Annotated in this window: 51 protein-coding genes (1 of these 51 cut by a window edge); 11 read left to right on the top strand and 40 right to left on the bottom strand. The window is 67.5% G+C overall.

Annotation, left to right across the window (positions count from 1 at the left end; translation table 11 throughout):
- The 8 genes from ACFXOM_RS28405 to ACFXOM_RS28370 all read right to left on the bottom strand — a co-directional run.
- Positions 1–8,005, bottom strand: the 5' portion of a protein-coding gene (locus ACFXOM_RS28405) for a hypothetical protein (RefSeq protein WP_385039999.1). The gene continues 9,032 nt to the left of window position 1, outside the view; the window shows 8,005 of its 17,037 coding nt (coding positions 1–8,005); its start codon is at positions 8,003–8,005; its stop codon lies beyond the left edge, outside the window.
- A gap of 510 nt (positions 8,006–8,515) precedes the next feature.
- A complete protein-coding gene (locus tag ACFXOM_RS28400) occupies positions 8,516–8,761 on the bottom strand; it encodes a hypothetical protein (RefSeq protein WP_385039996.1) in 246 nt (81 codons plus the stop codon).
- Positions 8,758–11,172, bottom strand: a complete 2,415-nt coding sequence (locus ACFXOM_RS28395; RefSeq protein ID WP_385039993.1) for a phage portal protein — start codon at positions 11,170–11,172, stop codon at positions 8,758–8,760. The genes ACFXOM_RS28400 and ACFXOM_RS28395 overlap by 4 nt, the downstream gene beginning before the upstream one ends.
- Positions 11,172–11,525, bottom strand: coding sequence for a hypothetical protein (locus ACFXOM_RS28390; protein ID WP_385039990.1), 354 nt, complete (start codon positions 11,523–11,525; stop codon positions 11,172–11,174). The genes ACFXOM_RS28395 and ACFXOM_RS28390 overlap by 1 nt, the downstream gene beginning before the upstream one ends.
- A gap of 41 nt (positions 11,526–11,566) precedes the next feature.
- On the bottom strand, positions 11,567–12,076 hold the full coding sequence (locus ACFXOM_RS28385; RefSeq protein ID WP_385039987.1) for a hypothetical protein: 510 nt from the start codon (positions 12,074–12,076) through the stop codon (positions 11,567–11,569).
- Between the two features lie 76 nt (positions 12,077–12,152).
- Positions 12,153–13,304: a glycosyltransferase family 4 protein gene (locus tag ACFXOM_RS28380; protein WP_385039984.1), complete on the bottom strand. Its 1,152-nt coding sequence runs from the start codon at positions 13,302–13,304 to the stop codon at positions 12,153–12,155.
- Positions 13,305–13,315: 11 nt separating this feature from the next.
- Complete coding sequence (locus ACFXOM_RS28375) at positions 13,316–14,701, bottom strand: hypothetical protein (RefSeq protein ID WP_385039981.1); 1,386 nt, start codon at positions 14,699–14,701, stop codon at positions 13,316–13,318.
- Between the two features lie 48 nt (positions 14,702–14,749).
- Positions 14,750–16,000 (bottom strand): nucleotide sugar dehydrogenase, encoded by a 1,251-nt coding sequence (locus tag ACFXOM_RS28370; RefSeq protein WP_385039978.1) that lies wholly within the window; start codon positions 15,998–16,000, stop codon positions 14,750–14,752.
- A gap of 66 nt (positions 16,001–16,066) precedes the next feature.
- On the opposite strand from ACFXOM_RS28370, the gene ACFXOM_RS28365 reads away from it, so the two are divergent.
- The gene (locus ACFXOM_RS28365) at positions 16,067–16,840 is read left to right on the top strand and encodes a glycosyltransferase family 2 protein (RefSeq protein ID WP_385039975.1); all 774 of its coding nucleotides are present in this window, start codon (positions 16,067–16,069) and stop codon (positions 16,838–16,840) included.
- Positions 16,841–16,979: 139 nt separating this feature from the next.
- Here the strand turns inward: ACFXOM_RS28365 and ACFXOM_RS28360 are convergent, their stop codons facing one another.
- From ACFXOM_RS28360 to ACFXOM_RS28335, 6 genes are all read right to left on the bottom strand, one after another.
- Entirely contained in the window at positions 16,980–17,882 is a 903-nt protein-coding gene (locus ACFXOM_RS28360; RefSeq protein WP_385039972.1) for a TauD/TfdA family dioxygenase, read from the bottom strand.
- Positions 17,883–18,165: 283 nt separating this feature from the next.
- Positions 18,166–19,089, bottom strand: a complete 924-nt coding sequence (locus ACFXOM_RS28355; protein ID WP_385039969.1) for an endonuclease/exonuclease/phosphatase family protein — start codon at positions 19,087–19,089, stop codon at positions 18,166–18,168.
- On the bottom strand, positions 19,086–20,030 hold the full coding sequence (locus tag ACFXOM_RS28350; protein WP_385039966.1) for an endonuclease/exonuclease/phosphatase family protein: 945 nt from the start codon (positions 20,028–20,030) through the stop codon (positions 19,086–19,088). The genes ACFXOM_RS28355 and ACFXOM_RS28350 overlap by 4 nt, the downstream gene beginning before the upstream one ends.
- Positions 20,031–20,227: 197 nt before the next feature.
- Entirely contained in the window at positions 20,228–20,899 is a 672-nt protein-coding gene (locus tag ACFXOM_RS28345) for a hypothetical protein (RefSeq protein ID WP_385039964.1), read from the bottom strand.
- A 57-nt stretch (positions 20,900–20,956) separates the two neighbouring features.
- Positions 20,957–21,355 carry a DUF6415 family natural product biosynthesis protein gene (locus ACFXOM_RS28340; protein WP_385039961.1) on the bottom strand — a complete coding sequence of 133 codons (399 nt, stop codon included), beginning with the start codon at positions 21,353–21,355 and terminating at the stop codon, positions 20,957–20,959.
- A complete protein-coding gene (locus ACFXOM_RS28335; protein WP_385039958.1) occupies positions 21,355–21,846 on the bottom strand; it encodes an ATP-binding protein in 492 nt (163 codons plus the stop codon). Before ACFXOM_RS28335 ends, ACFXOM_RS28340 begins: the two co-directional genes overlap by 1 nt.
- 255 nt (positions 21,847–22,101) lie before the next feature.
- On the opposite strand from ACFXOM_RS28335, the gene ACFXOM_RS28330 reads away from it, so the two are divergent.
- The gene (locus tag ACFXOM_RS28330) at positions 22,102–23,439 is read left to right on the top strand and encodes a hypothetical protein (protein WP_385039955.1); all 1,338 of its coding nucleotides are present in this window, start codon (positions 22,102–22,104) and stop codon (positions 23,437–23,439) included.
- Positions 23,440–23,449: 10 nt separating this feature from the next.
- A complete protein-coding gene (locus tag ACFXOM_RS28325; protein WP_385039953.1) occupies positions 23,450–23,995 on the top strand; it encodes a GNAT family N-acetyltransferase in 546 nt (181 codons plus the stop codon).
- A 111-nt stretch (positions 23,996–24,106) separates the two neighbouring features.
- On the opposite strand, the gene ACFXOM_RS28320 is transcribed toward ACFXOM_RS28325, so the two are convergent.
- Positions 24,107–25,315, bottom strand: a complete 1,209-nt coding sequence (locus ACFXOM_RS28320; protein WP_385040200.1) for an IS701 family transposase — start codon at positions 25,313–25,315, stop codon at positions 24,107–24,109.
- 125 nt (positions 25,316–25,440) lie between these two features.
- On the opposite strand from ACFXOM_RS28320, the gene ACFXOM_RS28315 reads away from it, so the two are divergent.
- A complete protein-coding gene (locus ACFXOM_RS28315; protein ID WP_319645964.1) occupies positions 25,441–25,905 on the top strand; it encodes a gamma-glutamylcyclotransferase family protein in 465 nt (154 codons plus the stop codon).
- A gap of 52 nt (positions 25,906–25,957) precedes the next feature.
- On the opposite strand, the gene ACFXOM_RS28310 is transcribed toward ACFXOM_RS28315, so the two are convergent.
- From ACFXOM_RS28310 to ACFXOM_RS28300, 3 genes are all read right to left on the bottom strand, one after another.
- On the bottom strand, positions 25,958–26,413 hold the full coding sequence (locus tag ACFXOM_RS28310; protein WP_385039949.1) for a hypothetical protein: 456 nt from the start codon (positions 26,411–26,413) through the stop codon (positions 25,958–25,960).
- A gap of 87 nt (positions 26,414–26,500) precedes the next feature.
- Positions 26,501–26,821 carry a hypothetical protein gene (locus ACFXOM_RS28305; protein ID WP_385039946.1) on the bottom strand — a complete coding sequence of 107 codons (321 nt, stop codon included), beginning with the start codon at positions 26,819–26,821 and terminating at the stop codon, positions 26,501–26,503.
- Entirely contained in the window at positions 26,803–27,324 is a 522-nt protein-coding gene (locus tag ACFXOM_RS28300; protein WP_385039943.1) for a hypothetical protein, read from the bottom strand. The genes ACFXOM_RS28305 and ACFXOM_RS28300 overlap by 19 nt, the downstream gene beginning before the upstream one ends.
- Before the next feature lie 76 nt (positions 27,325–27,400).
- Between ACFXOM_RS28300 and ACFXOM_RS28295 the strand changes: the two genes are divergently transcribed.
- Complete coding sequence (locus ACFXOM_RS28295) at positions 27,401–27,826, top strand: trypco2 family protein (RefSeq protein ID WP_385039940.1); 426 nt, start codon at positions 27,401–27,403, stop codon at positions 27,824–27,826.
- On the opposite strand, the gene ACFXOM_RS28290 is transcribed toward ACFXOM_RS28295, so the two are convergent.
- The 3 genes from ACFXOM_RS28290 to ACFXOM_RS28280 form a co-directional block, all read right to left on the bottom strand.
- The gene (locus tag ACFXOM_RS28290; RefSeq protein ID WP_385039937.1) at positions 27,808–27,939 is read right to left on the bottom strand and encodes a hypothetical protein; all 132 of its coding nucleotides are present in this window, start codon (positions 27,937–27,939) and stop codon (positions 27,808–27,810) included. The two genes, ACFXOM_RS28295 and ACFXOM_RS28290, sit on opposite strands and share 19 nt — an antisense overlap.
- A gap of 247 nt (positions 27,940–28,186) precedes the next feature.
- The gene (locus ACFXOM_RS28285) at positions 28,187–29,395 is read right to left on the bottom strand and encodes a hypothetical protein (RefSeq protein WP_385039934.1); all 1,209 of its coding nucleotides are present in this window, start codon (positions 29,393–29,395) and stop codon (positions 28,187–28,189) included.
- Entirely contained in the window at positions 29,392–29,955 is a 564-nt protein-coding gene (locus ACFXOM_RS28280; protein ID WP_319645973.1) for a DUF4365 domain-containing protein, read from the bottom strand. Before ACFXOM_RS28280 ends, ACFXOM_RS28285 begins: the two co-directional genes overlap by 4 nt.
- 542 nt (positions 29,956–30,497) lie before the next feature.
- On the opposite strand from ACFXOM_RS28280, the gene ACFXOM_RS28275 reads away from it, so the two are divergent.
- Both ACFXOM_RS28275 and ACFXOM_RS28270 read left to right on the top strand, forming a co-directional pair.
- The gene (locus ACFXOM_RS28275; RefSeq protein ID WP_385039931.1) at positions 30,498–31,604 is read left to right on the top strand and encodes a hypothetical protein; all 1,107 of its coding nucleotides are present in this window, start codon (positions 30,498–30,500) and stop codon (positions 31,602–31,604) included.
- A gap of 157 nt (positions 31,605–31,761) precedes the next feature.
- Positions 31,762–32,934, top strand: a complete 1,173-nt coding sequence (locus ACFXOM_RS28270; protein ID WP_385039929.1) for a tyrosine-type recombinase/integrase — start codon at positions 31,762–31,764, stop codon at positions 32,932–32,934.
- Between the two features lie 89 nt (positions 32,935–33,023).
- Here the strand turns inward: ACFXOM_RS28270 and ACFXOM_RS28265 are convergent, their stop codons facing one another.
- The 9 genes from ACFXOM_RS28265 to ACFXOM_RS28225 all read right to left on the bottom strand — a co-directional run bounded on the left by ACFXOM_RS28265 (position 33,024) and on the right by ACFXOM_RS28225 (position 46,074).
- A complete protein-coding gene (locus ACFXOM_RS28265; RefSeq protein WP_385039926.1) occupies positions 33,024–37,901 on the bottom strand; it encodes a DEAD/DEAH box helicase in 4,878 nt (1,625 codons plus the stop codon).
- A 175-nt stretch (positions 37,902–38,076) separates the two neighbouring features.
- Positions 38,077–39,873 (bottom strand): hypothetical protein, encoded by a 1,797-nt coding sequence (locus tag ACFXOM_RS28260; RefSeq protein ID WP_385039923.1) that lies wholly within the window; start codon positions 39,871–39,873, stop codon positions 38,077–38,079.
- Positions 39,874–40,168: 295 nt separating this feature from the next.
- Positions 40,169–40,408 carry a hypothetical protein gene (locus tag ACFXOM_RS28255; RefSeq protein ID WP_385039920.1) on the bottom strand — a complete coding sequence of 80 codons (240 nt, stop codon included), beginning with the start codon at positions 40,406–40,408 and terminating at the stop codon, positions 40,169–40,171.
- A gap of 171 nt (positions 40,409–40,579) precedes the next feature.
- A complete protein-coding gene (locus tag ACFXOM_RS28250) occupies positions 40,580–40,852 on the bottom strand; it encodes a hypothetical protein (protein ID WP_385039917.1) in 273 nt (90 codons plus the stop codon).
- 361 nt (positions 40,853–41,213) lie between these two features.
- Positions 41,214–41,864 (bottom strand): hypothetical protein, encoded by a 651-nt coding sequence (locus ACFXOM_RS28245; RefSeq protein ID WP_385039914.1) that lies wholly within the window; start codon positions 41,862–41,864, stop codon positions 41,214–41,216.
- Positions 41,865–42,219: 355 nt separating this feature from the next.
- A complete protein-coding gene (locus tag ACFXOM_RS28240) occupies positions 42,220–42,810 on the bottom strand; it encodes a hypothetical protein (RefSeq protein WP_385039911.1) in 591 nt (196 codons plus the stop codon).
- A 112-nt stretch (positions 42,811–42,922) separates the two neighbouring features.
- Entirely contained in the window at positions 42,923–43,276 is a 354-nt protein-coding gene (locus ACFXOM_RS28235) for an HNH endonuclease signature motif containing protein (protein ID WP_358278734.1), read from the bottom strand.
- A gap of 113 nt (positions 43,277–43,389) precedes the next feature.
- Positions 43,390–44,865 carry a DNA-methyltransferase gene (locus tag ACFXOM_RS28230; protein ID WP_385039908.1) on the bottom strand — a complete coding sequence of 492 codons (1,476 nt, stop codon included), beginning with the start codon at positions 44,863–44,865 and terminating at the stop codon, positions 43,390–43,392.
- Between the two features lie 144 nt (positions 44,866–45,009).
- On the bottom strand, positions 45,010–46,074 hold the full coding sequence (locus ACFXOM_RS28225) for a hypothetical protein (RefSeq protein WP_385039906.1): 1,065 nt from the start codon (positions 46,072–46,074) through the stop codon (positions 45,010–45,012).
- Positions 46,075–46,420: 346 nt separating this feature from the next.
- Here ACFXOM_RS28225 and ACFXOM_RS28220 point away from each other — a divergent pair, with 346 nt between their 5' ends.
- Complete coding sequence (locus ACFXOM_RS28220; RefSeq protein WP_385039903.1) at positions 46,421–46,591, top strand: hypothetical protein; 171 nt, start codon at positions 46,421–46,423, stop codon at positions 46,589–46,591.
- A gap of 100 nt (positions 46,592–46,691) precedes the next feature.
- Here ACFXOM_RS28220 and ACFXOM_RS28215 read toward each other — a convergent pair whose 3' ends face one another.
- The gene (locus ACFXOM_RS28215) at positions 46,692–47,174 is read right to left on the bottom strand and encodes a hypothetical protein (protein WP_385039900.1); all 483 of its coding nucleotides are present in this window, start codon (positions 47,172–47,174) and stop codon (positions 46,692–46,694) included.
- Positions 47,175–47,373: 199 nt separating this feature from the next.
- On the opposite strand from ACFXOM_RS28215, the gene ACFXOM_RS28210 reads away from it, so the two are divergent.
- Entirely contained in the window at positions 47,374–47,649 is a 276-nt protein-coding gene (locus ACFXOM_RS28210) for a hypothetical protein (protein ID WP_385039897.1), read from the top strand.
- Positions 47,650–47,811: 162 nt separating this feature from the next.
- On the opposite strand, the gene ACFXOM_RS28205 is transcribed toward ACFXOM_RS28210, so the two are convergent.
- The 4 genes from ACFXOM_RS28205 to ACFXOM_RS28190 form a co-directional block, all read right to left on the bottom strand.
- Positions 47,812–48,108: a hypothetical protein gene (locus tag ACFXOM_RS28205; RefSeq protein ID WP_385039894.1), complete on the bottom strand. Its 297-nt coding sequence runs from the start codon at positions 48,106–48,108 to the stop codon at positions 47,812–47,814.
- A 315-nt stretch (positions 48,109–48,423) separates the two neighbouring features.
- Positions 48,424–48,822, bottom strand: a complete 399-nt coding sequence (locus tag ACFXOM_RS28200; RefSeq protein WP_385039891.1) for a hypothetical protein — start codon at positions 48,820–48,822, stop codon at positions 48,424–48,426.
- Positions 48,819–49,667, bottom strand: a complete 849-nt coding sequence (locus ACFXOM_RS28195; protein ID WP_385039889.1) for an IS5 family transposase — start codon at positions 49,665–49,667, stop codon at positions 48,819–48,821. The genes ACFXOM_RS28200 and ACFXOM_RS28195 overlap by 4 nt, the downstream gene beginning before the upstream one ends.
- Positions 49,668–49,749: 82 nt before the next feature.
- Entirely contained in the window at positions 49,750–50,649 is a 900-nt protein-coding gene (locus ACFXOM_RS28190) for an alpha/beta fold hydrolase (RefSeq protein ID WP_385039886.1), read from the bottom strand.
- 768 nt (positions 50,650–51,417) lie between these two features.
- On the opposite strand from ACFXOM_RS28190, the gene ACFXOM_RS28185 reads away from it, so the two are divergent.
- Together ACFXOM_RS28185 and ACFXOM_RS28180 are read left to right on the top strand one after the other, a co-directional pair.
- The gene (locus ACFXOM_RS28185) at positions 51,418–51,807 is read left to right on the top strand and encodes a DUF6221 family protein (protein WP_385039884.1); all 390 of its coding nucleotides are present in this window, start codon (positions 51,418–51,420) and stop codon (positions 51,805–51,807) included.
- Positions 51,808–52,113: 306 nt separating this feature from the next.
- Entirely contained in the window at positions 52,114–52,443 is a 330-nt protein-coding gene (locus ACFXOM_RS28180) for a hypothetical protein (RefSeq protein ID WP_385039881.1), read from the top strand.
- 6 nt (positions 52,444–52,449) lie between these two features.
- On the opposite strand, the gene ACFXOM_RS28175 is transcribed toward ACFXOM_RS28180, so the two are convergent.
- The 5 genes from ACFXOM_RS28175 to ACFXOM_RS28155 form a co-directional block, all read right to left on the bottom strand.
- A complete protein-coding gene (locus tag ACFXOM_RS28175) occupies positions 52,450–53,412 on the bottom strand; it encodes a hypothetical protein (protein WP_385039879.1) in 963 nt (320 codons plus the stop codon).
- A gap of 436 nt (positions 53,413–53,848) precedes the next feature.
- On the bottom strand, positions 53,849–54,262 hold the full coding sequence (locus tag ACFXOM_RS28170; RefSeq protein ID WP_385039876.1) for a hypothetical protein: 414 nt from the start codon (positions 54,260–54,262) through the stop codon (positions 53,849–53,851).
- Entirely contained in the window at positions 54,259–54,615 is a 357-nt protein-coding gene (locus tag ACFXOM_RS28165) for a hypothetical protein (protein WP_385039874.1), read from the bottom strand. The genes ACFXOM_RS28170 and ACFXOM_RS28165 overlap by 4 nt, the downstream gene beginning before the upstream one ends.
- Before the next feature lie 97 nt (positions 54,616–54,712).
- The gene (locus ACFXOM_RS28160; protein ID WP_385039871.1) at positions 54,713–56,044 is read right to left on the bottom strand and encodes a DNA cytosine methyltransferase; all 1,332 of its coding nucleotides are present in this window, start codon (positions 56,042–56,044) and stop codon (positions 54,713–54,715) included.
- A gap of 178 nt (positions 56,045–56,222) precedes the next feature.
- Complete coding sequence (locus ACFXOM_RS28155) at positions 56,223–57,098, bottom strand: hypothetical protein (protein WP_385039868.1); 876 nt, start codon at positions 57,096–57,098, stop codon at positions 56,223–56,225.
- Between the last annotated feature and the right edge of the window lie 149 nt (positions 57,099–57,247).

The raw sequence follows: 57,247 nt of genomic DNA, 5'->3' as shown, positions 1-57,247 counted from the left end.
GGTCCTGGGCGTTCATGCCCGTACCCGCGACAGCGCTGGAGCCGATGAGGACCGCGATTTCGCCCTCGCGGGCCTTCCGGAACAGCTCCGTCATGTCCTCGGGCTTGCCGGACTTCTTGGCGTCCTGGACAAAGGCGATCTTGTCCGCGGGGATGCCCCCCGCGACCATGAGCCGCTTGAGCTCGGCGTAGGCGTCGAAGTTGCCCTTGTTCTTGCCTCCCGGGACACCTTCGTTCAGGAAGATCATCTGGAGGGCGCCCGGTACCGGGTGATTGACGAGGCTGTCGAGGGCGACCGGAAAGACCCGGTCCTTGTGCTGGAAGTAGCGCTCAATGTGCCGGTCCGCGACGGCCTTGAGCTTGTTGCCGGCCGGAGCCTTGGCGTCGATGAGCCGCGGGTCCAGGGCCACGCTCGTGCCCTCGTTGGACACCGCGAGCATGTTGTCCTGGTGGCGGTCGACCTCGCCGTTGTGGATCGCGCGGCCGCGGGCGACGAGCCCCTTGAGACGCTTCTTCTGGTCGGCCGTCGCGTCGACCATGATCAGGTTCGGCTTGCCGCCCTTGAGCTTCGGACGGGGAATGCCGACGTCGTCACCGCGCTTGGTGTCCGCGACCAGGCCCCACATGGTCTTCATGGCGCGCTTGTTGTGGAACTCGGAGAACCGCTCCACGACACGCAGGCCGGAGCCGTCTGGGGCGTTCTCGATGCGCAGGGTCTTGCGGCCGAAGGTGTTGGCCCACAAGTCGGGGGCGCCCGCCTTGTAGGCGTCCAGCACCCACGGTGCCGCGAACATCAGCATGGTGAACTGCTCGCTGATGCTGTTCGACAGCGGCGTACCGGTGGCGAGCGTGATCGTGGCTCGGCCCTGACGGCGGCGGTGCAGGTCGCTCGTCTTCTGGTGCAGGTCGACGCCGCGGATAGACGCCTTATCGCCGCCACCCTCCTTGGAGCGGAAGCCGACGCCCTTGTACCGGTGTGCCTCGTCGACGACGAAGTAGTCGAACCCGAGGTCGTCCCAGTACGTCTCACCCGGTCGCCGCATCGGGGCGGCGTTCTTGTTGATGTTCTTGCTGACCGTCGCGATGCGCTGCTCGATCTTCGCGACGATGAAAGGGTGGTTCGGGTTGTCGGCGTCCTCGTACTGGCGGTCAAGCTGCTCGCGCAGCGCCTCCAGCTCCCGGAACTCGTACTCGTCCTGAGCCTCCGGGCTCATCTTGATCGAGCCGAACGCCTCTTCAGTGAAGATGACCAGGTCCGGCCTATTGGCACGCAGCCACTCCAGCGTGCTGCCGCGCCGGTCGCCGGCCAGGTCCGCCGAGGTGATCAGGTGGATGTCGGCGTTCGGATACAGGAACCGGGCCTCGTTGTACCACTGGCGTGCGAGGTGGTTCGGCACCACGGCCATGGGCTTTTCGATCTGCCCGGACGCCTTGAGGGCCTGGGTGCCCATGACGAGCGTGGACGTCTTGCCGAGGCCCACCTCGTGGGCGAGGATCACGCCCCGCTCGAACTGCATCCGGGCCGCGCCGGAGCGCTGCCAGGGGTGAGGGTTCCGATCGGGGGTGAAGCCCTCGAGCGTGGGCGACATGCCCTCGTACGAACGGACGATGTGCCCGTTCATGATGCGGTTGTACGAGTCGGTGAGGACGCTCAGCCGCTCGGCGTTCGCCGTGGCGTACTTGGCGAACTCGGCCCGCATCTGGTCGGCCTTCTGCCGGATCAGACGTGAGGTCGCCTCGTCGACTTCCTTGCGCTTGTCGTCCTCGTAGACGGTCAGCGAGCCGAAGCCGAGGATCGCGCGGGCGATCTCCACGGCGTTCTTGCCCTTGTTGCCCTTGATGCCGTTATCCGGGTCGGGCTCGACGGCCGGGACGCCGTACATGACGTTGTTGGCCTCGGGCACGCGGCCGGTGTTGAGAATCCAGCCGTACCGGTCGTCATGTGCGACGCGGAGTGTGCGGTCGCCCAGGTACTCGCGCAGGAAGCCCTGCAGAAGCTCCGGGGGCGTCCAGTGGGCGCCCATCTCCGGGGTGAACTGACCGATGGTGCGGTCCGGCGGCTGAACGGCCTCCAGCGCAGCCACGTTGACCGCGTACGCCGGGTCGCGCTCGGCGGCCTTGCGGGCGGCGTCGAGCTTGTCGCGGACAGCGCCGGACAGGTAGGCGCCGGCCAGTTCGAGGCGGCCGGTCTCCGGGTCGGTGAAGACCTCGTCACCGAGGCGCTTCACCGCCTCCTGCGGGGTGACGTCGAGGAGACGGGCGATCTCGCCGAGGTCCACTTCGCCCTTGGCAGCAACGACCGCGGCCAGGGCCGCCTTCGGGTCGTTGGTCGAGGAGAGCGGCTGTCGACGGGCTGCGGCACGCTCGGTGAAGACGCGGGAGAGGACGGGCTCACCCCTGTTGGCGTCCCACCGTTCCAGAGCGAGGACCGCCGCGGCGTCCGGGTCGGCCCGGAAGTAGCCCCAGGCCGTCGGGCGGCCGCCCTGGGTGCGGTGCTGGCCCGGCTTGGCCAGGGGGCCGTACTCGGCGACGTAGGCGGCGTGCAGGTCGCGGAGTTGAGCACGCAGAGCCTCGGCGCGCTCCTCCTCGTCGTTCTTCCGGTCCAGTTCGCGCAGTTCGGCGGCGACGTCGCGGAGCTGCATGAGGGCGCGAAGCTGGGCGGTGTTACCGTCGGCGGGCTCCAGCAGGACCGGTTCGGCACCGTTGACGTGCTGGTAGAACTGGCCGTCGTCGCCCTCGTACAGGCGGCCGGTCCAGTCGTTCGCGTGCTTCTCCCGGGCCGTCTGGAGCTGTACCGGAGGCCGGTTGTCGCCGTCGGGGTGCGGCGCGTAGCCGCGGCCGTCGGCCTTCGCCTTGGTGGCGATGTCGTCGAGCGCGGCACGAAGCTGCTCGGCGGCCTTGGCCGGGTCACCCTTGACGGTCACCTCCGGCCCGTACGGGCCGGACTGCGTGGTCAGCGTGCCGAGGATGTGCTCGGGGTGTTCGTCGAAGTAGGCGTTGATGTGGTGCGCAGTGCCGTTGATGTCCCGCTCAGGGGCGTCCAGCCATGACGTGTCGGCCGGCTCGGTGCCGTCCTCGCGGCGGCGGAACACAAGGACGTCGGTGGTGACTCCGGTGCCAGCGTCGGTGAAGACGCCGGAGGGCAGGCGGACGGCGCCGACCAGGTCGCCGTACTTGGCCATCTGGCGGCGGGCCTTATCGCCCTTGGAGTCGAGGGTCTGGCGGGAGGTGATGACGGCGGTGAGGCCGCCGGGCCGGACTAGGGCGATCTCCTTGGTGACGAAGCCGTTGTGCAGGCTCTCTGCCGGGTACCGCTTGTCATCGAACGGGACCCGGGCAAAGGGAACGTTGCCGATCGCGGCGTCAAAAGTGCCCGGCCGGGCATCGGTCTCCGCGAAAGACTCGTTGAGAACGTTGGCGTGCGGGTAGATCGCCTGAGCGATCCGGGCCGTGGTCGGGTCCAGTTCGACGCCGGTCAGGCGGGCGCCGTTCGGAGCGACGCCGAAGAACGTGCCCGCGCCGGAGCCGGCTTCAAGGACGTCGCCGCGCTCGAAGCCGAACGCCCGAAGGCCTTCCCACATCGCCTCCGCGATGGGCTGCGGCGTGTAGTGCATGGACAGCACGCCGCGGGATGCCTGCCGGAACTCCACAGGCGTGAGCACGCGCTGCAGCTCGCTGCGAATGTCGCTGTACTCGGACCACCGCTCGTGGTCCTTGGCGAACTTGCCGTACCGGGTGCCGCCCTGCTGGTAGCGGGGCTCCTTCTCGTTCGGCTCGTTGGCGAAGAGGATCGGTACCGAGCCCCAGCCGGACCAGCGGGCGAGGATGCGGCGCTCCTCGTCGGTGGCCGGCCGGTTCTCGGCTTCCAGCTTCTTGAGGACGCGGATGGCCTCGACGTTGGCCGTCGCACGCGCGCGGGCGCCCTTGGGCGCGTCGGCCGGGTCAGGCCGGAACCGCGCTACGCGTCGTACATCAGGTCCCTGATCTCCTGCAGGTGCTGCTCCATCGGCGTCTGCTCCGGCGCCTTCTCCGCCTCGGGCTCCGGCTCCGGCAGAAGCTCCGCCAGGACCATCGCTGTTGCGTCCGCCCTGATCTGCTTGTGCCGGCCGACCTGCTCCTCGTAGTCCGTCGGCTCCGGAACGGTCTTCTCCAGCGCCTCCTCGGCCTTCAGAATCTGACTCTCGATCTCCCTGGCCTTCGTCTCCACGAACGCCTCCGGATCGGTCATCGCCGCCCACTCCTTGGGCCGGTACGCCCGCCAGTGATCCCGGACCGTCGGACTGAACATGTTCGTCATCGTCGCCTCCCAGCGCTGCACGGAGCGCGGCCTGCTGTGCCTCGATCTCCTCGCGGGAGATGACCTTTCGGTCGTCGTCCCCGCCATTCTTGCGGACTGACTCGCGCAGCGCCTCGATGCCGTGCAGAGCCACGTTGATGGATGCGAGCCGGTTCTTGGCCTTCTGCCGGTCGGAACTGTCAGCGTCCCGGTCCGTGGCCCGCACGGACATGTCCCGGGAAAGCTCCTCCGTCACCCGGTTCAGCTCGGCGAGGAGGCCCTCGGGCACGGACAGGTTCCGGCCCTTGATGTGGTGGCCCTTCTTGTTGCTGGGCACCAGGGGGTTCACGCCGTCGTCCCAGCCGTACCGGACCTGGAACAGGCTGTAGAGGTACTGCCGTTCCTCGCTGGCGTCGGCGAGACGGTCGCGAAGACGCTCGTTCTGGTACAGCTCAACGAACATCTTGGGCACGAACACGCGGCGCTTGGTGCCCCAGGTCCGCTCACCGCGGGTGTCGGGGTCGTTGTCGTACGCCTGGACCATCGCGGCGAGAGCTGCGGCGCGGGAGGGGTAGGCGGTGTCTGAGTGTCCCCAACTGTGCTTGCCCCAGGTCCACCCGATCTGACGGGTCGTGTGCCCGTGCGTCTGGTCCCGGTAGTCGACGTAGCCGTAGCCGCTTCCGCCGCCGATGCTGATCATGCCGTTGTCGTCGGGGTTGTCGACGCGGGCGACGAGCTGCTCGACCTCCGGCGTGGCGCTGCGGCGGTTCTGCTCGGCCTCCAGCGCGGCCATGCGTTCCTTGCGGGCCGCCTTGACGTCGTCGGTCCCGGTGTACGAGGAGCGGGTGCGGCGAAGCTCGGTGTACTCCGCCTTCAGGTCCTCATCGCTCAGGTTCTCGGGGGCGTCCCGGTCGGTGATGGCCCGTTTCTCGCGGTCGCGGCGCTCCCGCTTGACGTCCTCCATGCGGCCCTCGAGGACCTGCTGTGCCTCCGGAGGGGCCTTCCGGAAGTCACGCCGGAGCAAGTCGTTGTACTCCTGCGACAGTTCCTCGTCGGTGAGGTCGGCGACCGGCGGCCGGTCGGCGATCTTCTGGGCATGGCGGCTCTGCTGCTCACCGACGATGGCGTCGTGCCGGTTCTGCAGGGCCTGGCGCATGGTGCGCTCGGCCTCGGGGTCGTCGCCGGCTGCCTGGTGCATGCGGACGCGTTCGGCGATGGTTTCGCGGGCCTTGGCCAGGTCGTCCTCGGCGGCCGTGGTCAGGTCGGTGTCGTCGTCGACGAGGGCCTGCGAGCGGCGGCGACGCTCGCTGTAGATGGCACGCTCGACGTCGTTGGCATCCTGGCCCTTGCGGGCGCCGTACATGCCGCGTTCTTCCTGCGACTCCCGGACGCGGTGGGCGATGTCGTCGTCACTGAGCGACGTGACGTCCTGCAGGGCAGCCTCGTCGCGCTTCTCCCGGCGGCGCGTCAGCTCAGCGTCGATGAGGTCGTGCTCGGCCCGTGCTCGGTCCTTGGCGGTTCTGGAGCGGCCGCTGTACATAGACGCGAACCGGACGTTCTTCATCTGTTCGAGGCGGACGTCGTCGGCCTCGGCGATCGTCTTGCGCAGGGCCTCGGTCTCGTCGACGGCGTTAGCCGGAGCGTTGGGGCTGCCCGCGGCGGTCTCGTCGGTGACGTGGATGCTGCGGCCCTGGCGGACGAGATTGCCCAGAACCTCGGCGATCCGCTCGTCGCGGGTGGCGTCGCCCATGTTGGCCTGGGTCTGCCATGCGCCCACGGGGCCCATGGTCGGGGCCCATTTCACGGCCTTGACTTTGCCGACGGCGGAGTAGTCCCGTTCGTCGCCCTTGATGGTGCCGCGGAATACCATGACCCGCTTGGCTGGCTGACCCTGCTTACCCGGCTTCATCACCCACGCCGCGGTGATCCGATCGCGCTGGTTGGGGTTCTGCGCGGCGAGATGTACGCGGGCCATGACTGCAGCACCTGACTTCGGGTACTGCGGGATGGGGATGACGACGCCGTTGATCTTGGCCTTCGGCGGGTAGCCGCGCTCGCTGGTCGCGGCGATCTGTCCGTCGGGGCCGTACAGGGTGATTGATCCGCCGTCGTTGACGTAGTGGTAGCCGTCGACGCCGTCGACGGGTTCAGCACCCTCGGGGATGGCCGGGGCCGGTGCGGGTTCTGCCTCGGGCTGTGCAGGGGCGCCGGTCTCGTCCTGGGCCTGCGGTGCGTCCGGCGCTGGTGCGTTCTGTCCGGCCGGGGCGTCTCCGCCGCGCTCCCTCTGCCACTTGGCGAGAGCCTCGTCGACGACCTCGCTGAAGGACCGGTTGTCCTCGGAGCGCCACCGGCTGACAGCACCGCGGGACATGTCCAGCGGCTCGCCATTCTCGCCCTTGATGCCGGAGGCGACGAGGAAGCGGCCGAAGCCCTGCGCCTCCTCCTGCGACTCGAAGCGGGGGTGCAGGGTCTGCCCGCGCAGGGTGTAGCCGCTACCGGTGGCGACGAGGAGCCAGTCGCCGTTTTCGTCTCGTCGAGTGACGAGCTGCCCACGACCTACGAGCTTGAGCCGGTCGTCGTTGATCAGGGTGTCCAGAATCCGCACGACGTTCTGCGTCGCGGGGCCGTCCTGACTCAGGCGCGTACGCAGGTCAGTCCAGTGCGCGCGGACGTCCTGCAGGGTGGTGAAGCGCCGTCCGTCCGCGGCAGTGGAGGAGGGGGCCTGTGCGGGCTTCGGGGAGGCTGCGGCGGTGTCCGTGCCGTCGAACTCCTTACGGGCCCGCTGGATAGCGCCCTGGATGTTCTCGCCCTTGGTGGAGCGCCAGTCGCGGGCTTCCCGGTCCAGTTGCGGGTCGGAGAAGTCGAACGGCTGCTGGAACTTGGTGAGCTGACCGTTGACGGCGGTCTTGTCGAGGTGTTCGGCGAACCGCGCGGCGTCCTGGGCAGTGTCGAAGTCACCGGCGGCATCGACGCGCTGTCCGGTGCCGGTTGCCGTGAGGTAGAAGCGGCCGTTCCTCTCGTCGCGGAGGATCGCGAGGCGGCCGGACGGGGTGGTCTGCAGGTCGTCGTCGTGGGCCACCGAGCGCAGGAACGTGGCCATGTCGGGGCTCGTGCCGGGCTGCTCGGCGAACTGCGTGAAGTGGCGGCGTACGGCGGCGGTGTCCTTGTGCCGGGCCCCGGCGGCGTGCTGCCGGTTCGGCAGGGCATCGACGTTGACCGGATGGGCGCCGTCCTCGGGCTCGTCCTGGTCGTCATCGTCGTCCGGGCCGTCGCCGTCGTCGTCGCCGATCGGGCGGCCCTTGTCGTCCTGGTCGTGCGGCTCGTTCGGGGTGCTGGGGTCGCCGTCGTCGTCGCGGGCAACGCCGTTGCCGCGGCGCGGGTCCTGGGTGCGCCGCTCGTCCTCTTCGGCGACCTTCTCTTCGTCGTCGGTGGGCGCGCTGCCGTCGGGGCGCGCGACCATGCTGACCCACTTGGCACTGGTGGTGTGCCGGCGGCCCTTGAATTCGTCCGGGCCGGTCTGGTCCTGGACGAGGATGCGGTCGTGCGGGAGCGCGCGGATGACGCGCGCGAGCTTGCCGCCCCAGGTCCTCACCACGCCGCCGGTCTCGATGAAGCGGCCCTTGCTGTCCCGGGGGTGCAGGGCAGGGTTCCACGGCCGGCGCGTGACCTTGACCTCGAGGTCGCGACTCAGGTCCTGCGACTCAGCCTGTGCAGTGGGGCGATTCAGCATGGCGCGGACCATGCACATTGCAGGTGGTTAGCGTCGCGTGCTGCAAAGGGGGTCTACGCCGTCACGGAAGCGGGTACGGTCTGGGCATCGTCACGGCGGGGGGACTCGGCATGGCTATTTCAGCATTCGGAGAGAACAAGACGGCTGCCAACTGGGCCAAGGATGACCGGTGCGTGGTCTCCCAAGGTGTTCTGGAGCGCAGGCTGCATGCCGGGTGGGACGGGGAAGAGGCGATCACCACGCCGTTTCGGGGACCCGCGTGGCAGTCGGCGAAGCGCAGCACGTTGGAAGAGGACCGGGCGAAGCCAGCTCAACGCACGTTCATTCCTGAGCCGCGGCCCGATAAGCCACGGAAGAAGCCCCGGGTGACCGGCCCCTTGAAGAGGGTCGCCGCGTCGGCGCCTGCGTGGCGTGACGCAGCACCTGAGAAGGTGACACCGGTTGAGGGCCAGAGCAACAGCATCAGAGCTGTCCGCGGTGGCCTGCCGACCCTTGGACGACGGCGCTGACCTACATCGTCTCCGTCAGGATGTGCAGCAGGAACCACGCCGCGCCTCCGCCCAGGATGACCGTGAACGCTGCGCGGCCGACCTTTGAGCTGCGGATGCGGAACAGCTTGCGAGTGTTCTCGCTCAGCGTGTCGTCGTCGTTCTTGGTGAACAACGCGATGCTCTCGTAGACAGCGAAGAAGACCGCCCAGGCGCCCCAGAGAATCGCGCTGAGGTTCCGTCGGATGAAGCTGATGGTGCGTCTCACGGGGACTCCTCGTCAGCGTTGTAGTGCAGGCGGCAGCGGCAGTTGATCGTGAGGGCGATGGGGGCGAAGGGGTCGCCGGGGTAGCGGAGGCTGGCGCCGTCGACGGTGTACGGGGTGCCGACGGGCAGCGTCTTACCGTGGAGTGCCTTGTGGGCGGGCCGTACGCGGGTGTCTTCGCGGGTGATCCAGGTCCGGACGACGTCGGGTCCGGCGTGTTCCGCTGCGGCGTCTGCGGCGCCGTTGATGGTCGCCACGGCGCACGTCTCGGCGACACGGGCGATCAGGGCGGGCTCTGCGGAGTTGTAGTAGCTGACGACGGCGTGCTCCAGGTCGCCGACGTCCGTGGCGTCGTGCTGGGCGTCGCGGAGGACGGCGGCGAGTTCGGCGAGGAATCCGGTGATGGCCTCGCCGGCGTACGCCGCGGTGACGATGGCGGCCGCGGCGGCGGCCGGCGGGACCTCGTCCGTGCCGGTGAGGGCCTGGCCGACCTTGCGTGCCGTGGCGATGGCCGCCTGTTGCAGGATCGGGGTCAGGGTTTGGCTGGTCTCCTCGGCCCAGCGGGCGGCGCTGACCACACGGTCCTGGTCGAGGTCGGCGTCGACGTGCCGGACGTCGTCGTCGTTCTCGGGCTCCCAGTACCTCGTGTACTTGCGGATTCTTGGGGCGTGGAGCCGGGCGAGTATGACGCCTTCCTGACGTGCGAGGAGCGCGGTGACGGCTGCGGCCACGGCCATGGACAGGGCGTCGAAGTCGTCATCGGTGACCTCGCATCCGTCGCCCTCGGGCAGGGCCTTGGTCTCGACCGTGGCGCGGGCGGCGTCGACGTCCTCGACGGCAGCGCCGGGGAGCGCAGTGTTCTGGGTGCTGCGTGTGCGGTCGATGTCGGCGGCCGCGTCACCGGGGCCGCCGACGGTGGAGGTGGCGCGGGCCGCTGCGACGGTATCGGTAGCCGTCGAACCCGCGGGCAGGGCGAGGGGCGTGCCCTGCGCCCGTGCTGCGGCGACGTCGGCGGCCGCGGTGTCCGGAGCGGTGCCCGGCGGGAGCGGGGCACCGGTGGGCGCAGCCCCGGGTGTCTCACCCGCGGCCGGGTCGGGGCCGAGGCCGAGTGCAGCGGCGTCCTGGTCGTTGGCGGGCACGGGGGCCTTCTGCGGCGAGATCCAAAGAGCCCGGGACTGTGGGACGTTGAATGCTGGCCGCCCCGCGATCTCCCGGTACTCGTCGATCGTGATGAGGCCGGATTCCCACTCCTTGCGGGCTTCCTCGCGGGCCTGGCGGCGGGGGAACTCCAACGCCTGAACACTGGAGGTGTCGAAGCGGACGATCCACTCGTCATCCAGGTCCGGGTCGAATCCGGAGGCGATCAGGTTGAGGTGGGGCAGCTCCGTGTGGTCCCAGAAGTTGTATTCCTCGCGGTCAGCATTCGCGTAGGTCCGCTCGGAGGCGTTCCCGACGATGCTTTCTGGGACGCCGAATGCGGCCAGGATCTCGCCCTTGGCAGTGCTGGACAGCGTCTCGTAGGCCATCTCGCGGGGGCGGGCGGAGGTGTCGACGTAGGTGACTCCGCCGGGCCCGGTGCCCACGAGGGTGAGCTGGCCGGCGTTGTGTGCGCCGGGGGCCAATCGCTTCTGGATGCGGTCGACTTCGCGCTGGTCGACTCCGTCCAGGTCGATACCGACGATTCCGCCCGGTCTGCCGTCATTGTCAATAAAACTGATGTTGTAGGTGCGTGCCTTGACGTCCAGGTCGATGGACAGGCCCGCCGCTTCAAGCGGGGTGACGCCGCAAAAAGGATCGAGAGGGTGGGGGTCCCTGATCCAGATGACGTGCTTGGGCAGCAGCTCCCGGACGTGACCGCTGTAGTCCGTGAACTCGAAGTGCTTCACGTAGTCGGCGTTGCGATCGTCGGGGATGATCTGGACGCGGTCAGGGGGAAGCAGGTCGAGGCGTACGGGGGTGCCGCCGCGGCTGTAGGTCTTCTCGATGAAGACGCCCTTCTTCGACAGAAGGAGCTGTGCGCTCAGCCGCTTCTTGAAGACATCGCCGGTCTCGAGCGGATTGGCCTTCTTGTTGAGCAGCTTCAGCAGCGGGTGGTCGTCGAGAGTCTCCTCGAAGCGCCGTTCGTCTCCGCCCCGGCCGATCTGGATCGGGAGGGTGCTGGCGTGCTTACTGATCGCCTCGATGGACTTGAAGGTCCAGATGGAGCGCTCGTAGCCCTCGACGATGACGCGTTCCATGTCCCAGCCGTCCGCGCGGCCAGGCGTGCCCCACACGTTCGTGACGCCGGCGTACGTCATCGACACGTAGGCGTTGCCCGCGAGCAGGTCCTTGGTCTCAGCGGTCGGTGTGGGCGGGGGAGCAGCGAAGCGCGGAACGAGGAGTCCCCGGAGCGTGGGGAGGAACTGGCGGGGCATCAGGCGGCCCCCTCGTCCTCGTTCTCACGGGTGGTGAGCCACAGGCCGAGGAGCACGACCGCCAGGGCGACGCCGATCCAGCCCAGGGGGGTGCAGAGGGCGAACGCGCAGCCGGTGAGACCGCCGTAGCCGAGGATGCAGACGGCGGCACGGGCAAGGTGCGCCCAGCGCGCTGCGGTCGGCTTCGGGCGCATGAACAGGCCCGTAGCGAGGAGACCGGCCATCGCGGCGGAGAGTCCGGCGGCCCAGTGGAGTGCGCCCAACGCCACGAGGACGCCGAGCAGGCCGAACGCGGTGAGGAACAGGCCGGCGGCTTCGCGCGCGAGCGCCCAGGAGGTTCGCTGAGTAGTCACGCCGCGCACAGTGGACAGCGGGCGGAGTTAGTGTCGCGTGGTCAGCGCGGGGGCCGCGACACCCCTCCCACGTAGGCCTCGATGCCGCGGCGCTGAATACGGCCGCCGGGCACGACCCGGGCGTTCCGGGGCGGGACGGGAATCTTCCGCTTAGCCCGGGTGCTCTGGTCTCCGCCGATCAAATGCCGGTTGTCGATCTTCGCTGAGCAGTCCTGGCCGGTGACCTCGTCGTACGGGCGCCGGCATCCCTTGCAGTAGACCTCGAGCGCGTCGATGCGCTGGCCCTCGGTCGCCTTGAAGCTGCCGCGGTAGTCCGCCACCTTCGCAATCTTCGGGATGACCTGGATCTCCGCGGCCACAACCCAGACGTGGGAGAGGTCGGCCTTCTCCTCCTCGGCGGGGGGCTCGGGCGGGCCTCCGGGGTCGGACTCCACCAGGGCCTTGGTCTCGGGCAGGGGCGGGGCGCTCTCCGGGGCGAGCCAGGAGAACAGAGACTCCTGCAGGTGCGACCTGCCGGTCGTGGACGAAAGGGCAGCTATAGCGGTCGTCACCGTTCCTCCGGATCAATGCGGGGTTGACGTAAAGCGCAACCCCCTTCACAGCAGGAACGTCAACGACCGCGTTCTGTTACACCCCAACATCGGTGGGGCCCTTGGTGTACGGGCCCCACCGATGACTGCCCCGGGGGGAGGTAACGCGGAGCGTCAGTTCGCGAAGCTGGCGGCCGGTGGTAGTGATGTCGTATCGGCGCGCGTTATCGAGAGCCGCCTTGTTCAGGGCCCGGCGTTGGTGGGAGTCCCGGCCCATCTCGTCTAGGGCCGTAGCCAGCGAGCGCGGGTCGCCCGGAGTGTAGGCGATGCCAGCGCCTCCGAGGATTTCCATCACTCCGGGAAGATCGGAGTAGACAACCGGGAGCCCGTGGGCTTGAGCCTCAATGAGGACGAGCCCGAAAGCCTCCAGACCCGTGGTTGTGAAGACCCAGGCGTCGAAGTTCGGCAGGCGGTGCCACAGTTCGGCGCGGGGCAGGAACGGATGAAAATTGACCCGATCCCGCAGGCCGAGGGCGATAGCCCGCTGTTCCAGATGCTCCCGTAGGGGTCCGTTGCCGATCACGGTCAAGTGGTGCGGCTGATCGGTGAATGTGAGGGATTCGATGGCGGTGATCGTGGATTTGTTGTCGTCCAGGCGGCCGGCTTGTACCAGAGACAGGGGTCCGGCCCCTGCGGAAGGCTGATCGCGTGCATGGGCATCGGCCAGACGGATGCCCCACGGGATGACCGCGATGCGGTCGGTGAACCGGCGCCCGGTGAGGCGGTCGATGCGGTCGGCGAGGACGGAGGTCGGGGTGACGATCGCGGCGCTGGCGCCGGCGACTTCGAGCAAGGCCTTGTGTTCCGCCGTGTTCCGCTCGGCTGCCATCACTTCGGGGCCGTGCGCGATGGAGAGGATCGGGATGGTTCCGGCGGTGCGACTGAACGCGAGGCTGAGGGCGAACCCGACGTTCTGGGCGTGGATGGCGTCCGGTCGGATCTGCCCGATGAGCGTCCCTACCTCTTGCGTCAGCTCGTCCACGTAGGTGTCGAAGCCGGGGCCCTGGGGTCGTTTCGTTGTGGAGAGGGGGATCAGGTGATCGAACCCGGTCTTCCACACCTGATGGACCGGTGTCCGGCCGAGGAAGGTCGTATGGGTGTCGGGCATGGCGCGGTAGAGGTCGCTGACGAGGATCATGCTGCCGGACGAAGGCTCGGACGTGCGGTTGATGCCGGTGAGGATCGTCAAGGGTTTCGTGGTCACGCGGAGATCCCCTCGATGGATGATCGGTGTGCGGGAACCGAGGTCGGGGCACTACGGTCCACTGTGACCTGCGGATCAGTGGTGATCATGCGTCCGTGGCTGCGAGGGGGCGCCCACCACGACGCCAGGTGCGGCGTGAGAACCGCGGTGATCTCCTGGGCCGGGTGCAGGAAGCCTCTGCTGTCCTGCTTTGCCGTCCACGCCCTGACGGCCGACCGGGGGTGGACGGGGTGTATCCCGATCTCGCCCTTGGGGAGGATGCCATTGAAGGGCGTGGGGATTCCCTCGTGGTTCCAGTAGTCCCAAGCCTCCAGCGCCTTGGCCTTCTCGAAGCAGTGGTAGAGCTGCCGATAGCGCGGCATATACCGGATCTCGCGAAAGATCATCTGCCCGATCAGTCCTGGCGCGACGTACCGGAGTGCGCTGAGATCAATGCCCTGGAAGGTCACCGTGGCCGCGTCCTGGGACGGGTGCAGCGCGATCCGGGCGAACAGATGGGATAGCCGCCGCCGTACGTACTCGGCGACTCCCGGAGCAAGCGCCGGTTCCACGCCGGCGATGAGCTGGACGAGCTGCTGGTGGCGCGGATGGAAGCGGGCCAGGTCGAACAACCGGTGCATGCCGTCCACGGCGGCGAACGCGAGTCGCTTGTACAGCCAGTTGTTCAGCTCTCCGACCTGGGCGTAGGCCTTGGTCTCCGGAGCCGTGGAGTTGAGCATCAGGTACTCGGACAGCACCTCGAAGTACAGGTAGCCGAGAAACGGTACGGCAGGCACGGCAGCGGCCAACTGGTCAATGAACTCGGGGGCCGCCGTGGCGCGGCCGACTGCGTTGCGCAGGGCACTGTCGAGGAATCCGGCCGCGGCGCCCAGTCCGGCCAGCACGACATGGTCGAGCTGGCCGTTCTCGGCCCGGGTGAGAAAGCTCCGGTAGCGCAGGTAGGTACGCAGGTGGATGGCACCGAGATGCAAATAATCCACACCCTTGGTTGGGATCGGAGCATCCGGGATGACCTCGAAAATCATGGGCGCGGTGTCGGGCTTCGTCTGCATCAGGTAGGCGCCGAGATTGTGCGGACGCATTCCTTCACGCTGACGTACCAGAGGGGAGCAGTACAGCGCCCCGACCAGGCACCCGGTGGAGACGTGCAGCTCACCGCTGGCGCGGATCGCGGCGATGTCCTTGGTGGTGTGCAGCAGGTACATGGGCCGGCCGCTGGCGAGTGCTTCCGCCATCGCGCTGTGCTGGATCAGCCAACCGTTCGGGGTGTCATCTTCCAGGTAGCGGCGCCAGTCGCCCTCGCTCTCGGCCAACGAGGCAGGAGCGGGGCGCAGCGCGGGCCGGGCGTAGTCCGTGTGGACGTGCTCCCATTCTTCACGCAAGGGAACTCCGGGGGTTGAAGTCAGCAGCAGGCCAGGGGAGTTCGGGAGCTACAGCGTCTCGACGTTCGCTCCGGACAGGCGGTTTCGGCAGTCGAGCACGTACGGCGCGTGCTCCTCGACCATCGCGAGGTCGAATCGCGGATGATCCATGAGGAGAACCACCGCATCAGCGGCGGCCACTTCTTCCGGGGTGGCTTCGACCCGGGGCACGTTCAGCCCGGTGTCGTCGCCGTCCGGGAGGTTGGGTTCGGCGCCGCGGACGTCGGCGCCGAGGCCGATGAGAAGTTCGGCGACACGTGTCGAAGGGGAATTGCGAAGGTCGGTGGCGTTGAACTTGTAGGTCAGGCCGAGCAGCAGAATCCGAGATCCGTTGACCGGCATGCCTTTCTTGTTGAGTGCTTCCACGAGGCGCCGGACGACGTAGTCGGGCATGTGCAAGTTCACGTCGGCGGCGAGTTCCGCGAACCGGAACGGGATGCCAAGCTCCTGCTGGGCCTTCCACGAGAGGAACATCGGGTCGACGGGCAGACAGTGCCCGCCGACCCCCGGCCCCGGAGTGAACTTCGTGAATCCAAACGGCTTGGTCGCGGCGGCCTCGATCGCCTCCCAGATGTCCACGCCGAGGGCATCGGCCAGCATCGCCATCTCGTTGATCATGGAGATGTTGACGAACCGGAAGGTGTTCTCCAGCAGCTTGGCCAGCTCGGCGACCTTCGGCCCTGACACCGGCACCGTGGCCTCGAAGATGCCGTCGTAAAAACCCTTGATCACGTCGAGCGATTTGGCGTCGATTCCGGACACCAGCTTCGGCGTCCCGTCGAACGACCACCGCTTGTTTCCGATCCGCTCGGGGCTGAAGCCAGCCAGGAAGTCTGCCCCGCCCCTGAGGCCCGAGGTCTCCTCCAGGATCGGCAGCAGCAGCTCCTCGGTGGTGCCGGGATAGCTCGTGGACTCCAGGACCACCGTCGCGCCGGGGCACAGGTGCTCCCCCAGGGTCCGGGCGCAGGACTCGATGTAGGTCAGGTCGGGCACGCCGTCCCGCAGCGGGGTCGGCACGGTGATCACCGCGATGTCGAAGCCGGCCAGCGCGGCACCGTCGGCGGTCGCGGAGTAGGCCCCGGAGTCCAGCACTGCGCGCAGCCGCGAGGAGTCCACGTCCCGCACGTAGGACTGGCCAGCGGCGAGCTGCTGGACACGGTCCGTGTCCACGTCGTAGCCGACGACACAGTGCCCCACCTCGGCCGCGCGTACGGCCAGAGGAAGCCCTACATAGCCCTGACCAGCGACAACAATCTGCATGGCAGCTCCTACTCGATTCCGGTGCTTGAATGGACCGTCGTTCCTGGTCTGGCAAGGAGAAGTGCTGTGCCCCTGGTGTCGGTCGTGATGCCCGTGTACAACTCGGCAGCCACCCTCGGCGCGGCCGTCCGATCGGTACTCACACAGACCCACAGCGACCTGGAGCTGCTGGTCACCGACGACCAGTCCTCCGACGCCTCCATGGACCTGCTCCGCGAGTTCGCCAAGCAGGACGAGCGCGTCCTGCCTCAGTCGGCACCCGAACGGGGCGGTGCGGGCCGGGCCCGCAACCTCGCGATCGAGCGGGCTCGCGGGGACTACATCGCCTTTCTCGACAGCGACGACATGTGGCTTCCGGAGAAGACCGAGAAGCAGCTCGCCTTCGCTGCGGAAGGTGATGCCCCGCTGACGTTCACCTCGTACTTCAAGATGGACGCCGACTACGACGGCGAGAGCACCGACTGGGTCCCGAACGGGCGGGTGGTCCGTGCGCGGGAGCACGTGGACTACCGCGCGATGCTGGTCCGAGACCACATCGGTGCACTCACCGCCATGTACGACCGCAATGTCCTGGGCACGAGGCGGATGCCGGAGATGCGCAAACGCCAGGACTACGCCCTGTGGCTGTCGATCATGCGGGACGGCGCTGACGCCCGTGGCCTGGCTGAGCCACTTGCGATTTACAGGGCCCACCAGGCGGGATCGCTGTCCTCCAACAAGCTGTCGCTCGTGCAATACAACTGGGCCCTGTACCGCCGGCACGAGCGCCTGTCGGTCCCGCGGGCGACGCGGGCACTGGCCGGCGCTGTGTGGCAGTCGCTGAGCAACTCGCGCATCTAACACCGTGCACGGGCCCGGGGAACCGGGTGCGCGACGGTATCCGGGGGCGCCCGACCGGCCCCAGCCCCGTGGCCGTGCCGCGTGCTCCGGGGCTGGACCCGGGGGCGGGACTCGGTGAGTCGCCGGTGCCGTCGGCCGGCTACGCGGCCGAGCCATCGCCGGCCCCCGCGCGCAGGAACAACTGGAGGAGTAGCCGCCGGTCGGAGACCGGGACGGTCTCCTGACCGCTGTGGAGCGCCTCCCGACCGTGCAGGAAACGGCGCTGGTTCACGATGAGGTAGTCCCCGGGCTGAAGCATGAAGGAGACCTGACCCCGGACGAGCTCCTCGGCGAGTTCCCTGGCTGCGTCGGCGTGCGCCTGGCCGAGCTCGGACCTCTCCAGCATCTTGGCGGTGAACCGGACGAACCCCTCGCCCGGGCCGGAGCCATCCAGGATCGGAAACGGCTTGTACTCTTCGCCCACGCCGAACAGGTCGAAGAAGGTCCCGTAGTGGTAGGCCGACTCGGCCAGCAGGGCGCGGCTGTCCTCCGACAGCCGCGTCACCGCCGCGTGGGCGTCGGAAAGGATGCTGGGGCCGCCGCCAAGCGGGTCGCGGCGAACGCAGAGGAGTGTGGTGTAGTCCGGGGGCAGGGTCCCGTTCACCAGGTCCATGTGAAACGCGTTGTACCCGATGCCGCTGGACTTGCCGGGGTCCTTGTCGACCTTGACCCCGATGTCCTTCCACAGGGGCCACCGCGGGAAGGGCGAGAAGGGGACCGCCACCTCGGCCGCGAAGCCCGTCACCAGCCGCAGGAACCGGTCATCGTCGGTCCCCAGCACCTTGGAGAGGTTTCCCAGGCGCAAGACGGCGTATCCGCCGCCCTCGCCGGTCAGCGCGTGGCGCAGGGTCGCGGTGACATCCTCGAATCGTGGGGCGGCCGTCAGCTCGGTCCGGTACTCCGCAATGGTGGACTGCGCCAGGAACGAACCGTCCAGTTCCCAGGGCGGGAGAGAACGTTCGATCAGAGAGGCTTCGAGTTCGCTCGGGATGTCGATGAACATGCGGAGCTTCCTTCTCTCTTGGGGTCCTTGAGGTGTCGCTTTGGTGCTGGTGCTGCCGCCCGGGCGCCGAAGGCGGCCCGACAGCGGGTGGGTCTCGTGGGGCGTGGGGCTCCGGGGGCAGCGATCAACTGTCGGATTGCGGCGAATTGGTCCGGCGCTGGGGCCCAGGGGGTATGGCCCCAGCGCCGCGTCTCCGCCCGTACCGAATGCCGGCGTTCGTACGGGCGGAGCTTGTTACCCGCTCGGTGGCCAGGACGGGCATCCGTCCCACCGAGCGGCAGTCTCAGGGGGCGACCAGCGACTCGAGCATGTTCGGCTGCTGGTTGAGGATGTCCGAAAGGCGGTCGCCGTCGAGCGTGACCCGAACGATGTGGTGGTCCGAAACCTCCTCGGGGACCTCGATCACATCCACACCAGTCACCGCGTCCAACAATTCGGGGGTGGCGTAAAGGCGGTCGATGCGGGAGTCCGGCCCGTGCGTCTCACAGGCGTTGACCGTTCGGGAGACTGCGGCCTTGTCTCCGTGCTTGGCAGACCAGTGGCGGGCCACGTCCTCCAGGCCGGCGGTGCGCAGCGCCTCATCCGGGCGGGTATCCATTACCCGAGTACCGTCCGGGCCTATGAACGAGCGGTGTAGGCGGTGCGGCCGGTCTTTGATCTCGTTCAGCACCGGTAGCGCGGGGTCGCCCTCGATGCCGGGGACTGGATAGCTGTTGTTGTCGCCGGCGACAAGACACGGCATCCGTACGGTCTCACCCTGTAGGTTGGTCCACTTCTTGTCGGCCCACGTCGACAGCCATTCCGCCTCGGCAGAACGGTTGGTGCTCGATGCGTAGTTGAGGTGGTACGAGGCCAGGGCGAGCGGTGTGGCTTCGGTGCCAGCGGGCAGGTAGCGCATGGTCAGCGCGGTGGGCGGCAGAACCCACATGGTGCCGGGCTTGGGCCACTCACGCACCGGGTGGAAGAAGCGCGGGTCGGCGAAGATCGCGGTGCACGATTCCGGGCCGAGCCAGCCGCGCATACCGAGAACGTTCTCCAGCTCGTACAGGATCGCGTTGCCGTCGGTGTCCGCGCGCCACATCTCCTGACGAAGCACGAGGTGGGGGCTCAGGGACACCAGCCTCTCGTGCGCCTGAACACGCTTTGCGGCGTCACCGCCGCCGTTGTTCTTGAAATTCCAGGAGAGCACAGTGATTCGAGAGCTCATGCTGCGACCGCCTTCTCACCAGAGGTCCCAGACAGGGCGCGGCGCAGCTTGGCAAGGCTGAAGGTAGCGACAACAGGGGCGTGGTCGGAGACCTCGCGAACGTCGTCGGTGACGATGACCTCCAACCTGGTCAGGGCCTCGGCTACCTGCGGGGTCGCATAGATGCGGTCGATCCGCCGCATAGGGCCTTGGTCCGTGCGCCACAGCGATGCCGTGGGGTCGAGCGCATCCGGCTGGCCGAGCACGGTCGCGGCGTGGTGCCCCAGGTCTTTGAAGACCGGCGGTCGCCCGTCGTGCTCGCCAGCGAGGATCTCGTCCGGCCGGGTGTCGGAGACGCGTTCGCCGCCCCGCTCGATCGTGCGGGCCTCAAAGTGCGACCGGTCAGCGATCTTGTCCCAATCGGGTAACGCGGCCGTCTCGTCGTCGGATCGGTGTGGATAGGAGTTGCAGTCGCCGCCGATGATCGCCGCCATGCCCGGTTGACCCAGCATGGCAAGACGCTTCGCCTCGCTCGCCCGTTGGGCTGGGTCGAAGGAACACAGGTGGAATGAGGCCAGGCTCAGCGTCGACGGCGCGCCCTTGAGCCGTACGACCGGGTTGCAGATCGGATGCCACATACTGGTGACGTGCTCGAAGTAATGGACGGGCGTACACAGAGACGGGTCGGTGTAGACACCGGTCGGATTGGCTGACTCCGGGGTGGCAGTAGCGAGGAACGCCGTGTGCGCCGGGCCGTTGCCGCCGAGACGAGCAGCCTCCGCCCATATCGCTCGCCCGCCGAACATGTCCCCGCGGGTGATCTCCTGGCGGAGGAGTACGTGCGGCTGGAGTTCGACGAGGATGTCCATGGCCAGGTGCCATTTGGCATCATCACCGCTGTTGCTGATGCCGTTGTGCTCGACGTTCCACGAGGCGACGCGAAACTCATCGGTCGAGTTCAACAGGTTCCTCCCCTTCGGGGGCTTGAGATGTCTTCGAATGCATTTCTGAACGTCCGGCTGGTGCTGGGGCCCATGGGGGACGTAGGCCCCAGCGCCGTTCCTCCGCCCGCGCCGAATGCCGTTTGTCTTACGGGCGGAGCTTGTTACCTGCCCGATGGCCGGTGACGGGGTGTCATCCGGGCCACCGGGCAGGCCGTCTACGCAGCGAGAGCGGTCAACTCCTGCGTCAGCTCGTCGAGGCCGACGACTTGGAACGAGCTCAGGCGCCGGATCAGTTGGGAGGCGAGCAGCGTGGGCACGTTCGGATGCCCGAAGGGCAGTGCGTGGTCCGGCTGAGCGACAACGTGCACCTTGTTATCCGCGTTGAGGCCGTACAGGGTGCCGTGGACCCCGTACAGAGGGGCACTCCGCGCGAGGAACACCATCGGGTTCTTCTCGAGGTGCGGGCAGAGCGCGGCCGCCGCGCGGGCGTGCTTCGGGCACACCGGCGGCTGGTTCGTTGTGATGGTGGCCTGCGTGAGGTCGTGGTCTTTGGGACCAGCAATGAAGATGAAGCCCAGGGGCGTGCGGGCAGGCTCCGTGCAGACCTGGCACCGCATGGCCTGCATCATCATCATCTGCCGGTACGGGTGCACGAGCTTCCACTGCGGCTCGCCCGTCGGCATCTTGTGTTCGTCCACGGAGTTGAAGCCGCAGCGCGCCCACAGCACGCCTCGCAGGGGCCGGTCCCTGCCCTTGGCGTCCTCATCCGCGTAGTACAGTCGAGGGCCTGAGGCGTGACGGACGATGATGAGGTTGTCCGGTGCGGCGTCCTCCCCCTTGCGCTGGGTGATGAAGGGGATCAGCCGCGGTTTAGTGGCAGCGAGCACGGAACGTTCTTCTCTCTCGGCGGGATGAGCGGGCTATGGGCAACGGACGACAGCGCGTCACGAGGCGGCATCTCCCATCAGGTCGAGCAGGGCGAGGATGGCCAGGGCGAACCGGCGCAGGTGGCCGTGTGCAGCATCGAAGCGAGGTTGTTCGGCGCTCAGGTCGATCAGGTGAGTCAACTCGTCGAGGGGGTACGGACGCACGAGATGCGGCACGATCTCCACGAACGTCGTGGTGGCCTTCCGGAACCGCCTCACGATGACCGTGGTTTCGAACTGAGTGAGGCGGGCGTGCTCGCCGAGTACGGCTTCCAGGTCGTCCCACAGTTCGTCGGTGACGGCCTCGTAGGCGAGGGAACGGCGAAGGCCGCCGAGAAGGACCCTGACGGTCTCGTCGTCGGTGGAGGCGCGCCGGCTCAGGAGCTGTATGGCAACGTCTTCCGTCACGGCGACCATCAGGCCACCTCTTCGGGGATCGAGAGGTCGCACCAAGTGGTGGCGCCGTCGTCGCTGGTGCCCCAGGCTCCGCCGCGTTCCGCAACGAAAGCCTCGACCAGGATGAGTCCGCGCCCAGACTCGGCGTTCTCGTCGATGTCTTTGCGCGTGGCGCCGCCCTGCATGCCGTCGGAGACGGTGACGCGCAGATGGCCATTCCGGATGCTGAGGCTCAGGGCGATCTCAGTGGTGCCGCTGTGCAGCACCGCGTTGGTGAGCAATTCGGAGACAATGATCGCCACTTCGTCGATCAGCGGTTCCAGGCCGCAGTGCCTGAGCCTCGCGGCAGTGATCCGCCGCATCACTCGCACCCGGTGTGTGTCCTCGACGCGTGGTGGTGCGTCACTGCAGCGGGGGGCGACCCTGAATCTCTCGCGCATCAGATCCCCGTCGCGGTGCAGGGCAACGCGAGGCGTCCGTTCGGTCGTCGCTCCGGCAACTCTGGGGGGCATGGGGGGAACTCCCTGGTCCATGAATGTGCACGTCCGGGCACTCTCAGCGAGGGCTGTAATGAGCGTGGCAACGGCGTGCAGACGGCTCTACCCCCAGACTGTCCTCGGGGTTTGGCGCAAAGTTGACTGTTCTCCTCGCGTCTTCCTCGGACTCACCTCGGAACTGCTAAGTAGCGTCTGTAGGGGGCAAGTTGATGGGGACAGTGTTCTAACGTCGGGGCAGTGACGTGCTAGGCGGATGGGATGGGAGGCACCGTGCTGTTCTTCCGATTCGAACTCGAAAGGCGCGGTATTCGCAGCGCTGACGAGTTCCTTCCGCCGTACAGGAAGGCAGCCGAACGGCTCGGTCTGACGAACGTGGACCCTGCCCCGAAGACCTTCGAGGGCTGGATCTACGAGGGGCGCAAGCCCCAGAAGACCTTCCGCCGGGTCATCGTCGAAATGCTCGGCTACAGCATCGATGACCTGTGGACCGAAGTCCCCGAGGGGGTCGCCCCGGACTTCGTTCCCCTGGTCGGCACGTCGCCCATTGCACACCATGCCGAACCCGGCATGGACCTGAGCGAGATGAAAAGGAGCGGCGCAATGGCCGTTCGACGTGCGCGGAACTACGTCCTCCAAGCGGACCGCGAAAGGGTGGGGGACAACACGCTCCCGCTGCTGCACGACCAGGTCGCCCGGCTCGTCCGCGACTACCCGCGTGTACCACTGGCGTCGATCTGGGATAACCTGCTGGATGCGCAGGATCACGTCATCTTCAATCTGGAGACCGGCAAACACCGTCCGTCCCAGCTCAGCGACCTCAACTTCATGGCCGGCGTACTGGCGTTCCTGGTAGCCAAGGGCTTCAACGACATGGAGGACCGTGAGCAAGCCAGGACGATGAGCCTGCTCGCCGGCGCGTTCGCCAAGGACGCCGAACACCCGGGCCTGATGGCTCTGGTCAACGGTCTGCAATCGCTCATCGAATACTGGGCAGACCGGCCCGGGGACGCCCTGTTCTACGCCCAGAAGGGAACGGCCCTCTCCTCCAACCTCAACGGCACCGTCGGCCTGTGGCTTCTCGGCCTGCAGGCACGCGCCGCGGCCGTCCTCGGCGACGAGGAGACCGTCCGGGCGGCGAACCTTCAGGCGGTCGACCGTCGTGGGAGCGTCGTCCTGGACGACCTCGATCAGCTCGGCGGCCTCCTCACCTACTCGCCAGAGAAGCAGACGTACTACTCCGTGGAGTCCGAGGCGCTCCTCGGCCACGGCGATGCGGAACTCACGGTGCAGGCGGAACGGGCCGTGCAGGGGTTCAGCGACCGCGAAGACCCGAACTGGGCGTTCGGGGACCTGGCCGGAGCCCAGTGCAACCAGGCTCTCGTCCTCCTCTACAGCGGAGATGTGGACGGTGCCGCACACGCCATCCGCCCGGTCCTGGACCTCCCGCCCACGTACCGGAACAACGGCATCATCGTCTCCGCCCAACGTGTCCGGCAGGCACTCATGACCACCAATGTCCGCACCGCTGTTGTGGCCCACGACCTGCGGGAGGAGATCGCGGTCTTCCCGCCTCGTCGGCCGGTGCTCCCCTCGGGAACGCAGCGCTAAGGTTCCTGGCATGTATCCGGTCCAGCGTTCCAGCCAGCGCCTCAGCCTCCGCGAGCTCACCGTCGACGACGTCGATGCGGTGTTCGCTATCTACGGCGACCCAGAGGCGACGGAACACCTGTCGTTCGAGCCGCGTACCCGCGAGCAGGTCGGCCAGATCGTCGCCCGGTCCATCGCCTCGGCGACGACAGAGCCGCGCAGCGAGTACGCACTCGCCATCGTCGAGCGGGACACGAACGCGCTGATCGGGTACGGACGTCTCGCTATGGACCCCCACCAGCAGCGCGCAGCCACGTTCGGCTTCGCGCTGCGCCCAGACGCTTGGGGTGTCGGCTACGGCCTGGAGACCGTCCGCCTGCTGTTGGGCCTCGGGTTCGAGGACCTCGGCCTGCATCGCATCTGGGGCGCACGCTCCCCACTCAACGAAGCGTCAGCGAAGACCATGACAGCCGCGGGCATGGTCCAGGAAGGCACCATTCGCGCCCACATCCAGAAGGCGGACCGATGGCGTGACTCGGTCGTGCACTCGATGCTCGACGACGAGTGGAAGCCCTAGTAGGGCTTGGTCAGGTTGGTGCCGGGTCTGGCATGTCGCGGTGACAGGTGGGGCAGGCGCCGATCCAGACCGCGAGAAGTAACTGCAGTTCGCGGACGACTCGGTAGAGGCTCAGGTCGGCGCCGTCTCTTTTGGGGAGCGGGACAGTCGTTGCAGGGTGCAGAAGGCGTGGGCGACGGAGACGAGGGTGACGTGGTGGTGCCAGCCGGGCCAGGTGCGGCCTTCGAAGTGGGCCAGGCCGAGGGCTTGCTTCATCTCCCGGTAGTCGTTCTCGACGCGCCAGCGGAGCTTCGCGGTCCGCACGAGGGCGGACAGCGGGGTGTTCTCGGGCAGGTTGGACAGCCAGAACTGCACGGGTTCGTCCTCGGTGGCGGGCCATTCGGCCAGCAGCCAGCGCACCGGCAGCTCGGCGCCGGTCGTGGCCTTGCGGATCTCGCGTCCGGCGGGCCGGATCCGCAGGGCGACGAAGCGGGAGTACATGCGCTTGTGCCCGCTGCGGCCGCTGCCGGGCCGTGAGCCCTCCCGCCACTGCACTGGCTGCGCGGCGCGTTTGCCTGCCGCGATGACCAGGCTCTTCACGGTCTGCGCCGGCTCGGGGTAGGCCGGGACCGGCCGTCGTCCTCGGCCTGTGTAGGCCGGGGTGCAGGGCTGTGCGTCCTCGGGTTGGGCGGTGGTCGTGGTCGAGATGCCCACCGCATAGGTGAGACCGCGTTCTTCCAGGCCGAGCCGGAAGGCGGCGGTGTCGCCGTAGCCACCGTCAGCGATCACTTGCGGGACCTCGATGCCCCAGGACCGGGTCTCGTCGATCATGTCGAGGGCCAGTTGCCACTTCTCGACATGGCCCACCTCGGCGGGGATCGCGCACGGGTCGCGGCGGGCGACCTTGGCCGGATCGGCCTTCGGCGAGGCGGGATCCCAGCTCTCGGGCAGGAACAGCCTCCAGTTCACCGCTGTCGAGGCGCCGTTGGAGGCCAGGTGCAGCGAGACCCCGGCCTGGCAGTTGGTGACCTTGCCCGCCGTGCCGGTGTACTGCCGGGTCACACACGCGGACGCGTTCCCGTCCTTGAGGAACCCGGTGTCATCGATGATCAGCGCGGTGGGCTTGATGACCGGCTGCATCCGCCAGGCCAGACGGGCCCGGACATGCGCCGCATCCCACGGACTGGTGGTGATGAAGTGGGCCAGGGCCTGCCGGTTGCCGTCCCCGCCCAGGCGGGCGGCCATCGGTTCCACCGACTTGCGGCCGCCGCCCAGCAACAGTCCGCGCAGGTAGACCCCGCCCCATCGGCGCTGATCCACTCGCGCGAACGGCTCGAACATCTCGGCCGCGAAGTCCTCCAGATCACACCGGACCGCAGCCAACTCCCCACCCAGCACACCAGATCAACGAGCCGACCGATCAAGAAGACACGCCACCATCGAGCGAACCTGACCAAGCCCTACTAGTGTCTGAGACTCCGCACCACAGGGACCGGCTGTCGCAAGGTCCCGACCTTCTGTTCTGCTACGGCACCCTGCAGTTCGATGATGTCCTCAAGGGGCTGTTGGGGCGGATACCTCATCGAACTCCGGCGTCCGCTCCCGGATATCGCACGGCCGCGCTCGAGGGCCGCGTCTACCCGGGCCTCGTCGTCCGAGCCTTCGGTGGCGCGGCTCCCGGCGTGGTGCTCACCGATCTGAGCAACGCGGAGTGGCGCATCCTCGATGCGTTCGAGGACGAGCAGTACGACCTGCGGAAAGTAGCGCTCTCCACCGGCGCGACCGGGTGGGCGTACGTCTGGCTGGGCGGAGATGTCCGCGCGGAGGACTGGGACGCCGCAGAGTTCGAGGCCCGGCACCTGTCGGCCTATGCCGAACGATGTGCTCGCATTGGCCCTCGCCTGGCCGCGGGAGAGCCGAAGGGCCAGTAGGCCGGCGCGGCATCCGGCGAACTGCTGCCGCTCGGATGCCGCTGCACGTCCCTTACTTGATCGGGTGCTCGTCGAGCCAGTCCGATAGGTCGTGGGCGGAGCCGAGGACGTCGGGCCGGTTCGTGCCCACGGCAGTGGCGCCCTTGTCGTCGCCCACGGCAATACCCTTTTCCATGGTGTCGATCAGGGCGTACGCGTCGGTCCAGAAGTCGGCGCCCACGGACTTCTCCGAGTTCATCGCCTTCCGCAGGTCGCGCGCGGGTTTCACGAGCGCCTGCATCTGATCCCAGCATGTACCCGGCTCCTGCTCAAGACAGCCGCCATTCGTGTCGAACTTGGTCACCGCGTCCTGGAACATGGTGGACGCGGCCTCCACGGTCACCGTCTTCGCCTTCGCGGTCGGCTTCGCGTCGCCTTCGTCGTTCGAGCTGCTGCAGGCGCTCGCGGCCGCCGCGGTCACGGCCAGGATCAGCGCGCCAGCCGTCTTCCCCCATGTGTGTCTCCCCATGACGGAGGATCATCGCACGGCGGTCCGACAGGACACGCCAAGGGCCCTGGCCGACCGGCCAGGGCCCTCCCCCGAAGCCGGCGCGCGTTACGGCTTCTTGGCCTCCTTGCGGGTGCTAAGCAGGGCTCGCAGTGCCCAGGTTGCGGCCGCGACGCACAGCGCGCACAGGCCCGCGGCGATGAGCGCCGCGACGACGCTCGCGAGGACCAGGAGGCCGATGCTGGCCCCGGCGAAGCCGATCGCCATGTAGCGGGCCCAGGGGTCGGACTGCTTGATGACGATCTGCTGCACCGGCGCCTGGCCGTGCCCGCAGGTGCAGGCGTGGCCCGCCTGGTACTGCTCTATGGGCATATGGGGCGCCATGGTGCCGGGGTAGACGTTGGTCGGGATCACAGGCTTGCGGGACATGCGGGGTTCTCCTCGTCGGTGACGGTCGCTTCGGGGGTGGGGGCGTGCCGGGCAGCGGTGAGGACGTAGACGACGGCGCGGTCGCGCTTATCTGCCTCCTCGACCCAGCCCGCGGTGACCCACTGGGACAGCCACGGGCCGATGGAGGTGTGGTGGTTGCAGATGCCGCGCTTGACCGCCTCCGGCTTCGTCAGGCCCTCGGGACCGGCCTTTTCAAGGGCCTGCCACAGCGGCAGCCGGTTGTCGGGGACACGGGAGCCGTCCGGGAAGGTCGGCACCGGCCGGAGGTGCGGCCGGCCGCCGCGCGGGCCGCCTCCGCCCGGCGGTGGGGCCGGCGGCTCGGGGTCAGGGTCCGGATCGGGCTGGGGGTGCGGCCGCGCGGGCTCGGCGGGCATCTCGTCCTCGTAGCGGGCGTGCTCCGTGGAGACGACGACGATGTCGCCGTCCGTCACGTAGTAGCAGCGGCCCTCCCGGGGCTTCTCGTACCGCCGGGACGAGACCATGACCTTGCCGGGCAGGAACCAGCGAGGTGTCGGTTGCGTCGTGTTTCACGACATCTCGGCTGAAGAGGAGCCTCCCGTGGCACAGACCAACCTTGCCGCCGCCATCCAGTCTCTCTACACAGAGCTGCACACGGCGATGACAACCATCCAGGTGAAGGACGGTCTGAACTTCCGGTACGACTCAGTCGAAGTCGAACTGGCCATGGAGATGGGCGAGTCGGACGAGCTTGGCGGCGGAGCGAAGTTCTGGGTTGTGGAGGCGAACGGCAAGAAGGCCACGGAGCAGCGGGTTACACACACCATGCGCATCAACCTGACGCCCGTGGCCGCACCTGACAGCCGTCTTCGACTCGGGCCCTCTGTGGTGCTGTCGGCTGCTTGCCAAACCGACTTGTCCGGACGGGATCTTCTCAACCAGTTGGCAGGCGAGGGTATTGCGCACCTTGCGGCCCACGGAACGCCGCGTCCTACTTCCAGCGGACCTCAATCTGACCAGGGTTGAAGACTCCGAGGCACGGAGTAGTCCGCCCACGCCTCCCGCAACGCGTCCGCCCCGATCTCGGTGACGTTGGCCTTGACGGTCAGTTCCGCTAGCTCCCTTTGAATCTTGGCCATGCGCCCCTTGATGCGCCGCACTGCTTCGATGTTGCTCAGCGGTGCTGACCGAGGCGCGCTCCTTCGCCGAGGATGCCTCCTTGGTCCGCAGTTTCCGCCGACCGCTGGACCTCATGGGCCTCTCCTGACCAGCACTCACAAAAGATCAAATGACTTTGCAACAGCCCTGAGGGTGCGGGCGGGCTCCATGGGTCACGGCCTCAGTCCTCGCCGAGCGGATGTGCCGCGCGTACCATCTTGCCGCTCCCTACTCAGAGGATTGCGGACGGCTCCGCTGTTCCGGAACTGGCGTCTGACGACTCCTCGTCGCATGCACCAAGAAGCTTGGGTCCACCTCGATATCGCCGACCAGCCACCAGGCGCGGCGTTCAAAGACCAGGTCGCCTGTAACAGTGAAGGGGAGCTTCAACTGGTAGGCAGCGATCGCCCACTGATGGTCTTCGCCTGTGAGCGTCATGTGCACATTTCGTACGCGACCACGAACGTCCGCTTTCACAATGACCTCGGCGGTCTCATCGTCTTCGGAGACCTCCTGATGCAGGCTCGACACCAGGCCGTTGATCGTCTCTCGACGCGGGGGCTCCTCCCGTCGGATGAGACGTTCGCGGACGGTTGGGAGGGCAGCGATTACATCTCGCCCAAGGACGATGGCCGAATCACCGACCTGCGGACGCTCTTCGGCTGCCGCCCATTGGAAGGAAAGGTCGAGAGCCCGCAGGCCCTGCGACTGTGTCATGTCCTCCAGCGACTCGACCAGACCAGCGCTAAGGCCGAAGTCGCTGGCTGCGTCTAGGACATGAGGATCCCAGTGTTCGACGAGCCTTCGCGTCGTCTCCAAGCCTCGCGCCAGCGTCTCCATGACCTTGCGGGGGAACCCCTGGGTGATGCGTTCCTGCCCGGTGCCTGCATGCTCAGGATCACCAAGTCGGGTGACCACGGTGAAGACAAAACTGCCCTTCTTCGTGTGCCCGAGCCGTACGTCGTCGTCCAGGAATTCATTCACCTTCGTCGGGCGTCGACCGAGGTGAGAGTGGTAGGGGTCAGCGGCTGTCGTCGCAGCGGCCTTGAGCATCTTGTACAGGGCTTCAAGCGTTGCCTCAGCCTGACGGAAGGGAATAGTGCCATCCAGCACCGTCTGATCGAGCCTGACGAAGAACAGATCAGCGCGCGTTGCAGCGATCCGTTCTTGCAGCTGTGCGGGGTCCGAACCGTAGATCTTTCCCAGCGCCAGCAGTGCGTCCGTGAACCGTTGCTGGAAGTCGACGAAGTCAGAGGCCAACGGCAGCATGATCCGAGCGCGGCTACCACCTGCGTCGTCTGGCAGTCGCCAGATCTCCCTGACGTCGGGTTGGCTGGTCTCTAGGATCCAGCGCTGGGTCGCAAGGTACTGAGACACTGCGGAAGGCGTAAGCAGATCTGCCACCTCTCGGTAGCCATCCCGTGTGGAGGTGCTCACCAGGCGCCTCCTTCCCCGATCGTCTCCATGATGCCCTGCAGCTGCTCCACGTCGAACAGGTTCGCTCTGGGCAAGTGCACCGTCTTGGTGCCCTGGCCGTCGGGGATTGTCCCGAGGTCTCTGGCCCATTGCCAGTACATGCGGCTCCTCGTCAGCAGCATGTCTTCGTTCTGTTCCAGAAGAAGCAATCCATCGTCGTCCTCAGGGATCAGCAAGACTCCGAGGAGTGCAGGGTTGTACCGCTTCGGGTGCGTAAGCTTCTTGAAAGGCTTGGCCTCCATCGGCCAGGACAGGTGATCATCGTGAAGGTAGTGGTGCTGCGTCGTGCACTTGAGCTGCAGCTCGATCTCTGGGCAGTAGTACGTCTCGTACTCCGCCGACGAGACGATCGTGATGTCGACTCCGTCGTAGTCCGGCTCGTGGCTCTTGACCGAGAAGCCTGCAGCGTAAGCGACCATGCGGGTGAAGGCCACGCTGAAGTGCTCCTGTTGGGCCGTTATGGGCAGGCTGCCGGTTTCCGAACCGGCCACCGGCACACGCTGATTGGGCAACCCTGTCATCCATCCCCCTGCGTCCCCCTGCAGCCCTTACGCGTACTGCAACCTAACGGCCCATCACCGTCCAGAGAAGTGGCAATTGGCAGGTAGTTGACAGCGGAGAATCGAACGGTTCGAACAGTGGTCTGCTACGGCTGGGCAGGGCCGCGGCAGCGACCGAAGCGACCCAGGCGCAGCCCACCCACCGTGCGGTGCAGTTGAGTCGACCGGGGGACGTCGGCGCCAGGAGAACGCCTGCGGCGATCGTCAGGGTGCGCGACACGTGCGCCAGGGCCCACGTCACCACGGCGAGTTCCGCGCCGCCGAGGACGGCGAGCGTTCCGAGGCCGGGCGGGACGTTGGCGGGTATGCGAGGGTCAGGAGACCGAGGGCGTACGCGAACAGCTTCAGCTTCCGCATGGTGGTGTCCTTCGTTCGGGCTTCCGGTCGGTGCTCTCCACCCTCGAGGAGACGCTACGGAGTTACTGGAGAGTAGCCGACAACAACTGTGATTGTTGTCGGTAATCTTGGCGGGACGTTAAAAAACTGCACTTAGGGGGTCCCGCGTGTCCGGTGTGCCGAACGGGAGACAGCAGCACACTAAGGGTCGGAGGGGGGAGGCTGCCCATCATCGCGATGACCTGGACTTCACTCCTGTCCGCAACGGGATGGACTTCCTCCTCAGCGCCTTCGAGCACCTGAGCCAGAACGACGGGGAGCCGGACGCGCGTGACCTCAAGTACGCCGTGCTGCACCTTCAGGCCGCCGTCGAGGTGCTTCTGAAAGCCCGACTCATCCGGGAACACTGGAGCCTCGTCTTCAACGACCCGGGCAAAGCCAAGAAGTCCGACTACGATTTGGGAAGCTTCACAAGCTGCGGGGTCCAGGCCGCGATCGACCGGCTGAACAACATCGTGTCCTTGGACATCAGCAAGGACCAGGCGCAGGCCGTCAGGGCGTTGGCGGCCACGCGCAACGCCCTGACCCATCTCGGCCACACCGGGAGTGCCTTCGCGGTCGAGTCTCAGGCAGCGCTCGTACTGGACTTTCTGATCACCTTCATCATCGATCACCTGCAGCCGGTCCTCACATCGGAATTGGCCTACGTTGAGAACAAAATGGAGGAGCTCGGCGGCGAGTTGCGGAACGTCAAGGCCCTCGTCAGGGAGCGGTCTCAGCGTCTCGAGACGGAGTTGAAGCCTCTTGCCGGGCGTACGGTGCAGTGCGCCGAGTGCCAGCAGTGGACACTCGTTCTCGGCTCCAGAGAGCAAGAGCTCCGCTGCCGGTTCTGCCTGGCGGCCCTCTCGCCCTCGGCGTTCGCGGCCTGGTACGCGGAGTCGTACACCTCTTCCTTCTACGACGCCGACGCCCCACACCCGATCAGGGCCTGCCCTGACTGCAACGCCTGCACGGTCGTCTTCGGCGCTGTCGTGTCAGAGAACAGGAGGGCCAACGTAGACATCTGCTTCGGCTGCGGCAAGGACTACACGGGATGGGTCACTTGCGGGCCGGATTGTGACTGCCTCGTCCCTCCGGGACAGGACACGCTGCGGTGTCCCCATTGCGCTGGGGAGTCAATTGAACAGCCCACGAGCGCCGAGACCCCACGGCCGCGACGGCGGCCCGACGCTGGGGGCCCACTCGCGTTCGAGACGGAAAAGACTGCCCGATGAAGCCAAACACGGCGGCGGTGGACTTCCCGCCGGTCATCAACGGCTTGGACTTCCTACAGAGCACGGTCGAACAAAGTCGTCGAGGGGCGATTCTCAGTCGACCCGGGCGTTCAGGCATGAGCCCGGTCCGCCACGGCTTTCGTCCCTGGGACACGCTGTGAGCGTCGACGCCGCGGACGAGGAGATCGTCGACGCCGAACTCGTCGAGGACGGGGAGCTGGTGCCCGTCGACGAGCCCGGCGGCCGCCCGCTCGTCGATCAGCACACGGTGCTGCTGCCTGGCGAGCACATACCGACCAGCGATGATCAGGGGACGACCTACACGGAGCGGGACTTGTACGTCAGCGAGGAGACCGCCCAGGCCATAAAGGAGGCCGAAGAGGAAGGATCGCCGCAACGCCGCACCGCCATGGGCCTGTTCGAGGCGTGGTGTGCCGAGCAGGGGCGGGTGGCGAAGCCGTGTACGACGGCGACGTACACCGAGTACGGCCGTCACCTGATGTCGAGGAAGCTCAAGGTCACCACGATCCGGCACTACATGTCGCTGATCCGGACGTCCATGCCGCCGGGCAAGAAGCCGGACAACAGCCTGTTCCTGCTGCTCCTGACGCAGTACCGGAAGAAGAACAAACGGGCGCTACGCAGGAAGGAAGCGTTCCCGATCACGCTGCCGTACCTGTTGCCGATGATGGAGAAGGCGGAGACGGACGACCGGCCGATCGGCTGGCGTGACTCGGCGATGCTCGCCTTCGGATACCGGTTCCTCGGGCGCAGCGTGGAAGACGTCGACCTGGACCTCGAGGACCTGACGATCCTCGACGACATGGTCGTGGTGTGGCTCGCCGAGGACAAGACGCATAAGGGCGAGGAACAGACCATCTACCTCCACGACCGGGAGGACTTGCGGCTGGCCTTCCGGATGCGTCGCTGGGTCGGCTACCTCGCTGAGCAGGGCATCACCACCGGGCCCGTCTTCCGGGAGGTCAAACGCAACGGCACCGTCGCCTCGTCGGAGACCCGGGCGAAGACGGCCACCAAGCGCGGTGACTACCTCCGCCCGCAGACCGTCAACGAGCGGGTGAAACTGTGGTTCCACAAGGCCGGGCTCAAGACGGACGGCCGCCCCGTGTCCTCGCACAGCCTTCGCGCCGGCGGAGCCACCGACCTTGGCATGAACGGCGCGACGGACGAAGAACTCGAGGAGGCCGGCCGCTGGAAGAAGGGCTCGCGCATCCCCCGGGAAAGGTACGTACGCCCGGCTAAGGACACGTCCAAGGACCCATTCAAGAAGGTCCCGATGCACGATCCGCAGGCCAAAACGCAGAGGTGATCTGGACAAACAGCGGGCGGGCGACTTCCCAACGCTGACGGGCCGCACGAATACGCCTCGGTGAGCGTGTACCCGTGCCAGGGTGGTTGCTATTCCAGGATGTCCAGGGCAGGCAGGGCATCCACGATCTTCATGGTCTCCAGGCTCACGGTCACGATTCGCTTGAGCAGGTCGATGATGTAGCGCGGGTCGTCGGACCAGTCGTTGGGGTCGTTGACGATCTCCGACGCCTTGTCGACCTTGACCTGGTAGCGGTCAATGATCCACTCGATTGCGGGACGGGCGCCGAGCTGGTACCGGTACGCCTCCTCCGGGATGTTGGTCAGTTTGATCCGGTTGTTGTAGATGATCGTGGACCGGTCGGCCTGTCCCTTCACCTTCGGGATCTTCATCTTGGCGACGCGGTACAGCTCGTTCGGCGGGGTCGCCGAGATGTCGCCGGTCGGCGTCTCGACGATGCCCCTGTACGGCTTGGCCTGCTCGTAGTTGATGTGCAGGTCGGCGAGCTTACGGCCGGCCTCGGCGAAGCCGAGGAAGTCGCGCACCTTGGGGACACGGGGGAGGGCCTTCTTCAGGTCGGCCGCGAAGCGCTCGCGGTACTCCTGGGAGTGGAGCAGGGCATAGGTGTAGTAGAAGATGTGGTCCTTGGTGATGGATGCGTCCTGGTATGCCTCCTGGTAGCCCAAGAGGGCGGAGTCGGTGATGTTGTCGATGCGCTCGTAGGCGTCGCTGTCGCTGAAGTCGAAGCCGCCGTCGACGGCGAGCTCGCGGTATGTGTAGCGCGCGAAAAACTGGCCGTTACTGGAACCCCAGTACGCCAGGTCAGGGATGCAGTCAACTGCATGCGCGGAAAACGGCTTATCTGACCCCATGCCGGTCACGTAAAACCCGAAGTTCGCACAGTCTGGCGCCGGGAACATCTGCGGCAGCTTTCCGGGACGGTCATTAACGCTCTGATCGAAGTAGGCATACTGCCGACAGAACGGACGATATAGGCTGGGGGTCATTCGATTCGAATCGAACTCAATCTTCCGCCCCCGCGCCACTCTAGGAATTAGAGCAGAGGACCAGCTGATCTTATTCTGGTCGAAGTCGATGAATTTCTCTACATCCGCAATGCTCGGAGTGGCATTAGCCCGAACCCTGCAGTGGTCAGCAAACTCCTCGACTTGGCCGTTGTAAAAATCGATCATAGATTCTACGTTTTCACCAAGCTTCTGCTCGGAGAAGTTGTAAACCCACGCGTCGCGGTTGGTCTTGAGACCGCCAGAGTGCAGCGCGAAAATAGGCGCCCTCTCCACGCTCTTATCCTTGTCTCCAATCGCCTGAAACCCGGCGAAGCGCTCGTCGCGCTGGTTGATCCAGTCGCCGTCCGCGTTCGGCTGGAGGCGCTTCCACTCTGCGGATACCAGATCCTGAGTACGAAGCTTGTTCAGCTTCTCGTCACGGGTGAGGTAGTCCTCGACCTCGTAGTAGTAGAGCTCACAGCCGGACGAGCGGATGCCGTTCTTGTCGCCTTTGACGAGCATCAGGATAGCGACAGTGTTCCGGCTACCTGAGCCGAAGATCTTGCCGCCTTCCTTCTTAGACTGCTCTCCGGCGGTGCGTTGGTTGCCGCGCAAGTTATAGCAGTAGATCGCGTCGAACTCCTCGACCAACGACTTACGCAGGCCGTCCGCCGTGTTGCCGTCGATGTAGCCGCCGTTGGAGACAAAGGCCACTACGCCTTCGTCCTTGATTCGGTCGGAGGCCCAACGGATGGCGCGGATATAGGAGTCGTAGAGGGAGTTCTTGAGAGTCGCCGTAGACTGGGCAGCGTACGTCTCCTGGATACGACCGTCCAGGGTCTCGTATTTAAGATTCTTGTTATCGTCGTTCTGACTGTCCTGGCCCACTGAGTAGGGCGGGTTGCCGATGACTACTGTGATCGGCTGCGCCTTCTGCTTCTTGGCACGTTCGCTGTTGCCCTCCAGCACGTCCATGCCGTCGAGTTGTGCCGCCCCTTCTGCAAGCTGGAAGGTGTCAGTGAGGACGATCCCCTCGAAGGGCTGATACTTCCCGCCTGCGAGATCATGGAAGGCGGCCTCGATGTTGACTGCCGCGATGTAGTACGCAAGCAGCACGATCTCGTTGGCGTGTAGCTCGCTGGTGTACTTACGCAAGAGGTCCTCGGGCTTGATGAGCCCGGACTGGAGAAGGCGTACTGGAAAGGTACCGGTACCGACAAATGGGTCAATAATCTGGACGCCCTCATCTGACAGGGACTTGTCCAGGTGCTTGCGCAGCGCCTGCTCGGTGGAACGGATGATGAAGTCGACGACCTCGATAGGGGTGTAGACGATGCCGAGCGCGTCGGCGGTCTTGGGCAGGGCGGTCTTGAAGAACTTGTCGTACAGCTCGACGATGACGTGTTGGCGGCCTTCGTGGTTGTCGATGCCTTCGGCACGGACGCGGACCGAGTGGTAGAAGTCCTCCAGGGTCTTGGTCTCGGCGTCCAGGCCGGTGTCGTCGAGGACGTCGAGCATGCGCTGCATCGCCCGGGAGACCGGGTTGTGGTCGGTGAAGGCGTAGTCCTTGAACAGTGCGTCGAAGACCGGCTTGGTGATGATGTGCTGCGCGAGCATGTCGATGGCGTCGGAGTCGGAGACGCCGGGGTTTATGGTGGCGCGCAGCTCGGAGACGAACTCGGCGAAGGCGGCCTGCTTTTCGGGGATCGTCAGGGCGGCCTTGATGCGGGTGACGTGGCGGTCAGCGATCTGGGCGATGTCCTTGGCCCAGTCCTCCCAGTAGTGGCGCTCGCCGACCTTGTCGACGATGCGGGCGTAGATGGCGTCCCGCCAGTCGCTCACGGAGAACAGGGCGTCCTGGATGTGCTGGGCGCTCTGAGCTTCCTTCTCCTTGGCGGCCTGGGCGCTGTCGGCGGTGCTGGAGCCGTCCTGGTCGCCCATTGTCTCGTCGCCCGCGCCGATGTGGCCGATGCCGATGGTGTCGGGCTTCTTCTTGTTGAGCTCGATCTGGTTGACGGTGGCGTTGAAGCGGTCGTCGTGGGCGCGCAGGGCCTGGAGGACCTGCCAGACAGTCTTGAAGCGCTGGTTGTCCGCGAGTGCCTTCTCCGGCGGCATACCCGCGGGGACGGCGACAGGCAGGATGATGTAGCCGTAGTTCTTGCCGGGGGCGGTGCGCATGACGCGGCCGACGGACTGGACGACGTCCACCACGGAGTTGCGCGGGTGCAGGAACAGCACCGCGTCCAGGGTTGGCACGTCGACGCCCTCGGACAGGCAGCGGGCGTTGGACAGGATGCGGGCGTTGGCCGGGCCCGGGTCCTGCTTGAGCCAGTCGAGGAGCCGGTTGCGCTGGAGGGTGTTGAAGGTGCCGTCGACGTGGTCGACCTCGCAGTGCAGCACCTCGTCATCCGCGTCGTCGTAGGCGTCGACGACCTCGTTGAACCGGGCGGCGACGGACTTGGAGTCGGCGATGGAGCGGGCGAAGGCGACGGCCCGTTTCATCGGGGACTCGTCCTTGCCGAAACCGGAGCCGTCGGCGAAGGTGCCGGTGCGCTTGGCCATCGCGTTCCAGCAGCCGATGATCTTCGCTGCGTCGTCGAGGCTCAGCTCGGCGTCCGCGCCGGCCAGGCTCTCCTGGAGGGTCTTGGCGACGGCGCCCTCATCGATCGTGAGGATGAGGACCTTGTAGTCGGTGAGCAGCCCCTGCTCCACGGCCTTACCGAAGCCGAGCCGGTGGAACTCGGGGCCATATGTCGCTTCGTCGTCCATTGAGGCGACGGCCGCGTCGGCGTGCTTGGCGTCCTGCTTGGTGTCGTCGTTGTACACGCGCGGGGTCGCGGTCATGTACAGGCGGCGGTCCGCGCCGAGGAAGGAGTCGTCGTGGACGCGGACGAACGCGGACTCGTCGTGACCGGAGAGGGTGACGCCCGTGGTGCGGTGGGCTTCATCGCACAGGATCAGATCGAAGCGGTGCAGGCCCTGCTGCTGGGCCGCCGAGACGGTCGCGATCGACTGGTAGGTGGAGAACACCACTGTGAGGCCCGGCGACGCCTCCACGCTTGCCATCTGCGCAACCAGTCGGTTCGGGTCGGTGGTGGCGGGCAGGGCCAGGTCATGGGTGGACATGTCCTTGTCGTCACCCTGGGCCTTCTGCTTGCCGACCTTGGTGTCGGAGCAGACGGCGAAGGCGCGCAGCGGCACCTCAGCCTCGTACGACCACTCGCGCAGTGTCTGCGAAAGAAGCGCGATGGAGGGGACCAGGAACAGGACAGTGGTGTGCTCCCCCTGGCCTGCCTCCGCCCGCTCGTGCTGGAGACGCTCGGCGATCTTCAAGCTGGTGAAGGTCTTGCCGGTTCCGCAGGCCATGATGAGCTTGCCGCGCTCATGCTCGGCGAAGCCGGCGAAGACTTCGTCGATCGCCTCACGCTGGTGAGGGCGCGGCTTCTTCTTCTCCCGCAGCGTCATCTCGAACTCGACGTGCAGGCCCGGCGTGGGCATGCGCCACTCCACCGGGCTGCTCGCGATGTCCGACAGGCCGAGCCGGGTGACGGGGATCTGCTGGTCGTCCAGCGCCTCCTCGGCGTGGACGCTCCACTTGTCCGTGGTGGAGATGATCATCCGGCGGGTGAAGGCGCCCTTGCCAGAGGCCGTGAAGAAGGAGTCGATGTCCTCCTTGTGGATCGTGTGCTGCGGCTCGTAGAACTTGCACTGGATGGCACAGAAGCCGCCGGTCTCCCGGTCCTGCGCGACCAGGTCGATACCTGTGTCCCGTTTGTCGTGCTCGGCGCCCGGCCAGTCGGCCCACATCCACACACGGCTGAACTGCTCGGTCCACTGCGGATCGGTGCTCAGGTACTGGACCATGAACTCCTCGAAGCGGGTCCCTCGGTCCCGGTTCCCGGTGGAGCCGTCACGGATCGCGCTGAGAACGTCGTGCACCGTCGTCGTGGTCCCGCTCAACGCGCTTCGCACCCCATCACACTTGGTAGCGCGCATGTGCGCGCTGCGTGGCTTAACACCGGAATCCCCATAAGCCTAGTGGTGACCCTCAGGCCGAGGGGCTGAATCGATCCTCTGGCACCCGCAGATTCCTGGCCCGCTATCAGCATGGCTACATCCGAGACCGGAAGCCCCTTCAGTTGAGGAGGCCGCGACGTCGCGGCTGGTTCAGCGGCTCCGGCTCGTACACGGCCAGCAGAGCGGCCTCGGCCCGGTCAGGGCTTTTCATTCCGCGGGCCTTCATCGTCTTCTTCGACTCGATGATGCTGAACCCGGCGGTGTTAGATCCGAGCTTGGGCGTGGAGAGCTGGATGCCGGCCTGTCGGTCGACGCGGAGTCGCAGTCGGCCGGTGCCGGTCGCGGGGTCCGGCTGGAGGAGCGCCCTGGTGGCGAGCCACATCTCGTCTCGCTTCCGGTACGGCCGCATAACGGCGCCCGGGTCGTCCTGCGACGGGGACTCGGAGACCATCACGCCCACGATCTGAGCCTCGTGGGTGCCGTTCTCCGCCCAGACCTCCAGCATGCTGGTGGCGCCGTGACCGATGCCGTTCTTGTCGATCTTCACGCGGACGGGGTGGGGCGAGTTCAGGGCGTTGGCGAGGCGCTGCGCCGCGCGGATCTCCTCCAGGATCTTCTCGGCGACCTTGACCTGGTTGTCGTTGGCTATGCCGGAGCTGGCGTGACGCATCTCGATCGCGTCGCCCACGGCCCTGTAGATCGTGAATTCGTCGCCACCGTCGGCGGCGACGTCGACGCCGAGGCGGACCCAGGCGCCTTCGCGCACGGTGTGCTTGGCGGTCTCCCCTTCCAGGCCGAGGTCACACAGTCGGTGCCAGCCGGGCCCGGTCGGGTCGTCGTTGTTCTGGGCGTCCTCGACCCAGGTCACGGGTATCGCGAGGCCGCCGCCGCCCTTCGGGAAGCGGGCGTGCACCTTGGCGATGACGTACGGGTGGTCTTCGCCGTACTCGCGGATCGTGCGGTCCACCCATTCCTGATCAGGGAGGTGGATGGCAAGGGAGTGTGGGGGCACGCCGTCGGGACAGTCGTTGCAGTACGGTACCCGTTCCTTGGTGATGGCCGGGGACGCGAACGTCGCGATGGGGATCGTGACCGTGGACGGTTCTTCGGGGTCTTCGCCTTCCTCGCACAGCGTCTCGAACCAGGACCGCGGGTCGTCCATCGCGGGGTTGCCGATGGCCAGCATCCGCGCGTCACCGGTGAGCAAGTTGTTCGTGCCGTTGCCGATGGTGCGGGCGATACCGCCGGCCTCGTCGACGACGATGAGCAACTTCGGCGTGCCGTGGATGCCCTGCATCGCCGCTTCGTCGTTCTCGGGCGCCGTGAAGCCGTACGCCACGATGACGTCATTGCCCCACTGATCAGGGATTTTCCACTGGGTGGTGTCGCAGTATCCCGGCAGGCCCGCGCGGGCGACGGTCTTCCGGATGTGGGGCCAGAGTTGGTTTCGGACCTGCCGGAATCTCGTCGCGGTGGTGACGATGACCATTGTCCCGGGGGCGTTGACCGCCCCGGCCCACGCGACCAGGCGCCCGGCGATCCAGGTCTTGCCGACGCCGAAGCCGGCCGGGACGGCGATGCGCTTGTTGAATGGGACGGCGTCGACGATCTCGCGCTGACGGCTCCAGATGCTTTCGCCGAGGACGTCCTCGATGAAGCCGCTGGGGGTGTCGTGCCAGAGCCCGTACATCGAGCCGGTGGCCCGCTCGACCTCCCGCATGACGTGCGGCCGTTCGCGGGCGGTGATCTCGTGCTTGAAGGCGTGGCGCCTGGCGGCCACGGGGGCGCGGAGGAGGAGGTCGGCGACGCTGGAGGCGTCCCGGGAGACGACGCCCGGCTGACGCCCGTTCCGCAGCTCCCGGGCGGGTGGGACCACGCTGGGGCGGGTGGTGGGCGAGAGCTGCGTGCGGGACATGGCGGGGAAGGTGCCGCCCGCGGGGATCTAGTGTCGCGGCCTGGCCGGGGCCCATGCCCAGACCGCCGACCAGGCCGCGGGGTCCGGCACGGACCCGAGAACGAACTGCTCACCTCCCGCCTTCGGAGTGGGTGGCCGTGCCGGAAGTCTGTCGCCGGGGTGCGGTCCTGCACCGGGGAGGTGGAGCAGGACCGTCACCCCGGCTGAGGGGGATGCGGCCGGAGTGCTTTCCCCGAGGGGGTGTCGGGGTCAGAGGGCCAGCCGCACTCTGTAGTACGTCGCGCGCCGGGTTCTGTTACGCCTGGTCGGCGGTCGGCGGCTTCTTGATCCAGAAATCGGCGCGGAAGTCGTCGAAGGGGACGCGATCCATCAGCAGCAGGCGCTCGAGGCTGATCGGCTGGGGGGCGAAGGTGACGGGGATTCTCGGCGCGGTGCCGTCAAGGACGTCGAGGTCGATACTCGCGGTCAACAGCCACGCGGGCAGCTTGCCCTCGACGGCCTTCACGCGGGCCTTCTCCTCCTCGCTCAGCGGCACGCCCCAGGGGCGCGTGTCGAGGGGGCGGTGACCTCGGCGACGCTGAATGGGAAGCGGTTCGTCACCGAGGCCTCGGCAGACGGCTTCGGGGGCTGGCTCGTCCTCTCGATGAGGGCCAGGACCGCGGCGACGGCCGCGCACCCGAGGCAGCACTCCTCCTTGGCGCCCTCATCAGCGGCCGCGGGTTCCGACGTCTCCTCGGCGGCCGGCTCCTCGGCGGCCGCGGCCCGGGGGGGCGTCGAGACTGGCGAGCAGGTCCTGCTCCTCCTCGGCCCGCCGTATCGACTGCCGGAAAATCTCCATCTCCGACTCGACGACACTCCGCTCCAGCGGGGAGAGCTGGAACCACGGGGTGGAGTCCTGTCCGGCGCTCTGGAGGAACGCCCGGCGGGTCTCGTAGAAGTGCCGGGTCAGGTTCGGCGGGAGCATCGTGCGCGGGGGCATGGATCGCATCGTCATGTCTGGGGGAACGCCAACGGCCGGATTCTGTGACACCCCTGCCCTCGCCGCCCTGTTGCTGCTGCCTCGCTTGGGGGCCGGTTCGAGGGTCTTCGGAGGCGCTGCACGCCGATGCCTGAGCGAAGCGAAGGCATCGGAACTCTTACTTCATTGTGGTGCTTGATCTTGTTACTAAAGGGGCCTGATCTACCGGCGACCGGACTGCCGGTGTCCGTCCCACCGGAAGCCGGATTTCCAGGCCCCGGTGACCGGGGCCTGATAATCAGGCTCCGGCGTGACCTGCGGGCAAAAGGGAAGGCCGGTCCCGAAGGTGCTCAGGACCGGCCTGGAGGGTGCGGCGGATCGGTCAGCGCTTGGCGGCGCGCTCGCGGGCTGCGCGGGCGGCTGCCTGCTGCTGCCAGATCAGCTTCTTCTGCACGCCGGCGTGCTCGGCGATCCTCGGCCCATCCCAGCCGTACGGCTCCTCCGACAGGGCGAGCGCGGCATCCCGCATGAACACCACGGCGGCGCCGCGGCGGGCGCGCGCCTCGGCGACGACGGTGGCCAGTTTCGGCAGCTTCTTGTCGGCGTCCTCGACGAACGGCACGCCCGCCTCCTGGGCCGCCTTGACGAGCTCGGTGCCCGGGAGATCGGGTACAGGCCGCAGTTCGTAGTGCCCGCTGTCGGTGCGCACCCGCTCGGGGCCGCCGTAGAAGGCCTTGCTCAGGACCTCTCGGTAAGCGGTCGGCGTGACACCGATCGCTCCGGCGAGGCCGGGAACGTGCTCGTAGAACCACAGGGAGGCCACGGCCTTGTCGCGGTCGTCGAGGTGTAGCGCGACCTCGGCGTCTGCCTGGCGGATGATCTCGGCTGCCCGCTCGATCCGGTCGTCTGGGCGGGTGATCCGGCCCAGCTCCTCGGTCACGGCGCGCTCCGCGGCCTCGCGGAGGGCCTTGAAGTCGGTCTTCTGGATCTTCTTCTTCGAGTAGGTGATCCCGGCCTTGGGCATGGCTGCCATTCCCGTCTCAAGCTGTGGCGCGGGGCTGCGCCTCACGCCGACTGGAGTAGCCCCCGCCTGCGTACAGCCGGAAATGCTACAGCCACGAGAGCGGCGTGTCAGGGGGAGGCGCGACGCACCGGCACTGACCTGCATCGGAGCACGGCGAACGCGACGCCGCCCGCGATCAGAACTCGGCCTTGGCCGTCTCGCGCCCGGGTCTGGCCGGGAGCTGGGTCGCGGGGCGTGTCCGTGATCGCGATCCTCCCGAGGCCGAGGTTCGGCCCCTGGGGGAGACGGATCACCCAGAGGAGCCACGGCCCGAGCCGCAGTCCCCGCGGCCGCCGTACGCGGGTCTTCATCGTGATCTGGGGGCTCACTGGGTGCCGTCCTTCCGCTTTGCCTCGCGCCCGGCCTTGCGGTGCTGGTAGTCGGCCCACTCGTCCCGCGGCAGCAGCGCGCACATGATCAGCGACAGGCGCCCGACGACGACCTGCAGGCCGTTCCTCTTGGCGTTGGCCTCCGGCCCGTACCGGGCGAAGCCGATCGCGAAGAACGCCGGGTAGTTCTCCCGGCGTACGAGGTACACGCCGGCGGTGAACCGGCCGACGTCGACGAAGTGCGGCCGCCGGATGGACGTGAACAGCTCCAGCACGAGGAACACGGCGGCGGCGCTCAGCGACCAGCACCACCCCAGCGCCAGGGTGATCAGCACGCTCACGGTCCATTCGCCGGCGCGGTACCGGCGTTGCGGCGTCCAGAACGGCGACCGGAAGCGGATAGTGCCCGGGAGCGTCTGGTACCCGAAGATGCTGGTGGCGTCGCCCTCCCAGGAGTAGTGCATGGTCGACCGGTCGGAGTGCGAGGCCTTGTGCGGGCCGTCGTGGTCGGCGACGCGCTGGCACTGCCAGCCCTGGGAGCCGACGAGCGCTGCCGGGATCGCGGCGCACTGGCGACGGCGCTTCATCGCCGCCCCCAGGAGCACAAGGACTCGGCCACCGCGTCGAAGAGGCCTTCCACCGCGGCGCCGATCCAGTCGGTTCGGGACGCCGAGTGACCGCGGGTGCGGCGGCGGCGCTTCATCGGGCGGCCGCCACGGTCGTGGCGCGGACGCCGTCCGGGGTGAGCCGGTACTCGCTGCCGTCCGGGTAGCGCACCAGGACCTCGCCGGGGAGCTGCGGCCGGCGCACCTTCCACCCGGCCTCGTACGACTCCCGCGGGTTGTCCTCGAACCAGCCGTTGCACACGGTGCAGGCAGTCAGGAGGTTGTGCGCCTGGTTGATCCAGGGCTCCCGCGCCCCGCCCATGCCCCTGTTCACGCGGTGGTGGACGGTCAGGTTCTCCAGCGCTCCGCAGCGCACACAGGCGCCGCCGTCGCGGTCGTAGACCATGGCTTTCACCACGTCGGTGGGGCCGGTCCGTCGTCGTGCCACAGCACTGGTCTCCTCGTCTGCCCCGGGCGCCGGACCGCTGAGTCGCGGTCCTGGTCGGGCACGCCCCGGGCGAGGCGGGGAGAGTGAAGGGCCGACGAACCTTGCGTCGCGCCCTACCCCCGGGCGTCCCTGCGCAGCCGGAGGCGGCACAGCTCGGCGTACTCGGCCTTGGCCTCCACGCCCATGGAGTCGAAGCCCTCCAGCCGGGCGGCCTCGAGCGTCGTGCCGGTACCGGCGAACGGGTCCAGGACGAGCCCGCCGGGCGCGGTGAGCAGCCGGACCAGCCACCGCATCAGCGCGACCGGCTTCACCGTGGGGTGCACGGTGCCGTCCGGCAGACGCGGCCGCTCGCTGCTGGGGGCCTTGGCCTGGTAGCGGAACGCCGGGTAGAAGCGGGAGGCGCCGCCGGAGTTCGCGCCTCGGACCGGCTTGCACGCGGTCTGGCCCTTGAAGTCGCCGTACACGTCGCGGAACTTGTCGGCGTTACGGCGCCGCGGGTTCGCCCCGGAGGTGAGCCGCCCCGACTGGCCGTCCAGCTCGGCGACCGGGCACCCCTCCGCGCAGCCGTCCGCGCAGCCGTCGACGATCCATCCCGCCTCGTCGACGGCCCATGCGTGCGACAGCAGCACGTTGGTCGGCCAACGCCCCTCGGCGTCGCCTGGCGGGGTCTTGCACGCCGCGGTGTTCATCGCGCCGGTGCCGTACGCCAGGACGTTGGAGGCGACGGTGCCCTCGAGCGGCTTCCGTGCCAGGACGATCGGCTCATGGCCGGGCTTGAGAGCGGTGTTCCAGCCGTCCCAGCGGGCGGCCTCGGCGGTCGCCGGCGCGGTCACGTCGAACGTGTCGGACTGGAGCTGGGGGAACACCCCAGAGTCGCCCCGGGCCCGGTGCCCCTTGCCGATGACCTCCCGGTCCTCCCACGCCTCCCCGGGGGCGCTCTTCCGCCCGTTCAGCTCGTGCACTAGGTCCTCGACGAGGATCGGGGCCTCGAACCCCATCTCCGCCTTCAACTGCTCCCACTGCTCGACGGTCGGGACGGCAGCGGTCTTGGTCTGCGTCGTCCAGTGCTGCGCCATGCCGTTGAAGCCGAACAGGGCGTCGATCTGCGGGTTCGTCCAGCCGACGGAATCGCGGAGGGCGGCGAACTCGGCGGTGAAGCGGCGGCGGGCGGGGTGGTCGTCGCGGCGTCGGTCGATCAGCTTCCCGACGTCCTGTCCCTTGGGGAAGCCGGTGCCGTACAGCCAGTGCAGGGAGTCACGGATCTCGAATCCGGCGTCCTCGACGGCCACGGCCATGCGGTGGTAGGTGCGGGTCGCGCCGAACGCGGCCAGGTGTCCGCCCGGCTTGAGGACGCGGAAGCACTCCGCCCACATGTCCACGCTGTAGGCGATGCCGGAGGCGTCCCACGCCTTCCCGAGAAACCCCAACTCGTACGGCGGATCGGTCACGACCGCGTCCACCGAGGCGTCGGGGAGGACTCGAAGGTGGTCGAGGGCGTCCGCGCAGTGGACGACCGGCTCGGGACCCGTCAGCTCCTCCACAGGTATCAGGGCTTCCTGCCTGGCGGGGGCGAGGTTCGTTGCCGTCACGAGGTTCGTCCGTCCTGCCCCGGCTCGTCGGACCGGCCAGGAACGGCGGCCGCGGGAGGACGGCTGGAGCGAGGAAGGACCATGGGGCGCCGAGGAGGCTTACGTCGCGATCAGGCGCGCGTGACACTCTGCCGCGGCGGGTTTCTACAGCCTTCCGGGCTGTAGGAACCCGCTCATGGGCTGCCGCCACTCGTTGGTGGCGTCACGCCGTCGGAGCACCTCGTGTACGACCGCCCCCGCCTCCCTGTCGAAGGCGCCGTCCTGGAGCGTCACTCGGTGGCACACCATGTCGCTGCTCTCTTCCTTGAAGTCCATCCACTTGCCGCTGTCGTACCGCTTCCAGTGGCGGTGGACCTCAAGGACCCCGAAGGCCTCCAGCGGCCGGTGCGTCTCGTACGCGTCCCGGCCGAGGCCGTAGAAGCCGTGGCGCACGTTACTCAGCACGAAGCCGAGGGTTATCGGTGTCCCGCCCTCCGGCGTCACCTTCATGCCGTCGAACTTCAGGACGTCGAACCACATCAACATGGCGGCGATCTCGCTGTTGGTGAGCGCGTAGATCCAGCCGTTGGTGAAGAACCCCACGGGGATCTCCAGGAAGAGCTCGGCATCCGTCGGCACCGTGTACGCGATGCTCGCTGCGCCGGTGTCCTTGCTCTTCCCGTTCTCGCACAGGAGCAGGACGCCGCGGCTGACCTGACCCTTGACCCCGGTCGCCGATCTCAGCAGCTCCATCCCCTCCAGCGTCTTCATCGCCTGGGTGATCTGCCTCAGCTTGTTCGTGCGGACCGAGGAGGCCTGAACACCGGGGCCGGCGTACTTGGCGACGGTCGCCACCAACCCCTCCCACGAGTCGGTCGTCTGGGCGTTCGGCTCGATCGGGTACGGCTGGGGCCACTCCTTCCCGATTGCTGCCTCGCACTGCGCCGCGAACAGCATCACGAGGTAGAGCTTCAGGCTGAGCCCCTTCGGCGTGATCATCTGGGCGGAGAAGGGGCGCTCGGACCTAGGCAGAGGCTTGCGCTCGTTCTCGACCGTCCCGCCGAACTTCTCCAGCCGCACGAAGGACCGCCGGACGCGCACGGTCTTCGGCTTCCTGCCCCGCTCGTAGATCTCCCGAGCCTTCCGGACCGCCTCGGGGAGGTCGTTCCCCATCAAGGCCGTCAGTTGCTCCATGCGGACCTCGACCTTGCCGTCCCTTTCAAGGGCCACAGCCCCGGCCTCCTCAAAAAAAACTGCTACGGTTTATCCGCTACCGATTGATCCGTATGCCGGGTTGCTAGTCCAGTTACCCATCTCCTGGTTTCAGCTCCATTTACGTGAGACTCGACGCATGCGGATCAATCCGTAGGCCAGTGTACCCCGAGGGCCTGTCAAGCCCACGCACCATGGATCTCACGAGCTGGAACCCTCCAGCCGTAGAAGTCCCGCAGGCCCCGGGCAGAGAGCCGGCAAGCAGAACTGCCCTGGGCCTGCGCCTACAGGAAAGAGGTGGTCCATCCTGACTACCAACGACGGTACCCCAGCAGATCCGGCACAGCACCAGCCTGTCGTCTCCGTGAGCAGGAGGCGCTCCGAGGGGGCGTTCGGCTGGTGCCAGCTCGGATTCTCCGCACTTTGCGTCGGTTCCGGAGTCGCCCTGTGCTTCACCGGCTTCCCCTTCGTCGGCGGCCCGCTCATCACCGCCGGAACCTGCCTGCAGATCAAGGTCGAGGTTAACCTCCGCTGATCTTGAAGGCCGGGGGCGTGGAGGTGCTGCCCTCCACGCCCCCGCCAGTTCCCGGCACTCTGGGGGCGATCGCGGGCGGACGCGGTCGGGTCTCCTCACATCACCCGAGTCGAGCGGTGCGGTGTTCGGCGAGCGCTCGCTCGAGGGCGTCGAGCATCGTGACGATGTCGTCGACCTTCACGTAGGAGACCCCGAACGTCACGGTGCCGTCGGCGTTCACGTCGAACTCGTACTCCGCGTAGGTCTGCTCGTCCTCGTAGTGGTACTGGCCGGGCTCCGCCTCGGCGAACCCTCCCGGCCCCTCATCGAACCAGTCCGCGCCCCAGCACTCCGTCATGGCCGTGCCGACCGCGGTCTTCGGGACGTTCTCGAACTCGATCGTCGCGCGGCCGTGGTCGTCGAGGCAGACCTTCCCCCCGCCTTCCCCGGGCGTCGTCCACCGCAGGGCGGGTCCGAAGCACTGGCACCGGGTGGCGGGCGTGAGGGCGGGGAACGCCGCGGTGAAGGCATCCTGAGCCGTCTCCTGGTGTAGCTCCCACGCCCCGTACCAGCTCTCGAGAGCCTTCTGGACGTTTGTTTGCACGTCTTCTCCCGTCTGCCCAGGTCACGGGGCTGCCGGGTGGCGGCCGCGGGACGCGCCCTGAGCGACGGCGCACCGTGCCTACGTCGGCGTGCTTACGTCCGGGAAAACTCCAGGGCAGACGGTGAGACGTCGATCACCTGCGGAACATCGTCCCGAACCTTTGCGCTACCTGGATGGGACATCACCCGATATTCCTTACATGCTCTACTTTCCGAGCATTGCCCTGATATGGGCGGAAGCCGGTATGCGCGTGTTGGACACACCCGAGCGTCGGCGGTACGACGGGGCGCAGGCGAAGCTCCAGGCGGCCAAGGGGCACGCCACGGATCACGAGGTGCGCGAAGCGCATCGCAAGTCGGCTGCTCTGCTGAAGCAGCACCGCCCGGAGAACGAGGCGGACCCGTACTGCGTTTTAAGCGGGAACCCGTGGCCGTGTTCGACTGCCGAGTACCTGATGTGCACGGTCGGCGCGTAGAGGCGAAACGGGGCCCCACACCTGCCATGACGAGGGGCCCCGCGCGCTGTGTCCACGGGGAGGCGGGCACGTCACCAGGACCAACGCCCTGGGCGTGCCGGGGTTACGGCTGCGCCCCGGCCGCGGGTGGTGCGGCCGGGGCGCAGTTGCGCAGTCGAGGGGCTACGCGTCGGTGCCGCCCGTGCTGGAGCACTCGGGGTCGAAGATGTTGCATCCGCCGTCGCTCGGGTCCGACGGCATGGGCGCGGTCGGGGTCGGGCCCGGCTCCGTCGAGTCGTCCCGTACGGCACCGAGCACGCCGAAGACGACCGTGGCGAGCAGGTTGACCACGAGCAGCACCAGGATGGCGCGGCTGTACCGGATGTAGGTGCGGCAGTTGCCGTCCGAGATGAGTTCGGCGGGCTCCAGCTCGGCCGGGCACGGGGAGCTGCGGGCGGGCTTGGGGGAGGGTTCTGACACGGTGGGTCCTTCGGTTCGGGTACTGGGCAGGCGGACCGTGTCCGACTCGAACGGCTTGCGTCGCGCGCTGGCCGAGCCCCGCTTCGGGGCGGTCACCCCTTGCCCAGAGAGATGCGGGGCTGGGGGCGTCGCGGGGTCCTATGCCTGATGCTCCGGACGGCGTTAGGGGCCATGGCGCGGTGTGGACTGACCGGGCTGGTGAATGATGACCTTCAGCGCACCAACAGGGGGGGCAAAGCGATGAGAGGGCAGTCTGTGAGTTGATGTCCGTTTGCCGGTGAGGCTGGGGCAGGAATGCTGGTCAGGTTCCGTCAGCTACTGCTTTCTGGCGAAGCTTCCGGTGTCGGCCTCGGTGAGGACGTCGAGCTTGACCAGGCGTTTCAGCTTGGCTCGGGTGCCTTCGATGTTCTTCGGCAAGAGTTCGTGGTCGAGGGCTTCGCAGACGTCTCGGGCCCGCAGTGGTCCGGTTGTGTGGTTGAAGACGGCGAGGATGCGGGGGTAGTCCGGGTGCTCGGGCAGGTCTGGCGGGACGGCCGGGAGCCGGTCGGCGAGGCCCGTGACGGTCTTCCGGGTGATCGCGAGGTCTTCGAGGTGGGTCTCGGCCTCCCGCAGCCGGCCCTGTAGTTCGTGGATCTGGGTGCGGAGGTCGTCGGCCAGGGCCTGAGCGGCGTTCTCCTGGATACCGAGTGCGTCGAGGAGCGGCTGGATGTTCACGCGGCCGCCGTCCGAGGAGTGCGCCAGGTAGGAGTATTCACGCTGGTGAGGCGGCGGGCCATGACGTGGGTCATGGCCCAGTAGACGCGGGAGGCGGAGGAGGCCGGGCGGTGTTCGTAGTCGCGGACCAGGCGCCGGTGCAGTATCAGGATCCCGTAGGTTTGCTCGACCCTCCACCGCTTCGGCTGCGGGACGAATCCCGCCTCCTGCGGGTTGCGTTGGACGATCTCGACGTCGATGCCGAGATGGTCGCCGTGCGCGACAACCTGATTCTTGAAGCCCTGGTCGACCAGGGCCTTTTCGACGGTTCCGCCGGTGTGTTCGGCGACCTGGTCGAGCAGGGCGACGCCGGCGGCGTTGTCGTGGGCGCTCGCGGCCAGCACGGTGACGGCGATGACCAGGCCGAGCACGTCCACGGCCAGGCCCCGCTTGCGGCCCGGGACCTTCTTCGCGGCGTCCAGGCCGGTTGTGGAGGCGGGGACCCCCGCGGCCGCGTGGACGCTCTGGGTGTCCAGGACCACCAGGGTCGGGTCCTCTAATCGGCGGGCCCTCTCACGGACCTGGCAGCGCAGGAGTTCGTGGATGACCTGGTCGGTTCCGTCGTCCCGCCAGGCTGCGAAGTAGTAGTACGTCGCGCTCTTCGGCGGCAGATCGTGCGGGAGGTAGGCCCACTGGCAGCCGGTCCGGCCCTGGTAGAGGATCGCGTTCACGATCTCCTTCATGGCGTAGGCGCCCTGGTGGCCACTGACCGAACGGTGCCGGTCCTTCCACGCTGTGATCACCGGTTCGATTAATAACCACTGCTCGTCCGATAAGTCACTCGGGTACGGCTTGCGCTCACTCACCCCGCCACCCAATCAGACCACCATCTGCGAGCCGCGGATTCCTCCCCCATCCCACACCATCAGGCGACGACGGCATCACTCCTCACGGACCGCTGCCTGCCGTGGCTTCCGCCCGTGCGGTGCTCGGTTCCGACTCGAACCACTCCAGCATCCGCTTGTTGACATCGTCCGGATGGTCGAGCATGACCCAGTGGCCGCCCTGGACGGTCTCCACGCGACACTCGGCGTCCATGTATCGAGGCGTGTCGATGGCCTGGGTCTTCCAGAGGAACGCGTCATCCTCCGGAAAGATCACCATGGTCGGCACTGCACAGTTTGGGTAAACTTCTCGATCTCTGGCGTAAGCAAGATAACCCAAAGGCACAGGGTTGGCCCTGTCGTAGTTGAGCCACTGGATGCGACCGGTCTGCTTGATCGCCTCGATGACCGAGTCCCTCTCCGGATGCTGGATCAGGAACTTACGCAAGAGTGCGAAGTCGTTCGCCATGTAGAGCTCTTCTGTCCCTTCCAGACAGTGCATGTACATGTACCAGTTCTCTTTCAGGGCCTCGCGCATTCGCTCCGGGGTTTCAAAGGCCTGCCCGTAGAAACATCGTACGTGGCCAACCGAGATGGCGATATGCTTGCGGAACAGCTCCGGCCGCATCAGGGCCATGGACCAGGTAATGGCCGCCCCCCAGTCATGGCCCACCAGATTGACATTTTGAAGCTTGAGGGTTTCGGCGATCTCAAACATGTGACCGATGATCTTCTCGATCTGGTAGTGAGTAACCTCGGCCGGTCGATCCGTCCTGCCGTAGCCAAGAGTATCTGGGACGATCACGCGGTAGCCGGCCTTAAGCAGTGCCGGCACCTGATACTTCCAGCAGCTGCCGTCGTCCGGCATTCCGTGCACCAGCATGGCGACCTTGTCACCTGCCCCCTGATCGCTGACGTGATAGCTGTAGCCGCCGATACTCAGAGACTTGCCGGGCAGACTCATGGCACTTCTCCTCTGACTCTTGTCCATTTCTCGCCGCTTGCCCGACTAACCTGTGCCCGATTCGGGAAGTCGGGGAGAATTGTTTCGATGCTTTGGGTTGGCGTGGGTTGATCGCCACGAAACTTACGGGCAAGCAGAAATTCCAACAGAGGGAGGCTCGCAAGAGGCAGCTGAAGGAAAAATCGGGACTCATAGCTGAATCGCTAGACGAATTCGATGGATCGCTCCATCACTTCCTTTTCGACCTGCGGGTAGCCTTCCCGGGCTTCCAGTCCGTGGCCGCTGCACTACTGTGACCAGTTTCCCAGCCTGCCGGCCGGTCGTGCAACGCGAAGTCGGCAACGTCAGCGGGCGAACGGCCCTTCCCCTCCCTGCCGCAGGGAGGAGAAGGGGGGCTGGCCCCACGTCGCGTGGCCCACCGCCGAGTTTGACCGCGTGGTCCTGGCCGTCGTGGACGACGTGTTCGACGTGGGCGCGCGAGACGCCTGCGGTGACCGTGCAGAACTCCGTGGTGGGCGCCCAGCTCCTCGATGAGACCCCCGCAGACCATCCCGACGACGCAAAGCCCGGGTCTGCGGAAGAACATCGAAGGCACCCACCCCAAACTGACAGGCCCAGCCACCTCGACACCCTCGCCGAGATCGACACCGGCAGCTTCACCAGGAAGCAGTAGCCGACCGAGCAACGCAACCAGCAGCCTCACTCCCAGTCTCACCCAGAACCGGATATCAGCTCACGAACCGCCCTCTGAGAAATTTCGAGGGCGCGATGCAGTTCCTCAAGGCCCGTCTTCGCGAGGACGAAGCCGCTGCACGCACAGTGAAGCCCGGCAAGAGCCAGGACCTGGAAAGGTTGAAGGCCCGAGTCCTGGCCGACGTCGAGGCGAAGCGCCAGCTCGTGGCGTGGGTGGAGGACAACTTCGGGACGGCACTGAAGGCGGACGCGGATGCCAGGGGCCTACCCACCTTGAAGAAGGGGGCCGTGCACTTGATCGCCGCTGTCCCTGAGCTTCTCCGTAGTCCGGTGATCGAGAGACTCGTTTGGGCATACGCCAGCCACTCCGACTACGACCCTGCGTGGGGGCTGAGCGAGTACGTGAACGAGGACGAGCCCGATGGGGACAAGCTTCGCAGCCGTACTCGGCGCAGCACCGTCTGACGCGCCACCGGCGGGTGCTCCACGATCAGGCGGGATGTGCGGTCGTTCGGCAGGGGATCGTGGCGGCCGCGACGGTCTTGCGTCGCGCGGTGCCGAATCGGGGCGCTCGCACGTTTCTCGGCCGGCCACGCTGTGATCACGCACGGCGCTGCGCGCCATGGACGGAAGGCGGGGCGGGCCCACGGGACGCCCATGATCACGCTCTCCGGTGCCACCGAGGCCGTCCGCGTCCCCCTGCGAGAGTCGTGCGTTTCGCTTGCCTGCCCGACCCCGGGCGCTCGAGGGTGCTGCGCCTACAGTCGAGGCATGAGCACGATTCCGGAGCCGGAGCAGGCCCGCCCGTGGCGTCCGGAGGACGGACCGAGACCCGAGGTCTGGACGTGGCCGAACGTCGATCGCCCATCGCTGGAGGTGTGGTCGGCCGGGGCCTGGCGGTCCGCGCCGGTCATGGCCCGGCAGAACTGGGTGGACGGCAGCGTGCGCTACCAGGTCGAGGTGGACCTACGCGGCGACACGGCGGTCACGATCCACACGTACAAGTGGCCCCAGCCCGGGTTGAGGAAGGGGCACGCGAGTGGCTCGGAGCCATCCAGGACGGTGGACAATCGGCGTCACGGAGAGACACGGCGAGCCTAGGCAGCGTCAGCGCGCCAGTCTGAGGCGTGCCGTCTCTGCGGCATGGGACGCGGCTTCGATCAGCCCGAGTTCGCCGGCGAGCGTCGACACGAACGCATCGACCGCCTCGATGGCGCGGCCTTCCATGGTGTCGGGCTCAGCGAAGTACGCTGCGAACTCTCCGGCGCCGATGGTCGCCAGGGCTGGCCGACGAGCCTGGTAATCGGCCCAGTCCGACCGAAAGACGGCGCGCACCCGGTCGAGCTCTAGCTCGTCGATCTCCTCGTGTCGAAGGCGGCGGATTGTCTGCTGTCGGGCCTTCCACATCGCGATGTGATGCTGGACGGTGACGGGCCCGAACGGGCCGGTCACCGCTCGTTCGATCCTCGGCATGCCAGGCTGGACTGGCCAGGGCGAGTACAGCTCCGTGAGGACCGCCGTCAGTCTGTCCATGTCGATCCGCCCGGTTCGCTCGCCTTCTTCGAGGACGAGCTGGGCGGCGCGGCGTTGCTTGAGGCTGGCCGACGGGTGGGCGAGTTGCTCGACGATTGCCCGGATGTTCTCGCGTCGCCTGACGGCCGTTGTCTGGCCGGTGGCGCGCGCATGGGTGCGCAAAGCCCGGCGTGCCTGCGGGGTGAGCACCACGGTGTCGTCGATCAGCCACAGGTACAGCACGACCCGGACCAGCGAGCGCTGCGGAATGCGCCCCAGCGGGGAGCGCTTTCGGGCTTCCAGGAGTCTGGCGAACAACTCGCGTTGCTCCCGGGGGAAGACCCGCGGATCGCTGCCGTGCGCACTCGTCTTGCGCGGCTCAGGGTTGGCGAGCAGCCCGTCCTCGATCCAGGAGGTCACCATCCTGGGGCTGGCTTTCACCTCCAGAGCGAGAGCGTCGGCGACCAGATCCTCCGCCGTTCCCTCGACCCATGGGGTGAGCCGATTTCCGTTCATGGCGCCGAACTTACATCGAGATTCGAGGGTCGGGAGCTGCATTCAGCGGACGTCACCCATAAGGCTTGGGGCAGCAGAAACTGCGCCCCGCACCGTATCCCGGCAAGGAACAAGCGGTACGGGGCGCAGCCGACTCATCCCCTGAACGGAGACCGTCATGTTCCACCGTACGCACCGCCACGACCTCAAGCAGCAACGCGCCCGCTCTCGATCCGAAGGCGATTCCTGATGCCGTCGCTGGCCGTGGCGAAGTGGTTTCTGGTTCCTGCTCGCGTACTTCCCGTACTCGTCATCGTCGTCCTGTCGGCCCCGGCGTGGCTGCTCTGGGTGTTCCTCCCGACTGCCCGTCAGGAGATGGTGCTGAAGATGGTCAAGGAGCTGGGGGCGTGGACGTGCGCGATGCCGACCCCCGAGACCGGGCCGCCGGAGGAGGAGCCGCGGCTCCCGCGCCGCCGTCGAGCAGTCGCGGCCGATCCCGTTATTCCGCGTCCGCCTGCCCGTGAGCGGCGGCGCCGGGGGCGCGCCTGAGGGCCTGCCGGATCTTGACCAGGTCGGCACCCTCCCGCTTGCAGCGATCCCACCAGTCGTGCGTCTGTACGGCTGCCGCGGCACTTCGTAGTGCCTCGAACAGCCGGTCGTACTCGGCGGCCTGCCACGGCTCCCAGCCGTCCGTGGCGTCCCATCCGGAGGTTCCCCGGCCCCGCTCCGTCTCCTCCGGCCAACCCTCGTGCCGTACTCGGGACCAGGGGAGGGTTTTTTGGAAGGCATGCAGCTCGGCGTACAGCTCGGCGGCCTGGCGCTGGTGGTCGAGCAGGTCAGAAGGGAAGGTCATCGGGTCGAACTGCGCCGGTTCGCTCGTGGCCGGCGGTGAGGCGGGGGCGGCTGTGCTCATGCCTCGGAGCCTAATTCGAGCGACTGACAGAGCTCCGGCTCGTCGCGCATCGTGGCGTCGGTGTGCGCTGGGGTGTCGGACACCGCTTTGCCCGGCGGGGCCGGTGCGTGCACGGTGATGGCCGGGGCAAGGCGGTCGACGAGGGCCCCGGCGAGCCCGTGGCGGAGGCCTCGCTCGTGGTCGGCGCGGAGCTGCGGGTCGCCGTCGATGATCCGCCAGGCGGCGCGGTCTATCTGCTGCTGGACCGTGATCTCCTCGCCCTCCACAGCGACCGTCGCGGCCAGGATGACGAACGGTCCGAACGGGTTGAAGGTCGCGCCGTGCACGGGGCCGGACGGATCGGGGTTGCTCATGCCCGGGGGAACGCCGGGCCGCCGAGGGCTGTTACGGCCGTCCCGGGAACGCCGGAGCGCCCGGCCTCCGCGGGGTGCGGGACCGGGCGCTCCGGGGCTAGCTGACTAGGTCGTAGTCGTTGGGGCTGAGCATGTCGTCCATCTCGTAGAGCTGGGCGAGGTAGTCGCGCACCAGGGTCTCGCCGAGGCCGCCGAGGACGCCGCTGAGGACGATGGCGGCCATGACCGGGGAGACGACGTCGGCGGCCTGCTGGAAGGCGCTGGAGCGGCTTCCCTGCCACGGATAGGAGCGGCGGAACCCGACGAGCAGCCCGGCCTCGGACTCCGTGAGGCGGTATCCGTCGCTCTCGCGCTTCCAGGTGCGGGACTTGCCGGTAAGGCACCAGGACGGGCCGTCGGCGGAGAAGGTGTTGCCGCCCTTGGCGCGGCCGGTCTTCGGGTCGACGGGGCGGTTGCCGCGGGTGTTGATGCGCTCTCCCGGCTGCCAGCCGAGGGCCTGCGCCATGGTGGTGGTGGGCAGCGGGCGGATGCGGCGGGTGACGGTGGGGGAGTAGGTGCGGGAGGCGATCATGTAGACGCGCTTGCGGCGGGAGGGCAGGCCGTAGTCGGCGGCCTCCTTGATCTCGTGGCTGGTGTAGAACCACTCGGCGCACTGGAACTCGATGGTCAGGTCGCTGATGATCTCCTCGGGCAGGTTGCTGGACTGCTCCATGGCCATCCAGCGGATCGGCGCACCGGCGGCCTGTAGGGCGATCGGCCAGATGGCGACCTCGAGCATGAGCGCGATGCGCGGGTCACTGACGCCCGCGGCCATCTCGCGGACCTCGTCCCAGGTGGCGCCGGAGCGGGGGGCGAAGCCGTCGCCGTGGCATCCCTTGCCGTCGGGGGCGTCCGGGTCGCACTCGCACTCGCCGTCGTCGTAGTCGCTGTGGTGCCAGTCCATGGGGATGAACCCGGCGGTCTCGCCGACGTAGGCGATGGCGTCGCCGAGGATCTGGATGTTGCCCAGCTCCAGGCCGGAGAGCTTGCCGCCCGGGGAGAAGGTGGGGCACGGCGGGCTGATGATGACGGCGACGGTGTGGCGCAGCGCGATGTGCTCGGGGTCGAGGGTGGTGATGTCGGCGCAGATCCGGCGGTGACCGGCGGCGCGGGCGGTGGCGCAGGCGTCCGGGGAGATGTCGACGCCGCATGAGTCGACGGCCACGCCGAGGACGGCGGCGATGCCTTCGGACCAGCCGCCGGGGCCCGCGAACAGCTCGACGACGCGGATCGGGTCGCCGGGGAGCGGGGCGAGGAGCCACTCGGCGGGCCAGGGGGCGGCGGCCTCTTCGAGGATCGGGAGCACCTTGGCGGGGATGGGTAGACCGGCCTTGCGGGCGAGCGTGGCGACGTGGACGGCGGTCTGAACCTTGGCCGGGAGGGTCCTCATTGCGGCGTTCCTTCGTTCGGGACTGTCGGCGGCTGCTCTCCACCAACACGCCTGATAGTACAGCAATGAGACTCACGCAACAGGTGGGCAGGGAAAATACCCGCGTGAGTCTCGCGGCTGCACTATCACGGCCGGGTGCGCCCGGTCCCCCGTGGCCGAAGGGAACCGGGCGCAGCGCTCAGCAGTACCGGGTGGCCGGGCGCTCGCAGTGCCGCCCCTCGTGCTCGGCAATCGGGGTCAGGCACACCGCGCACTTCGGGCCGTCCGCGTCGGCGCCGGACCCCTTGGGCTCGAGGCCGGCCTCGGCGACCAGCCGCGCCCACCGGTCCTCGGCATGCCACCGAATCGCCTTCTCCGCGCAGCACTCCGACCGCCAGCACACGCACCGGTGGCAGTCCTGGCAGTTCTGCCGCCGGTCGCACGCGCACCGGCAGTCACGCGGGCGGCACCCCTCCTTGTGGTCCACCGGGTTCAGCACCGCGGCGAGTAGCGGCAGCGCAGCGTCCAGCATCGCGACCGCGCGGTTGCCCGCCTCCACCGCGTCGAGGAGCGACCGGTTCTCCGCGTGCATCGCGTACAGGGCGCGACCGATCACGGTGGGCGAGTGCCGCGGGCACCCCTCCGTGCCCACCTGCACCTCGGAGCGGCACGTCCGGCAGAACACGCCGAGGAACGGGTGCGGGGCTACGCCCTCCAGCCGGGCCCAGTTGTCGAGGAGCGTGCCGTTCGCCTCCAGGGTGGTGCTCAGCAGCGCGCGGACGCGGTCCAGCTCCCCGAGCAGGTCGCGCACCTCCGGCGTGTCCGCGGCGGCGCGGATCTCCGCCAGCCGGTCGTCGGGCAGCGGGTCCTCGCCGGGGCAGTGCACGGACCACTCGTATCCGTCGACGACTTCCGTCCACATGAGGCGGGTCGGCAGTCCGCCGTCGACGCCGGGCAGCTCTCCCGCCCGAGCGGCGCGTTCCATGACGCGATCGGCGGTGTCGTCTCCGCTGCCGGTGAGCGTGATCTTCTGACGGGTGGCCAGGTTCTTGGCGAGCACGGTGAACTCAGACAACGTCGGGTGTCCTTCCATTGGTGGGGTGGGGGGGGGAGGAGGAGCCGGAGGGGAGAGGGGGGGGGGGGGGGCGGAAGGGGGGGAAGAGAGAGAAGGGAAGAAACGCCGAAGCCCTGCAAGGTGCCGGAAAAAAAAAGGGCGTTGTTGTT

Origin of the sequence: Streptomyces sp. NPDC059169, from assembly GCF_042755225.1 — a bacterium.
Taxonomy (GTDB): domain Bacteria; phylum Actinomycetota; class Actinomycetes; order Streptomycetales; family Streptomycetaceae; genus Streptomyces.
This window is presented reverse-complemented; position numbering and strand designations above follow the sequence as displayed.

Bases quoted from the DNA above. Each gene is read 5' to 3' on its own strand.
- ACFXOM_RS28180 (WP_385039881.1), top strand. From the start codon at position 52,114: ATGAGCACGATTCCGGAGCCGGAGCAGGCCCGCCCGTGGCGTCCGGAG.
- ACFXOM_RS28290 (WP_385039937.1), bottom strand. From the start codon at position 27,939: ATGGCCAAGATTCAAAGGGAGCTAGCGGAACTGACCGTCAAGGCCAAC.
- ACFXOM_RS28190 (WP_385039886.1), bottom strand. From the start codon at position 50,649: ATGAGTCTGCCCGGCAAGTCTCTGAGTATCGGCGGCTACAGCTATCAC.
- ACFXOM_RS28300 (WP_385039943.1), bottom strand. From the start codon at position 27,324: ATGGTCTCGTCCCGGCGGTACGAGAAGCCCCGGGAGGGCCGCTGCTAC.
- ACFXOM_RS28260 (WP_385039923.1), bottom strand. From the start codon at position 39,873: ATGTCCCGCACGCAGCTCTCGCCCACCACCCGCCCCAGCGTGGTCCCA.
- ACFXOM_RS28355 (WP_385039969.1), bottom strand. From the start codon at position 19,089: ATGAGCTCTCGAATCACTGTGCTCTCCTGGAATTTCAAGAACAACGGC.
- ACFXOM_RS28170 (WP_385039876.1), bottom strand. From the start codon at position 54,262: ATGAGCACAGCCGCCCCCGCCTCACCGCCGGCCACGAGCGAACCGGCG.
- ACFXOM_RS28280 (WP_319645973.1), bottom strand. From the start codon at position 29,955: ATGACAGGGTTGCCCAATCAGCGTGTGCCGGTGGCCGGTTCGGAAACC.
- ACFXOM_RS28395 (WP_385039993.1), bottom strand. From the start codon at position 11,172: ATGCCCCGCCAGTTCCTCCCCACGCTCCGGGGACTCCTCGTTCCGCGC.
- ACFXOM_RS28325 (WP_385039953.1), top strand. From the start codon at position 23,450: ATGTATCCGGTCCAGCGTTCCAGCCAGCGCCTCAGCCTCCGCGAGCTC.
- ACFXOM_RS28185 (WP_385039884.1), top strand. From the start codon at position 51,418: ATGCAGTTCCTCAAGGCCCGTCTTCGCGAGGACGAAGCCGCTGCACGC.
- ACFXOM_RS28240 (WP_385039911.1), bottom strand. From the start codon at position 42,810: ATGAAGCGCCGTCGCCAGTGCGCCGCGATCCCGGCAGCGCTCGTCGGC.
- ACFXOM_RS28210 (WP_385039897.1), top strand. From the start codon at position 47,374: ATGCTCTACTTTCCGAGCATTGCCCTGATATGGGCGGAAGCCGGTATG.
- ACFXOM_RS28335 (WP_385039958.1), bottom strand. From the start codon at position 21,846: ATGCCCCCCAGAGTTGCCGGAGCGACGACCGAACGGACGCCTCGCGTT.
- ACFXOM_RS28360 (WP_385039972.1), bottom strand. From the start codon at position 17,882: ATGTTCATCGACATCCCGAGCGAACTCGAAGCCTCTCTGATCGAACGT.
- ACFXOM_RS28310 (WP_385039949.1), bottom strand. From the start codon at position 26,413: ATGGGGAGACACACATGGGGGAAGACGGCTGGCGCGCTGATCCTGGCC.
- ACFXOM_RS28305 (WP_385039946.1), bottom strand. From the start codon at position 26,821: ATGTCCCGCAAGCCTGTGATCCCGACCAACGTCTACCCCGGCACCATG.
- ACFXOM_RS28175 (WP_385039879.1), bottom strand. From the start codon at position 53,412: ATGCAGCTCCCGACCCTCGAATCTCGATGTAAGTTCGGCGCCATGAAC.
- ACFXOM_RS28320 (WP_385040200.1), bottom strand. From the start codon at position 25,315: ATGTTCGAGCCGTTCGCGCGAGTGGATCAGCGCCGATGGGGCGGGGTC.
- ACFXOM_RS28245 (WP_385039914.1), bottom strand. From the start codon at position 41,864: ATGGCAGCCATGCCCAAGGCCGGGATCACCTACTCGAAGAAGAAGATC.
- ACFXOM_RS28165 (WP_385039874.1), bottom strand. From the start codon at position 54,615: ATGAGCAACCCCGATCCGTCCGGCCCCGTGCACGGCGCGACCTTCAAC.
- ACFXOM_RS28250 (WP_385039917.1), bottom strand. From the start codon at position 40,852: ATGCCCCCGCGCACGATGCTCCCGCCGAACCTGACCCGGCACTTCTAC.
- ACFXOM_RS28340 (WP_385039961.1), bottom strand. From the start codon at position 21,355: ATGGTCGCCGTGACGGAAGACGTTGCCATACAGCTCCTGAGCCGGCGC.
- ACFXOM_RS28160 (WP_385039871.1), bottom strand. From the start codon at position 56,044: ATGAGGACCCTCCCGGCCAAGGTTCAGACCGCCGTCCACGTCGCCACG.
- ACFXOM_RS28370 (WP_385039978.1), bottom strand. From the start codon at position 16,000: ATGCAGATTGTTGTCGCTGGTCAGGGCTATGTAGGGCTTCCTCTGGCC.